Below are 57,671 nucleotides of genomic sequence, written 5' to 3'. Positions count from 1 at the left end.
CCCTGACCGAAGGCAATGTCGAGTTGGCCTCCGGAAACCGGTGCATCAGCGTGGGACACAAGGCGCCTGTCACGCCGACCGCTCTTCTCGCGCTTCGTCAAGCAGGTGTGACGTACATATCCACACGGAGTATCGGCTGCAACCACATCGACGTGGAATACGCGGCACGTATCGGCATCTCCGTCGAGAACGTCGTCTACTCCCCGGACAGTGTGGCCGACTACACCCTCATGCTCATGCTGATGGCGGTGCGCAATGCGAAAGCCACCGTCCGCCGCACGGACCTCCACGACTACCGGTTGCCCGAGGTGCGCGGCAGGGAGCTGCGCGACCTGACCGTCGGGGTGATCGGAACGGGACGCATCGGGACGGCGGTCGTGGACAGGCTCCGGGGTTTCGGCTCCCGTGTCCTGGCCCACGGCACTCGGGACAGGGACACGGCCGACTACGTTCCCCTCGACGTGTTGCTGCGGTCGAGCGACATCGTGACGCTGCACGTTCCGCTGGGCGCGGATACGCATCACCTCCTCGACGAGCGACGTATGCGGCAGATGAAGAGGGGAGCGTTCGTCGTCAATACCGGACGCGGACCACTCATCGACACCGAGGCCCTGGTGTCGGCGCTGGAGAGCGGCAGGTTGAACGGTGCGGCGCTGGACGTCATCGAAGGGGAGGAGGGAATCTTCTACGCCGACCGCAGGAACAGGCCCATCGAAAGCACGCTGCTGCCGAGGCTGCAAAAAATGCCGAACGTGCTCATCAGCCCGCACACCGCTTATTACACCGACCACGCCCTGAGGGACACGGTCGAGAACTCCATCATCAACTGCCTGAACTTGGGTCTGTACAGCGAGTGGTGTAACTCGTGGGGTGGTAGTTACAGTTGGGCCGCGGTGAGACGGCCGTCGAAGGTGATGTCGAAAGCCTGGAGAGCCGGCTTCCATCGCCTGGTCCAACGCTTCGCTCCGGTCCCGGTCGGGTCCAGGCTCATTACTGCGAGGTAGACGCACTTCAGGGCGGCCTGTTCCGTGGGGAAGTGTCCGCGAGCACGGACGGCCTTGCGGATTCGGGCGTTCACGGACTCGATCGCGTTGGTCGTGCACACGATCCGGCGGATCTCGACGTCGAACTGAAGGAAGGGCACGAACTCCGCCCAGGCCCGCTCCCACAGCCGGACGATGGCCGGGTACTTCGCACCCCATTCCTCCGAGAACTCCAGGAACCTTTCCGTGGCGGCATCCTCCGTGGGCGCGGTGTAGACCGGCCGGAGAGCCTTAGCGATCTTCTCCCAGTCCTGCCGGCCCGCGTATTTGAAGCTGTTACGAAGCAGGTGAACCACGCAGGTCTGCACGATCGTCGCAGGCCAGACGGTGTTCACCGCGTCGGGGAGTCCGGTCAGCCCATCGCAGACAAGCATCAGGACGTCGCGCACGCCCCGGTTCTTGATCTCGGTGAGGACCTGGAGCCAGTATTTGGCTCCCTCGCCGCCATCGCCAACCCATAGCCCCAGGATGTCCCGGGTCCCCTCGGCGGTCACGGCCAATGCCATGTAGACCGGGCGATTGGCAACCTGCCCATCCCTGACCTTGACGTGCACACAGTCGATGAAGACGACCGGATACACCGCGTCCAGCGGCCGGTTCTGCCATTCCACCATGCCCGCGACCACACTGTCGGTGATCGTGGAGATGGTCGACTTCGACACCTCGGTCCCGTACACCTGGGCCAGGTGCGCGGAGATCTCACCGTGCGTGAGACCCTTTGCCGACAGTGACAGCACCATCTCGTCGATCCCACCCAGACGCCGCTGTCGCTTCTTGACCAGCATCGGCTCGAAGGACCCCGCCCGGTCCCGCGGGACGGAGATCCCGACCGGGCCGACCTCGGTGGCCACAGTCTTGGACCGGTGGCCGTTGCGGTAGTTCTCCCGCCCGCCCTCGGCCCGCTCACCGTGCTCATGACCCAGGTGATCAGTCAGCTCACCTTCCAGCGCCGACTCCAGCACCCGCTTGGTCAGCTGCTGCAGCAGGCCGCCCTCACCGGTCAGCTTCAACCCGTCGGCCTGAGCTCGGGTCACCAGCTGACCGATCAGCTCGTCATCCACGGCGGCCGCCAGCTCGCCGACGCCACTCTCGGTACCGGTCTCACGCATCACGTCAGTCATCAACTTCCGCTTCTTGCTCGGGAGTTACACCGGTTACCGTACAGACCCCCGTCCGGCCGTGCTGTCGCCGGACCGGAGCGTCCACGGGCTGCTCGTGCTGGAGCAGGGGCGGTACGCGACGATCCGCCTGGACGTCGTCCTGCCCGTCCTGCACGGAACCCTCGGCGAGGACGGGGCGACGCAGGGCCTGCTGGAACTCTCCGGCATTCCCTATGTGGGCTGTGACGTCCAGAGCTCCGCCGTGTGCATGGACAAGTCCCTCGCCTACGTCGTCGCCGGGAGTGCGGGGATCGCCACGCCGAATTTCCGTACCGTGATGGGAGACGAGCACGTTGATTCCGACCGGCTCACTTACCCCGTCTTCGTGAAGCCGGCCCGTTCGGGTTCGTCCTTCGGCGTCAGCAGGGTGTCCCGGCAGGAGGACCTGCCGGCGGCGCTGGAGGACGCCCGGCGGTACGACGCGAAGGTGCTGATCGAAGAGGCCGTCCACGGCAGCGAGATCGGCTGCGCCGTCCTGGGGAACGACCTGGAACTGGTCACGGGCGAAGTGGATCGCATCGCCCTCTCCCACGGGTTCTTCCGGATCCACCAGGAGGAGGAGCCCGAGAGCGGCTCGGAGAACTCGACGGCGATCGTTCCCGCCGACATCCCGGCCGAGGCACGGACGCGCGTACAGGAGACCGCAAAGGACGTGTACCGCGTCCTGGGATGCAGAGGACTGGCGCGGGTGGACATGTTCCTCAAGGGCGACGGCGAAGTCGTCCTCAACGAGGTCAACACCCTGCCAGGCATGACCTCGTACAGCCGCTATCCGAGGATGATGGCAGCCGCCGGTCTGCCGCTCTCCGAAGTGATCGACCGGACGGTATCGCTGGCTTTGACGGGGAAGCACCGATGACGGGGGACTTCGCCTTCGTGGACGAGTTGGTGTCCGGAATACGGTGGGACGCCAAGTACGCCACGTGGGACAACTTCACCGGCAGGCCGGTGGACGGGTACCTGGCGAACCGGATCGTCGGCACGAAGGCCTTGTGTGCGGCTCTGGGAAGGGCGGCGGAGAGGGCCGAGTCCGTCGGCTTCGGGCTGCTTCTCTGGGACGGTTACCGCCCACAGCGGGCCGTGGACTGCTTTCTCCACTGGTCCCGACAGCTGGAGGACGGCCGGACGAAGGCGAGGCACTATCCGAACATCGGCAGGGACGAGATGTTCGACCGGGGATACGTGGCCGCCAGGTCGGGTCACAGCCGGGGGAGCACCGTCGATCTGACGCTGTACCACCTGGCCACGGGCGAACTCGCGCCGATGGGCGGGGACCATGACCTCATGGACCCGGTCTCGCACCATGACGCACCGGGGATCACGCGGGTCGAGGCGGCGAACCGTCGGCACCTGCGCTCGGTCATGGGCGCCTGCGGTTTCGACTCCTACGCCTGTGAATGGTGGCACTACACGCTGAAGGACGAACCGCACCCGGACACCTATTTCGACTTCCCCATCGCATAGCCAAGCGGACGGTCCGGACCTGGATTCCTCACCCCACCGCGAAGGTGCCACCGGGTACCGCGTAATCGACCGGGCCCGCGCAACGCGTCGCCGCACGCCGTGACGAAAGGCTCAGCCCTGGCAGGCGTGGGTTCGGGCGGCTCCTGTGGTGACCCAGACCGGACGATGGCTCCGGGACGCAGGTCGAGTTCGGCGGCGGGTCGCCGGTTCTGCTCGACTCGCCGCAGAGCCTCTGCGGGGAAGGCGGGGAGGGTGAGAGGTGCGCCGATCGTTGTGCAGGGTCGGCGATTCTGACGTCTTCGAGGGTCACCACCGAGTCGTGGTCGTTGGAGACAGTGCCGAGGATCTCGTCGCGGCAGCCACGGTGCACGGTGACCGGTGACCGGTGACGACCGACTCTGCGGGTCAGCGGGTGCGGTCGTAGACCAGGGCAAGCGTGCCGTCGACATCCGCGGTCTGCCGGACGAGCGCCCACTTGCCGGCGGGCAGGCCGTCGTCGAAGAGGCGCGGCCCGCCGCCGAGGAGGACGGGGAAGACGGTGAGGGCCAGGCGATCGACCTCGTCGGCCTCCAGCAGTGCCTTGATGACGCTGGTGCTGGAGAGTACGAGGGCGTCGCCGCTTCGGGTGTCCCCGAGGTCAGCGGCGCCCCGAGCGGTCGGCGCGTCGAGGACAGGACCACCTTGTCGGCGGCGACGAGCCACTTCGCGAAGCCCTCGTCGCGCGGGTCGGCGCCCTCCGTGCCGATGATCGTGGGCCAGAATCCGAGGACCCCCTCGGCGTTGACACGGCCGAGCAGGGCCGTCGTCGCCGTCTCCCAAAGGCTGGTGAGTTGGTCGCGGGCCACGTCGGACACCGCGTACGGCATCACCCAGCTCATGTCGAGCGATACGCGGCGATCCGGCGGGACCACCGAGCCGACCTGACCATGGGGGAGTTGAGGCGCGAGCACAACGCCGGCCCGGCCGCAGCGACGCAAGCCGCTGCCGTCGCCGGGCGTCGGCGCTGGATCCGTACAGGACGGTGATCGGGCACGATCCTGCGGGCCGACGTGGACGCGCCGCGCAAGCAGCGGCACATGCACTGTGACTGTCCCGTGAAGGGAGCCCCAGAGGGCTGTGGGAGGTGCGAGGGGGATACCTCAGGCGGGCAGTTGGGTGTCGATGACGAAGCTGATTTCGACGACCTGGCCGGGCAAGGTCAGTTCAGTGATGCCCAAGACCGTGCTGGCCGGGCGGTGGTCGCCGAAGTACCCCAGGTTGCCCTCCGCCGTCGCCGCGGCATTCTGCCGCAGGTTCACCACGTACAGGGTCTGCGAGACGACCTGGTTCCGGGTGGCGCCGTAGTGATCCAGGACCTTGTCCATGTTGACGTAGGTCTGCTTGAGCTGGGCGGCGAAGTCGCCCGCGTAGAGGAACTCGCCTGCCTCGTCGAACGAGAGCTGTCCAGAGACGTGGATCAGCTCGCCGGACCTGATCGCCTGTGAGTAGCCGAAGTCGCTCTCGGCCGGCACGTCGTGATTGAAGACATCAATGGTGGCCATGGTGCTCGCCCTTCCGATCTGCTCTCTTGTAGTTACTCGGAAACTGTAGGAGAGTGAAGGCTGACCTGGAAGAACGCACTTTTCGGTGACTAAGGAACCTGATGGTGACCAAGCAACTACTCAAGGGCCTGCCGGAGGACGCCGACCTGCGGCGCGCAGACTCCCTGGCGCGGGAGATCTTCTCGGACGTCGCCAACAAGTGGGCGCTCCTGATCATCGAGGCGCTCGGCGAGCGCACCCTGCGTTTCAGCGAGCTGCGGAACGAGGTCGAGGGCGTCAGCCACAAGATGCTCACCCAGAACCTGCGCATGCTGGAGCGCAATGGCCTGGTCGACCGGAAGGTGTACCCCACCGTGCCGCCGCGAGTCGAGTACACCCTCACCGAGCCGGGCCGGGCCCTTCGCACCGCGGTCGACGTCATCTGCGGCTGGACCCACCAACACCTCGGTCACATCGAAAGTGCACGCGGCCGTTTCGACGCCTGACGGGCATGCGGCAACACCCCCGCGCGTTGCCCGATGCCTTGATCGATCTCACGTTGGTGGCCACCCACGTGGCCCGCGCTTCACCTGATCGGGCTACCGAGCCTTCCCGGGGCACAGGTTCAGCAACAGACATCTCACGGGCGGCGGTCCGCTCCCGTCGATGTCAGACTCGGCCTCAGGCCTCCGTCCCGCATCCCCCCGAGCTGGGGCGGAGGCCGCCCCCGCCGAGGCGGCGTTCTCTGCGCCGTGTTCCCCAGGGGTCCGCTCGTCCCCACTCGGTCGGCCGGGGCTTCGACGGGGATGCCGGCGGACGTCCTCGGCTATGACGAGCGCCCGCCGAACTGCCAGTTGTGCACCTCGATGCCGACGTACCGGTCCGGGGCCAGAATGGCGCGTGCCGTGTCCGGGTCCGGTGCTCGCAGCAGCGCCGCCGTACCCAGCCAGGTGTCGCCGTCGTCGGACAGCAGCGGCCCGTAGGCGATCAGCTCGTTCCGGTCGGGTGGCACCGCGAGGTCGGCGACCTGTCCCGTGCCGAGGCCGAGGCCGAGTACCAGGTACCGGTTGCCGTCGGTCGGGCCGCCGGGGAAGTCCCACATGGTGCGCCCCAGCATGTTGCGCCACCGTCGCAGCAGCACGTCCCGGTAGACGCCGGCCTGGTAGTTCGGCTCGTCGAAGGCGAACGCGCGGGCGGCGGCGGGGTCGGGCAGGTCGACGATGTGCACGCTCCCGGTCGGTGTGTCGCCGTCGTCGGCGAGGGTCGGGCCCCGGGCGATCATCTCCTTCGCGTACCGATCCATGTAGGACCAGTGCTCTTCCAGCAACTCGTCGCGCAGCGTCATGGAGCCGGGCCGGTCGCGGTGGTAGCAGAGGAAATCCATGCCCAAGGATGTCTCCAAGTAGGTGCCCAGGTCGAGCGGGTTTCACGGCGAGGGTTGCTCGGCGGCCTGCTGTAGTAGGGCGCGTGCAGAGCCCGGGTAGCGCGGCGGGCGGCCGAAGCCGGTACCCGGCCGGACTGCGGTCCGGCGACACCGTGAGCGAACACACGGGCAGAGCGGTTCCCCGGCTGTCCGGCCCGCCGCGGCCGTAGGTGTGGTGGTTCACTCGCATCGCCCTCGCCTGTCCTGGTGCGAGGGTGGGGCGACAGCGACAGCGGCAGCGGGCCTGGAGGGAGGTCTTCTCATCCGCTGTGCGGAATTCGGCCATCACCGAGGCCGGGTAGCGGCTGCCCGCGGAGCCCTGGGGGAGGACCTCCCGGATACCGGCCAGGTCGGCTTCGGTGAGTTCTACGTCGGTGGCGCCGACGTTCTCCTCCCTGCCAGCGCTCGTCCCAGCGGCGCAGGTTGACGACAGGCGGTTCGGCCTAAGAACTCCTAACGAAATGATCTACAAGGTGGTTGGATCACTCCGGAGCTGAAAATCCGGGGGTGCGGGGTGGCTCGGGCGAAGCCGTGGGAAGTTGACGACGAGCTGTGGGCGGTGATCGAGCCGCTTGTGCCGAAGATTGAGCGTCGGGCCCAGCATCCGGGGCGCAAGCGGCATCCGGACCGGCTGGTGTTCCAGGGCATCCTGTTTGTGCTGCACACCGGAATCGCCTGGGAGCACCTGCCGCAGGAACTCGGCTTCGGCTCGGGCATGACCTGCTGGCGCCGCCTGGCCGAGTGGACCGAAGCCGGGGTATGGCCCCGGCTGCACGGGGTCCTCCTCGCCAAACTCCGTAGTGTGAACGTCCTGGACTTCTCCCGGGCGGCGGTCGACGGCTCCCACATCCGGGCGTTAAAGGGGGCATCAAGACCGGACGAAGCCCCGTCGACCGGGGCAAGACGGGCAGCAAACATCACCTGATCACCGACGCCACCGGCATCCCGCTTGCCGCCACCCTCACCGGCGGCAATCGCAACGACGTCACCCAGCTCGTCCCGTTGCTGCAGGCCGTGCCGCCGGTGCGGGGCAAGCGCGGCCGGCCCCGGCGCCGACCGGACGTGGTGCTGGGGGACCGCGGCTACGACCACGACAAGTACCGCCGCCTGGTCTGGGATCTCGGCGTGAAGCCGCAAATCGCCCGCCGCGGGACCGAGCACGGCTCCGGGCTCGGCGCTCAACGCTGGGTTGTTGAACGCGCGTTCGCCCACCTGCACTGGTTCCGTCGCCTGCGCATCCGCTGGGAGATCCGTGACGACATCCACGAGGCATTCCTGACCCTCGGATGTGCGCTTATCTGCTGGAGGCGCCTCAGGGCGGCCCGATGAGTCCTGAGTGTGCTCGTCAAATCGATCTAAAGCCATGGAACGCAAGGCGGCGTACCGTAAGAGATCGCGAAGACGGTCGATGAGTAGCGGGGGACGCGGCGTGGCCTATGCGATCGGACTCGTGTGGATGACAGGTGCTGCCTTCATGACGTGGAAGGCGGCCCAGCTCTGGCGCAACGCGCACTTGGTGGACTTCTTCTTGGCTTCCTACACTGTCCTGCCGTTCGGCCAGGAGGTCAGGAGAGGCGAGGTCCGCTCCTTGGGTGTCACCGCCACCTCGCTCTGGGCAATCACTCCTCTTGTCTTTTTGGGACTGCTGGACGCTGAGATGACCGGTGGTCAAGCAGCCGTCGTCCTGATTGCGGTGCTCATCGTGCTGGCATGCATGGCCTGCGAGATCAGCATCATCCTCTTCAACGTGCCCGCGCGTTTCGTGCCGCCACACATGCGCTCTGATCCTGGGACCGTGGTGCTATGGCGTGTGCGCCGGAAGCGCAAGAAGTCCGGTCACCGCTGACACACTCGGCTGTCGCGTACGGCATTTCGTTAGGAGTTCTAATTGCGCTGGCCGCCGGGCAAGCCGTCTCCGGGCTCGCGGTGTTGCGCTCGTTTCACCGGACGCGGATACGAGGGGCCCGCGCCGGTCAAGGGACCTGGACCGCCCCCATTGCATCTTCCAGCTTTTCGCCCTCGCCGTACCGCTCGATCCGACCGCGGACGGCACCGCACTGGAACGAGCGAGGCCCCGTGATGTGCGGGCGCTATCTCTCGGCTTCGGTTGCCGGGGCGCTCATAGCAGCGGTCAGGAAGGTGATCGCCCAGCTGCGGGCGGCCCGGTCGGTCGCAGCTGGGCATGTGGGGGTCGGCTGGTGGTGGGCCTCGACGCGGTCCACGGCCGTCACGGCGAGGATTCCCCGCATGCGAAACAGCAGCTCGGACGGGGTGAGGTCGGGCAGCGCGCGGGCGAACGCCGCCAGGTAGCGCTCACGGATGGCGGCGTCGTCCGGGCCGGTCCAGCCGCGGGCCTCCTCGGCGGGATCGCTGAGGATCGTCATGATCAACCGGGACGCGTGTACTCCGCGGTCGCCATCGGTGGGCATGTCGTCGAACAGGGGACCCGCGAAGGCCTCTACGAGATCGGCGACCCGCGGCTCCCCGGCCCTCGCGAGAAGCTCGTCGAGCCGGGTGCGCTGGGCGTTGGTGATCGGATCGATCACGCGGCGGACGACCGCGGCCATGAGGTCCGCCTTCGACCCGAAGTGGTAGGCCACCGCGGCCAGGTTCGCTCCGGCGAGGCCGGTGATCGCGCGGACCGAGGTTCCGCTGTATCCGTTCTCGGCGAAGAGGCGTTCGGCGGCCTCGAGGACTTTGGTCCGGGTATCGGGTTGCACCATGTCCCGTACTATACGAACGATCGATTGAAACGAACGTTTGACTTATCCGGATGTGATCGCATGAAACTGCTCGTCTACGGCGCCGGGGTGTGCGGGAGCCTGCTCGCCGCCCACCTGTACGAGGCCGGGCGTGATGTCACACTCCTCGCGAGGGGCCCCCGTCTGGCCTCCCTGCGCCGGCACGGCGTGCAGCTCGCGGAGGAGGACAGCCCTGCCGTCCGGCAGGTGCCGGCCCCGGTCGTCGAGGACCCGGCCGGCGGATACGACCTCGTCATCGTCACCGTCCGCACCCACCAGGTCGACGCGGTGCTGGAATCGCTGGCCCGTGTCGACGGCGACGTCCTGTTCCTCCACAACTGGGCCGCCGGTGCGCAGCCGCTGGAAGCAGCGATCGGCCGCGGGCGTGCTCTGCTCGGATTCCCCCCGGCCCTGGCCGGCGGCACCATGGACGGCGACGTGGTCCGCTACCGGGCACTCAGCTTCATGGCCGGCCGGGTCCCGATGCCGATCGGTGAGCCCCATGGGCACACCACCCCGCGGTCGGAACGGATCGTCCGCGAGTTCCGCGCGGCGAACATCAAGGTCAAAGCCGAGCCGCGGATGGACGCCTGGCTCAAAACCCACGCCGCGTTCGAGGTACCGCTCGGCCGGGCGGTACGCGCGGCGGGCGGGCCGGCGGCGCTGGCCGAGGATGGGGACGCCGTAGGCGGCATGCTCCGCCTCATGCGGCAGTCCATGGCCGCCACGCCGACGCCACCGGTCCCGCGCGTGTTCGGCGCACTGCAGACCCTGCCGGAAGGCATGCTCGTCGCCTTGCTGCGGCGCTTCCTGCGCAGCAAGACCGCCGCACGCAGCGCACTCAACGACACCTCCCCCTCGGCGACAGCCGAACTGGATCGACTGGCCGAACAGATGCGCACCCTGGCAGGGGCCCCGTAGGCATCACCGTCGTGGTTGGCCACGAGAGCTGTGCGACTGCCCAGACTCTGGCCCGGCGGTCACGGGTCGTGCTGGAGTGCACCGAAGGCCACTCGATCACGGAGGTGTCCCGGCGGCTGAGGATCACCCCTGACACGGTCCGCACCTGGTGACGCCGAATCCCGGCCGAAACGCCGGAGCTGGACGTGTGTCCAGAGACCGGCCGGGCCCGGCTCCCCTACCGCCGGCCGCCCCGTCCCCCTCCAGCAGGTGCGCGACGAGCTGGCCCGGCGGCCCGGCCGGATCAGCGCCGGCATCAGCCGGACCCGGTGCGGACCCGCCGGCGCGGTGGTGTCCCCGCTGCGCCTGGCTCTCGGAGCGGAGGGCGGCGTCACCGAGCTGTGCGCCGCGCACGCGGGTGACTGGTGCGGCGTACCCGTGCGTTTCACCGGCGGCCACCCCGTACCGTTCCTGCCTCCTGCCTTCTGCCTCCTGCCTCCGCTGAACGCCGTCGAGGACCGGCAGCCGGAGGCGTCCCGTTCCCAGCTGCGCGCCGCTTACCGGGCCGTGCGTGGTCTTCCGTTGCAGCCGTCTCCGTCCGGAAGGTACCGACCATGAACACGTACGCCGTACGACTGGAGAGCGCCGGTGCGGCCGTGACCGTCGTCTGCGCCGAGCAAACCGTCACCCACTGGTCCGCCCGCTACTTCGGAACCTGGTGGAATGCCGCCGCCGTTCATCCGGCGGACATCTGCGCCGGGGCCCGGGTCACCGGGAGCTGGACGACCACGCTTACGACGACCATGCCCTGGCGGTGACGCAGTCCCCGCACACGAGCACTATGTACGCCCGGGAGCAACTACTCCTCGCGGGGGGCGTGTCCGACGGAGTGATCCGTGCCGTGGCGCCGGAGAGCGCGCTCGCCTACCGCCCTCGGCGGCGGCCGTCGGCCTCGGACTGCTGGAGGCGCTGGGCTGGTTCGAAACCGTACGGGAGCGCCTGGAGGCAGGCGAGGCGTTGCATCCGACGCAGGACGAGAGCGTTACGCAGGCTCTGTTGGCCGGAGACCCCACGCCGCTGTGGGAGCGCGGCAAGGAGATGAAGACGCAAGTGTTCCCGGACCAGTTCACCAGTTGGTTCGGCGTTCCCCTGGCGACCGGCGGCGAGGCGGCGGCACTGGTGTTCCCGCGGATCGAGGCCGGCGCGGTCCCGGCCGTCGAGGAGACCGGCCGCGTGCTGGGTAGGGCGGACTTCATGAGTGGCGCGACAGAGGACCGCTATCCGGACGTGTTCGCGCTTCTCGGGGTCGACGGCGGCGGCACCTCAGCTGCCCGCGAGGCGGTCGCCCAGCGACTGGCGAAGCTGCCGCACCACTCGGTCGTCCTCGGCCATGACGTGGCTGCGAACGCCGACTTCCTGGCCAAGGCGACCGGACTCACGGTGTAGTCGACTCCCGCCTCGCCAGGCTCTGGCACGCCGGCCCCGCTGAAGCGCGGCCGGACCGGGTACGCTCCGTACACCCGCGGCACCGGATTCACGGGGAGGCCGGGCGTACGCACCGCACAGGCGGCGGTCCCCTCCCGTTGATGCCAGACTCGGCCTCAGGCCTCCGTCCCGCACCCCCCGAGCCGGGGCGGAGGCCGCCCCTCCGACATGGCGCGCTCCGCGCCGCGACGTTCCCACTCGGTTGACGGGCGAACGATGGTGCCGGGGCCGAGGCTGCGCCCCGGACTGCTCTGGCTCAGCCCAGCGTGTCCATCAGGGCGGTGACATAGGCGTCCAGTCGCGCCTCCACGGCTTGCGGTGTGAGGTCTGTCCGCCCTACCGCTCGCCATGGCCTCGACACCGCATGCACTTCTTCCGAGGACGCCAGTCCGTCCCGTACGAGCCAGTAGAGTCGCTCGCTCGTGGCCGCGGCCAGCACTCCGCCGGCTTCCTCGTACGCCTCGGGGAACCGCAGACCCCACGCAGGGCCGTGCAGCTGCGCGAGTACGGCGGAGCAGTGCGCCACATCGAGATCGGCCGGGCCCCAGGAGGGGGCCGCCCAGTCGACGACGCCGGTGATCCGGGTCCCTGCCGGCCCCGAGGGCGGCACGTCGAACAGCACGTTGCCCGGCTGGAAGTCCCGGTGCAGGAATCGCCCTTCACAGCGTGGTGGCGCGGGCTTACGGATCACGTCGATTGCCGCGGCCCACGCCGCCGTGTCGGCGCCCTTCGGAATCACGACGGTGTCGGGGTTCGTCAGCGTCACGTACTTCGGGGGCTGCTCGGCAGGCTGTACCGCGTGGATGGCCACGAGCTGGCGGGCCAGCTGGGGGACGCGAGTCTCCAGCCCCTCGTCGTCGAGGACCGTCCGGCCTGCCAGATGTGTCATCAGGAGCGACGGATACTCGCAATGTGCGGCGACCGGGTCTGCCGCGACCAGCTCAGGGGCCGGTACGCGGGTCTTCGTGAGCAGGGTCAGGGCGCCGGCCTCCCTGTTCAGCCAGTCTCCGGCGTGCTCCACGTAGAACGGGTCGACCAAGCTCCGCAGCACCAGGTCACGGGTGCCTCCATCCGGCGTGCCGACGGTCAGCCTCCGCATCTCGGCCGTGATACCGCCGTGCAGCACCTCGGCTCCGACGACGCGTTCGCCGACCTCCAGATGCCGGCTCACCCAATCCAGTGTCAAAGGCCGGACGACCGCTGTCTCATCGTGGTTGGTCACCGTGTCACCTCATCATCGTGACAGAGGTACGCGCGAAAGTTTTTGTCTCGGTCACGGACGACGACTACGAGCACGTCGTCCTCGTGGGAGGTGGCGCACCGGCCGTGGTGCCATCGATATGGCCGACAGCGACAGCGTTCGTGACCGACCGACCGACCGCCCGCCGAAAGCCGGTGCCCGGCCGGACTGCGGTCCGGCCGGGCATGGATCGTTCACGTCGCCTGGGGAGCTACTGGGAGCCGCAGTGGCATCAGTAGTACCTCATGTCCCAGTGGTTCGCCCAGCGCTCGTCGGCGTAGTCGACGACCGTCTTGCCGCCGGACGTCACGCGCCGTCGCGGCGCTTGTGGTGCTTCTTGGCGTGGTTCCGGGTGTGGTTGGTGACGCGCGGGGTCCCGGCTGATGCCGGCCGCCTTCAGCCTGGCCGACGCCTGGGCGTCGCTGAGTTTTCCGCCGCCTCCGGGCATGCCGCCCCTGCCCCCGCCCCCGTTACCGCCTCCCGCAGGCGACCCACGATCAGCACAAGCACCCCGGAACAGCGTTACCGGCCCGGGATTGGCTGGGTGAGGTTCAACGGGTTGCCGTCGGGGTCCTGGATGTGGGCGACGCGCTGTCCCCACGGCATGTCGTTGGGGCCGCCGCGGACCGAGCCTCCCAGCGCTGTCACCCGGCCGAGCATCTCGTCGACGTCGTCGACACCGATGCTGAGCAGGATCCGCGGTGTTGCCCCGGTTCCCGGGTCCGTCTTGGTTACCAACCCGAGGTCGGTGTCGCCGATGCGCAATCCGAGGTAGAAGGCCGGGCCTTCCGCCGGCACCCGGAAGATTTCCTCAGCGCCGAACAATTTCGTGTAGAAGCCGCGCAGAACGTCCTGGTCGGCAGTCAGGATCACTGGCTGGATGGTGGACATGGCACTCCTGTCGAGAACGGTCGTGTCGCTGGGTAGACCGTTCGGGGACGGTGAACTCATCGGCCGAACCACCGCGCCGGACGATCTGCAACACAGACTGCCGACCACGACCAGCACGGGCACCCCGATACGAGGTCACGCCACCCATGTCCTATTTGCCGGAGTCTGTAGAAGTTGCTGAAACCACGCCTCTACAGCCATGAACTCGCAGATCAATCAGACTGCTCCCTGCACCCGCGGGGATGGTGGGCAGGGCGACCGCGAGGTCGGGCCGCTGGCAGGCGTAGCGAGTGCAGCCGTTCGGCGATCGTGAACGAGTCGAGGCGTAGGGCGGCGATGTCGCGATCAGGTCCCGCCAGGCCTCGAACTTGGTGTTGACACGCTCTCTGTGGATGCCGAGGTACGCCACGGCCACGCCAAAGCCGTACAGCTCGTTGCGGGCGGGCGGGCGGGCGGGCGGGCGGGCGGGCGGGCGGGCGGCCAGGCCGACGAACACGGAGTAGTCGTTGACCGCGAGGTCGTCCAAAAGTTCGGCTGGCGTCGGGCCAGGGCCCGCAGTGCGTCCGCGGTGGTGTCATCGATTTCGATGCCAGCCATGAGTCGAGTGTGCCGCGCGAGACCACGCTCGGGCCAGCCACCTGGAAGTATCGCTTTGACCTGAAGTTTCCTGATCGCTTCAGTCGGGTCGATCAGTCGAGCGCCTCTTGGCGCTCGACTCAGCCCCAGAGGATGCGCGAGCACGACGAGCAGACGGCCGAGGCCCCAGCGAGCCTCGGAGTACGAGTGCGAGATCGTGGCCGACCATCCGGGACCGGCTCGGCAACGCGGCTGGCGACAACAGCGCGGACATCCTGGCGCAGAGGCACCGTGGTCAGCAGCTGCTGGAGTTCTACGCCGAGGACCTGACCGACACCGTCGACGCCCGCACCGATGGCGGCCGGTCCGCCTACCGGATCGACGTGAAGGCGCCCTCTCAAGCCCTCGCCCCCGTAGGTGCTTCTACGAGTCCGTCAGCCGGTCATAGGAGGCGGTCTCGAAGTGGAGCCTCGTCGGGGCGGTCGACGTGGGATCCTGGACGCCACGCCTGCCGTGAACGAGGAGCACCGAGAAGTTCCACAGCTCCGGATGCGCGTGGTGGATGTTGTCCGACTTGACGTGACCGGCAAGCCGTCGGACCGCTGACAGCACGCTGGGGAACTCCCCGACGCGCCGTCCCGGCAGGTAGTCGTTACTGGGGCGGCCGGCGAACGGGATCTCCTCTCCGAAGGCCAGGTCCGTGGCGGCCGGCAAGTCGCCACCGCCGGCTTCGGTCGAGCCGAGGACGACGAACGTGACCTGGATCGGCCCGGTGACGCCGTGCGGCTCGTAAAGAATGAAGTCGCACGGCAGGTCGGTGAAGCGCGAGGCGGGACCTACCACCCGCGCGGCGTAGCGCGTCAGCGCGATCAGCAGGCTCTGGTAAGCCGAGAGCACCAACAGCACGTCCTCCCGGCTCCCGCCGGCTGTCAGCACGGCCTGCAAGGTCTTCCGGGCAGTCTCCCGGTCGGCGGCCCGCTCCTTCGCCCCGTTCGACAACGGCAGGGTCGCAACCCGCTCGGGGAAGGCCGCGCGCACGATCTCCTCGGCCACGACGTGCAGCCCCCGGCTCGTGTTCACCGCCTTGACGTCGGCCAGCAGCGGCGAACAGGCAGCAACCGCGGCGGCGTCAACGCCGTGCCAGACCGGCAGGACCCGGCGCTCACCGTCGGAGGCGGTGGCGATCAAGCCTGCCAGCTCGCGCTGGGGCCACTGCTTCGCGAAGAACGACTCGCTGAGGACGACGACCCCGTACCGGGATGCCCCGAGCCCGCGATCGATCTCGCGCAGCACCGAGTCGCCCACCCGTAGCGAGAGCTCGTCGTACCAGACTGAGAAGCCGACTGATTGCAGGTAGTGGGCCAGCGGCCCGGCCACGAGCAGTTTGTCCTCACTGGCGTGGCTGATGAAGAAATCCCACTTCGGAGTCATCCCGGCATCTTCGACGAAAACGCTCCGCCCAGCGCCCTGAATCGGCGAATCAAAGCCCTGCTTCACCACCTGACTGGGCCTGGTCATCGCGACGTCGGCGGCGTTGTGCACCCTCAGCTGGTCCGGGCCGGGTCAGTCCGGGCTCAGCGACGTCACCATGTCCACGGCCACCAGCCGGCCTGGACCTTTCTCAGCGGCCGCCGACAGCAGGCGTCGGATGGTGATGGCGCAGGTGCGGCGGGTCGGCGTGTCCGGCTGGCGATGGTGAAGCGGTTCCCTGGCAGTGCTGCGGTAATGCGGGAACACCGCATGGGCCGAGGCCCGAGTCCCGGGGTACAGCCGAGGTACGCGTCAAGGGGGCAGTGCATAGACCTTGATGCGGCTTTACGCGTGGTCAGCACGGAAGTGCGCGGGTTCGCGGAATCTGGCAGGAGTCTGACGGGGAACCCGTCCGCGGGCCTGTGTTGGCGTAGAACGAGTGGGTCCCGGCAGCTGGTCGATGAGGCCTGTCAGTAGTCGCCCGTACGCTCATGCTCGTGAACATCGACGATCTCGAATGGCAGTCACGGACGCTCGGCGGAATATCTCCTCGCCTGGTCTCCATGCTCGTGGAGCGGGGTGAGGTGGAGCTGCTGGTCCAGGCCGCATCGGAGCAGGGGGAGTGGTTCTGCGCCCAGGCGGCGGCTCGCGAGCTGTCCCGGGCGGGCGAGGTCGAGCGGGCCCTGGGCGTCCTGGAGCCGTTCGTCGAGGCTGGGTGGAACCGGGCACGCTGGGAGAGGACCGAGGTCCTGCTCGAGGCGGGGAGGGTGCAGCAGGCACTGGACGCCGTACGCCCGGACAAGGACGGCCTTGCCTCCGAGTGGGTGTGCCACGACTTTGTGGAACTGCTGGCCAAGGCGGGCAGGCTGAACGAGGCGATCACCGTCCTCACGCCGCATCTGGACAGGGAGTGGATCCTGTCCACCCTCGTCGAGCTGACAGAGGGCCAGGACCATGATGAACAGGTCCTGGAGCTGATCGCCCCGCACGCTGAGCGGGCCCGCAGCGCCCGCGGCGAGGAGCGCTGGAACTTTCACCCCAGCAACGCGCAAGATCTCCAAGCCCAGGTCCTGGAGCGTGCGGGCCGGGTCGATGAGGCCGTACGGATGCTTGGAGCAGACGTCGCAGCCGGGCACTACGTGGTCCAGAACACGCTGATCGCCTATGCCGAGCTCCTGCGGCGCCACGGGGGTGTCGAGGAACTGAGCGTGTTGAGCACCGGCGAGCGTGCGGACGAGACGCTCGCGTACTACGCGCGGGCGCTCGAAGACGACGGGCAGGCAAGTGAGGCCGAGGCTGTGCTGCGGCGTTTCATCGCAGTCGCCGAGTATCCGGACCGGTTCCGCTGGCCTCTGATCGAACTGTTGGGCCGCCAAGGTCGGATCGAGGAAGCCATCGAGGTGGGTCGCCCGACGTTCGATTACCACGATGTCTGCCTTTTCGACGACGTCATTCACCTGCTGCACGAGGCAGGCCGGCTGGACGATGCCCTTGCGCTCCTCGACGAGCGCAGTGCTGAGTTCGTCGAGGAGCACCCGTCCTGGTTCAGTTCGAACCGGATCTGGCTGCTGGGCGAGGCCGACCGGCACGAGGAGGCCCTCGCCTACGCGGGAACGCTGCCATCGGACATGTATGGCCTGACGGTCAGCAAGGCGTGGATCCTCGATGAGATGGGGCGCATTGAGGAGGCACTCGCCCTGCTACGGGCGGATACTGAAGTGCGGCCGTCGGAAGTGGCCGAGCTGCTCATTCGGCATGGCCGCGCCGTTGAAGCCATCGCCGGAATGCCCTCCCTCGCCGAACAACATGCGGCCAGCCGAAGGCGTGACGCGGCCGCGCAGGCCGACCGGGGCCCCAACGACCCTCCCTTCTAGAGCGGCGGGCGCTGCTGAGCGTCACCGGGGCAGCTTCGCCGTCTGCTCGGAATGGGCCGCGGTGACATAGCGCATGGCGTTCTTCTCCGTCATCCCGAAGAGCCTCACCAGCCGGAGCGGGACCGCTGTTTCTGCCGCTGCGTTGAGAATGCCGTCCTGACGCAAGCGGACCAGGGTGAGACCTGGCGGCACGTCGACACGGAGCAGGACCTTACCGACGGCGGGGTGGTCGGGGCGAGCGCCGATCCGTCTCGGAGATGGCCCCTTGGCGCCGCACCAGTAGAGGACGGTGCTCAAGATGCGGATGTTGCTGAAGTGACTGGGTGACTGCCGCTCGTGCAGAACCCGGCTGGAGTCCTTGACCAGTTGCGCGGCCGTCCCGGTCATCTCGCCAGGGAAGCTGGAATGGTCCGCTGCAGGTCGCGGTGGTCACGGCCGAGGCTCTTAGAGGTCCTAACAGAAGTTGTTGATCATGTGACTTTCGGCTTGAGTGGTCGTTGGTCCGTTCGTGGGGAAACGACAGTCGCGGCCCTGGGTCGTGTCGGATGAACTGTGGTCGCTCATCGAGCCGTTGCTGCCCGTGCCGGGTCCGAAGCTGGTGGAGGGCAGGCCGCGGGTCCCGGACCGGCAGGCACTGTGCGGGATCCTGTTCGTGCTGCACACCGGCATCCAGTGGGAGTACCTGCCCCAGGAGCTGGGCTTCGGCTCGGGGATGACGTGCTGGCGGCGCCTGGCCGCCTGGAACGAAGCCGGCGTGTGGGACGGACTGCACCTGGTACTGCTGCAGAGGCTGCGGGCCGCGAAGAAGCTCGACTGGTCCCGGGCGGTGATCGACTCCTCCCACGTACGGGCCGCTCGGCGCGGCCCAAAAGCGGGCCCAGCCCGGTCGACCGCGCACGACCGGGCAGCAAGCACCACGTCCTCACCGACGGCCAGGGCATCCCGCTCGCGGTGTCGCTGACCGGCGGAAACCGCAACGACGTCACCCAGCTGCTGCCGCTGCTGGACAAGGTTCCGGCCGTGGCCGGCGTCGTCGGCCGGCCCAGACACCGGCCAGACGCACTCCTCGCCGACCGCGGCTACGACCACGACAAGTACCGCCGCCTGCTGCGACAGCGCGGGATCCGACCGGTCATCGCCGAACGAGGCGTCGAACACGGCTCCGGCCTGGGCGTCTTCCGCTACGTGATCGAGCGCACGATCGCCTGGCTGCACGGCTTCCGCCGACTGCGAATCCGCTGGGAACGACGCGACGACATCCACGAAGCCTTCCTCGGACTCGCCACCTGCCTCATCACCCACCGCCACGTCCAACGCCTTTGTTAGGACCTCTTAGAGGGCGTTAAGTCCGTTTCTGGTAGCGGCCGCGTCCCGGTTGCTCGAGGAATCCCTGGCGGACGAGTCGTCCCAGGCGGGAGCGGGTGACGTTGATCGAGGGCTCGTCGGTGGGCAGGCCGAGGTGCTCATGCAGATCACGGACGCGGAACACCTCCCCGGGGTGCTCGTTGAACGTGGTCACGATGCGCTGGTAGACGGTCGCGATGGCGGTCTCCGCGGGGGCCGGTGCCTGGTCGGGAGGGGTGAGGCCGTCGATGACCTTGCCGGTGGCAGCGAGCTCGGCCAGGCGGGCTTCGGTCTCGGCGAGGTCGGTGGTGAGCCGCTCGATCTGCTCGCGCAGGTGGTCGGCGCGGGCAGCGGTCTCATCGTGCTCGGTCTGCAGCAGCCGCAGGAGTTCGCAGACGTTCACGCGGCCAGCTCCACGTCGTCCCGCCAGGTGGGGGTAGGGGTGGTGAGGCGGCGGAGCATGCCGGCGGTGGAGGCCCAGTAGACGCGGGAGGCCGCGTTGTCGGGCCGGTGGTCGTAGTCGCGGGCGAGGCGCCGCTGCAGCATGAGGGTGCCGTTGACCTGCTCGACCACCCACCGCTTCGGTTGCGGGACGAAGCCTTTCCCCTCGTCGTCGGGGTTGCGGCGGACCACCTCAACGGTGATGTCCTTCACCGCCCCGTGGATGATCACGGCGTCCTTGAAGCCCTGGTCGACCAGGACCTTCTCCAGGCGCATCCCACACCGCTCAGCCGCCTGGTCCAGCAGGGCGATGCCGGCTTCGTTGTCGTGCGCGCTCGCAGCGAGGATCACCACACCGATGACCAGGCCCAGCACATCGACGGCCAGTCCCCGCTTCCTGCCGGGCGTCTTCTTGTTCGCGTCCAGTCCCGTCGTCTCCTTCGGCACCCCGGCCGCCACGCGGACGGACTGGGTGTCGATGATCACCAGGGACGGGTCCTCTAATCGTCTGGACCGTTCCCGCACCTGGCAGCGCAGGATCTCCTGGATCCGCTGGTCAAGGCCGTCCTGGCGCCACAGGGTGAAGTAGTAGAACACTGCCGACCAGGCCGGGAAGTCGTGCGGCAGAAGCCGCCACTGACAGCCCGTCCGGTTCTGGTAAAGCAGCGCGTTCACGACCTCGCGCAGGGCGCAGGAGCCCGGGTCTCCGGTCGCCGACCGCGCCACCCGCTCCTGCTTCCACGCGGTGACCAGCGGCTCGATCAACGCCCACTGCTCGTCGGACAAGTCGGTTGCGTACGGCGTCCGTTCCATGCCCACGACCCCATCATGTACACGCCATGACACGAGGACGGAACTGTCCCATCACCCACGAACGGGCGACACCACATCATCAGGAACGGGACTTAACGCCCTCTTAGAACTCCTAACGAAATGCCGTACGCGACAGCCGAGTGTGTCAGCGGTGACCGGACTTCTTGCGCTTCCGGCGCACACGCCATAGCACCACGGTCCCAGGATCAGAGCGCATGTGTGGCGGCACGAAACGCGCGGGCACGTTGAAGAGGATGATGCTGATCTCGCAGGCCATGCATGCCAGCACGATGAGCACCGCAATCAGGACGACGGCTGCTTGACCACCGGTCATCTCAGCGTCCAGCAGTCCCAAAAAGACAAGAGGAGTGATTGCCCAGAGCGAGGTGGCGGTGACACCCAAGGAGCGGACCTCGCCTCTCCTGACCTCCTGGCCGAACGGCAGGACAGTGTAGGAAGCCAAGAAGAAGTCCACCAAGTGCGCGTTGCGCCAGAGCTGGGCCGCCTTCCACGTCATGAAGGCAGCACCTGTCATCCACACGAGTCCGATCGCATAGGCCACGCCGCGTCCCCCGCTACTCATCGACCGTCTTCGCGATCTCTTACGGTACGCCGCCTTGCGTTCCATGGCTTTAGATCGATTTGACGAGCACACTCAGGACTCATCGGGCCGCCCTGAGGCGCCTCCAGCAGATAAGCGCACATCCGAGGGTCAGGAATGCCTCGTGGATGTCGTCACGGATCTCCCAGCGGATGCGCAGGCGACGGAACCAGTGCAGGTGGGCGAACGCGCGTTCAACAACCCAGCGTTGAGCGCCGAGCCCGGAGCCGTGCTCGGTCCCGCGGCGGGCGATTTGCGGCTTCACGCCGAGATCCCAGACCAGGCGGCGGTACTTGTCGTGGTCGTAGCCGCGGTCCCCCAGCACCACGTCCGGTCGGCGCCGGGGCGGCCGCGCTTGCCCCGCACCGGCGGCACGGCCTGCAGCAACGGGACGAGCTGGGTGACGTCGTTGCGATTGCCGCCGGTGAGGGTGGCGGCAAGCGGGATGCCGGTGGCGTCGGTGATCAGGTGATGTTTGCTGCCCGTCTTGCCCCGGTCGACGGGGCTTCGTCCGGTCTTGATGCCCCCTTTAACGCCCGGATGTGGGAGCCGTCGACCGCCGCCCGGGAGAAGTCCAGGACGTTCACACTACGGAGTTTGGCGAGGAGGACCCCGTGCAGCCGGGGCCATACCCCGGCTTCGGTCCACTCGGCCAGGCGGCGCCAGCAGGTCATGCCCGAGCCGAAGCCGAGTTCCTGCGGCAGGTGCTCCCAGGCGATTCCGGTGTGCAGCACAAACAGGATGCCCTGGAACACCAGCCGGTCCGGATGCCGCTTGCGCCCCGGATGCTGGGCCCGACGCTCAATCTTCGGCACAAGCGGCTCGATCACCGCCCACAGCTCGTCGTCAACTTCCCACGGCTTCGCCCGAGCCACCCCGCACCCCCGGATTTTCAGCTCCGGAGTGATCCAACCACCTTGTAGATCATTTCGTTAGGAGTTCTTAGCAGGCAACCGGGCACTTGGAACTCCGAACGAGATGATCTTCGGGCTGGTTGGATCACTCCGGGACTGACGACCTGGGTGTGCGGTGGCGCGGCCGAAGTCGTGGGAAGTCGACGACGAGCTGTGGCGGTGATCGAGCCGTTGCTGCCCAAGGTGAGCGCCGGACGCGGCATCCGGGACGCAAACGGCGTCCTGACCGGTTGGTCTTCCAGGGCGTCCTGTTTGTGCTGTGCACCGGGATCGCCTGGGAACATCTGCCGCAGGAACTCGGCTTCGGGTCAGGAATGACCTGCTGGCGCCGCCTGGCCCACATCCGGGCGTTGAAGGGGGGTGCCAAGACTGGACGAAGCCCGGTGGACCGCGGGAGGACGGGCAGCAAGCACCACCTGATCACCGATGCCGCCGGCGTCCCGCTCGCCGCCACCCCGACCGGGGGCAACCATAACGATGTCACCCAGCCAACCCCGCTCCTCCGAGCCGTGCCGCCCGTACGCGGCAAGCGGGGCCTGCCCCGACGCCGCCCCGACGTGGTGCTGGTCGACCGCGGCTACGACCACGACGAATACCGCCGACTGGTCTGGGTCCTCGGGGTGAAGCCGCTGATCGCCCGCCGCGGCAACGAGCACGGCTCCGGACTGGGCACCCAACGCTGGGTCGTGGGGCATGCGTTCGCCCAATGACATTGGTTCCGCCGCTGGCGACGTCTGATGCGATCGCGTGGGAGTGCTGGGTGAGAGGATGTGCGGGACTTCCGGACGTCGAAGTTGCGGAGATGCGTCAGGTCGGAATGGCGGCGAGATCGCCTGACGTGTCGCGCCGGTCGGGCGGATCAGCGGGTGAAGGCGACAGATTCAGCGAGATCCTTCTGAGTCTCGAGCGCGGTGAGACGTTCGGTGAGTGCCGCGTGGATTGCGCTATAGGTGTCGGATCCGAGAGTCAGGCGCAATGGCGGGCGCGGGTGGCGGGTGGTGTCGTAGATGGCGGCGGCGAGCTTGGCCGGGTCGCCGGTGAAGACGCTCTCATCTGCGGTTTCCAGGTAGTGCCGGGTCTGGCCGACGGCATTGTCGCGGTAGACGGCCGTTTCGGTGGTGTATTGCAGGGCCGAAGCGAAGCCGGTACGGGTGGCGCCGGGCTCGACCAGAGTGAGGTGAATATTGAAGTCGGAGACCTCGCGGCTGACGCTCTCGGTGAAGCCCTCCAGCCCCCACTTGCCCGCGTGATAGCAGCTGTGAGTGGGGATACCGACCTGGCCGCCCACGCTGGAGATCTGGATGATCCGGCCACCGCCCTGCTCACGCATCGGCTGTAGGAAGGCACGGGTGATCACCATCGGCGCGAGCAGGAGGACCTCGATCTGGTCGCGAATCTGCTCGATGGTCATTTCCTCGGCGGCGCCCACAACCGCGTATCCGGCATTGTTGACCACAATGTCCACCGGCCCGGACCGGAGGGTCCTGCCGACCACCTTGTCCACGTCGGCCGGCCGCGTGAGGTCGAGGATCTCGACAGTCAGCCGGTCGCCGTACGTCTCGCGCAGGTCTCCCAGAGCTGCCGGGCGGCGGACCGTCGCCGTCACGCGGTCGCCGTTCCGGAGGGCGTGCTCGGTGAGATGGCGGCCCAGCCCACCGGAGGCTCCGGTGACGAACCAGTGACGTGATGCCTTGTCGGAGGGAGTGGGCACGGGGTCTCCTGAAGTAGGGTGGTACCGGAATCCGTTCCGTTTAGAGTTAAGCGGAACAGATTCCGGAAAGCAACTGGAGACCGACGCCTAAGGAACCCGCATGCCCGCCACGCCCCGCCGCACCAGGAGTGACGCGCTGCAGAACCGCGAGCGCCTGCTGGAGGTCGCCGCTCAGGCCTTCGCCGAGCAGGGTCTGGACACCTCGCCTGCCGCCATCGCCAAGCGGGCGGGCGTCGGTGTCGGCACGCTCTACCGGCACTTCCCGACTCGGGAAGTCCTCATCGACGCCGCTTACCGGCGCCAACTCACCCAGGTGTGCGCGAAGGTGAAGGATCTTCTCGCACAGCACCCGGCCGCCGGGGCCACCCGAATGTGGATGGAACACTTCATCCACTACGCCACGGCAAAGAGCGGAATGTCCGAAGCCCTCAACGCGGTCATCGCCTCCGGTATCGATCCATACTCCGACAGCCGCGCACTCCTTACCGACGCTGTCGCCACCCTTCTCGCCGCCGGTGCTCGAGACGGAAGCCTGCGAACGGACGTCGCCCCGGACGATGTCCTCCTCCTCATGGGTGGCATCGCCTATTCCGTGCAGCACGGAACCAAAGAACAAGCTCGTCCACTCGTCGACCTCTTCATGGACGCGCTGACCAAGGACTCGACCGCGAGCTGAACCCGATCTCCCGGACCGGCACGCCAACTCGAGCGCAGCCACGGTCAGTGTCCGACGTCGACCATGCCTGGCGCCAGCATGCTTACCTGGGTCGTGCCCCCAGGTGGCCCTCCGTCACGGGCAGGCACTCGGTGAGCAGGCCGACGACGTCGCGCCAGGCGCGCTGCGCGTGCTGTGGGTGGTAGCCGACGCCGGGGACCGTGGGGTGGCCGACCGGCGGGTGGTGGAAGGCGTGCAAGGCGCCGCCGTAGACCGCGAGGCGCCAGTCGACGCCCGCGGCCTGCATCTCAGCGGCGAACGCGTTCCGTTGCGCGGGCGGCATGATCGGGTCTTCCGATCCGACCCCGGCCCACACCGGGCAGCGGATGCGCGCCGCCTCGCCCGGTCGCCCCGTGGTAGTCGCGTTGACTGTCCCGATCGCGCGCAGGTTGACGCCGTCGCGCCCGAGTTCCAGCGCGATGGCGCCCCCGGTGCCGTAGCCGATGGCGGCGATCCTGTCGGGGTCGGCCCGCGGTTCGGTGCGTAACACGTCGAGCGCCGCGTGGCCGATGCCCCGCATCCGGTCAGGGTCGGCGAGCAGCGGCATGCAACGGGCCAGCATCTCCTCGGGGTCGCCCACATAGCGCCCGCCGTGAAGGTCGAAGGCCAGCGCCACGTAACCCAGTTCGGCGAGAGCGTCTGCCCGGCGGCGCTCGACGTCGCTGAGCCCCATGCCCTCTGGTCCGAGCAGCACCGCGGGCCGGCGGTCGACACCGGCCGGCAGCGCGAGGTGCCCGACCATCGTCAAGCCGTCGGCCGGGTACTCGACCGTACGCGTCGTGATCGTCGTCATGAGACTGGACTGTAGTGAGCGCCGAGCCCGGCCCGGCTGCTGCTCTGCCGCTGGCAGAACAGCGTAGGTGTCTCCTCTGAAACACGGGATGGGCCCGGCGCTCAGGCTTCATGAACATCCTGTTGCGCCTTGGTGAGTGTCTCGGTCGCGCCCCATTTCGGGGCGTGGTCGCTTCTCGGGGCCGACCTGGAGCCCGCCGAGCAAGTTGCGCTCGACCAAGGGGCGACCGTACGGCGCGGTCAGGGCTGCACCCTGCGCGTCACGGCCGTGCCAGGGGTCCACCGCCAGCGGCTCCTTGCCCGCTGCCAACCGTTCGACGGCGGCCAGGGTGACCGTGTCGTCCCTGCTTGCCCGGCGCAAGGCCCGACGCGAGTACGAGAACCGCGTCACCGGCCTCGGAACTCCCGCCTGAACGAGAGCACCGGCCTGGCATCAACTGCTGTACCGGTGTTCCCCGAGACCGGACTCAGGCGAGTGCGAGGCTGATCTGGTCGTTGAAGATCGCCCAGTGCTGCCCCTGGTCGGAGGAATTGCACGGCTTGACGGGCACGTCGGGCTTGCCCCAGTCGTTCGCGAGGCAGTAGCGGCCTGCTGCGCGCGTGGCGGAGTGGGCTGTCTCGGCGGCTCGCGTGCTGTCCGTCAGTACGTCGGCCCGGGCCGAGCCGATCCCGGTGAGCAACGTGGCGGCCAGCGTCGCGGCGGCGGCCAGGGCGGCGGTCTTCTTCATACGGTTTCCCCTCATACACGCGGGCGACGGAGTGCCCGGTGCGCGCCGTACGTCGCCCCGACGCGACAGCACTCCGGGGCTTCCCGCTCGCCGACATCGCCGACGCGCCGGCACCGGCGCTGGAGCGCCGCGGCGTCGCGCCCGGAAAAGCACGCTTCATCATCGACGTGGTAGTGGCGATCCACCGGCGTGCAATGCCCCGCTGGCTGGCCGAGCCGGACACCACCCTCGCTCAGCTCATGGCTCAGGCCGCCGCCGAGCTGCGCGAAGTGGTCGCGCCGCCAGCTACAACGATCCGCTGAGTCGGCCGCAAACATGCCTCGCAGGTAAGCGTAGAACCGGCTGTCCGGAAACGGCCTTGGCGCAGTGCGGTTTCCTGGTCCATCTGGTGGGCTCCTTGAGAGAGCGTCGCCGGTAGTGGCGCCGGCTCCCCTCCGGCGGGCACGGCGGTTCCGAGCGAGGATGTCGCAGATGCCGCCCGGCGGGCAGCGGACCGCGCACGAAGTTCTCCGGCTCCACCTGCTTGCCCAGCGATGCGACCTTGATCCACGGCTCGCCGTGCTCGCGGACGGTGTCCACGCCGCCCGCGGTGCCCAGCTCCAGCGCGGAGTCGAGCCGGGTCAGGGGACTCCCGCAGCCGCTTCTTCAGGCCCCGATGAACGCTCCGGGGCTCTGCGGCTCGCGGATCGCGCCGTGGCCTCGAAGTCCGGTGGCAGGTTGTCCTCCGGGTTCTGCCACCGCCCCGCCCCCGGGACCCGGATGTCGCGGCGCCGCAGCGCGTCCCGCAGCGACACCAGTACACACAGCTCGTACAGCTCGTACGGGATGCGCTCGACGCGACCGACCTCGTCCACCACCGCCTTGTCTGTCCCGAGAGGTCAAGGCGCGAGGCCCTCGTCGCTTGACCTACCTCAACTCATTCCGTACGGACTTCTCGAGGAGCGTGAACGACTTGGACGTACCGCCCGGCTGCCGCTTATCCTCCTTGCGTCCCACCACTCGATAGCCGGCGTTTAGGTAATACGCACTCAGGCGTGCGTTGGTGGCCAGGCAGTCCAGACGAACCAACGGTCGGCCCGCCTCGGCCACGCGTTGCTCCGCGACTCGCAGAAGCTGTCGCCCTGTCCCGGCTGGGACACTTCCGCGGTCCACCATCAGCCGATGTATGTAGCCAGCCGTCGGCGGCTGCGGCCCCCAGGCGTCCTCGTCCTCCCACCAGAGCTCCCAGGCCCCGACCACACGATCGGCGGCCTCCGCGAGCCACACCTCCCCGCTCTCCATGATCCGGCGGAAGTGGTCCCCGCCCAGCTCACCAGGCTGCCACTGACCAGTGACACCTTGGGCAAGCATCCACCGGGCCGCGTCATCGCGCAGACGCACGACGGCGGCAAGATCGGCGTCGTCAGCGAGACGGAAGCGTAGATCGTTCACGCCGCGATCCTCGCACAGGGGTCCGCCCCTGCATCGACCAGCCGCAAGGGGGGGGGGGGCACCCATGTGCGCTGAAGCCGAAGACATCACCCGGCACGCACCGCCTCGTCAGAAGCCGAAGGAGTTGTGCGGTTCGGGGTCGGTCCAGAACATCCGAGTCAGCTGTCCGATCGCGCCGTCGGTGTGCGCAGCGATGTGGCCCGCATACGCCAGGTGGTGCGCCGAGACGCCCCCGAAATAGAGAGAACTGAGCGCTGAGAGCGTGATGGTCAGGTCCGCCGTCTCGTCGGTGGGAACGCACGTCGCCACGGGACCGGCTGCCTTTAGATGCCATGTTCTGTTGTTCGCCGGGCACATCCGGTCGTCGCCGATCGTGAACCTCAGTTCGCCGGGCGTCGGATAGGAGCGTCGCGTCAGGGCTCGGGGAACATCGAGAAGGCGTGCCCATAGGTTGTCGGTCTGGCGGGTGATGCGCATCGCCCGCGGGTTGGTGAGCATCCATCGCAGGGGCTCGTCGCGTGGCCGGCCGGCTGCTACGACGGTCTTGGTGAGGTCGAAGTCGATCAGTAGGCCCCACAGGGCACGGTAGGCCACGGGGTTCGTCGACTCCAGGGCTTCCACCACGAGCGTCCCGGCACGGTCCGTGGTCGGTGACCACGGCAGCCGGAAGTTGGCGATGCCGTCCACATTGCCGTGCTGGTCGCGGTGGGTGAGATAGCGCAGCGGCCCGTTGGTGCCGTCTGTTTCGTCGGACAGCCCGTCCCAGCGCCCGGGGAGAGGGCCGAGTTCCCCGACGCGGTGGGCACGCACCTCCGCATGTACCCGAGGCCACGCTTTCTGCGCCTGTGCAGCGTCGACCAGTTCCAGCGACCCGGCATCGGGCTCTGTTGGAAGGAGGGCGGCTTCGTGACGGGCCAGTTCCCATCGGGTGCGGTAGGTCGCGGGCGAGAACCCGAACCGTCCGTAGATGCTGCCCTCGCTGGCACTGAGCATCGCCAACGGCTCGCCTCGCTCCAGGGCCGCATCGAACATGGCCTGCATCATTTGCCGCAGGTACCCGCGTCGGCGGTGCGTCGCGATCACTCCGGTGGCAGTGATGCCGGCCATCCTCTCCATCCCCCCGCCGGGAACCGTCACCTCAAGGGAGAGGGCTGCCGATGCGCCGACGCATCTGCCGTCGACGAACGTCGCGATCGGGTGGAACGCCTTGTCCTTGATGTCTGCTGCGGCCCACTTCTCAAGCTGGTCCGCACCCGCGGGCGTGCGCTGTGGGGGCCACGGCTCGGGGCCGCCGTGCCACGCCGCGTCCGCGGGCTCCCAACTCGGCAAGCCGTTCGCGTACGGCAATGCCCGGTAGTACGCAGCCATCTCATCGTGTCGCGGCGGGCGGACCTCAGTCACCATGCCGGACATTGCATCCACCGCCTTCACAGGCGAGCAACCGAATATCTGCCCGGGGCTCGCGCAAGGGTCTGGCCATGCAGGGGCGGCCAGCGCCGGGACCCCGGAGGTCGTGGTTCCCGCCGTCGATGTGCTGGCGTGACTCGCGGCCGGCGGCTGCGTCATTGAGCTGGGCATCGGGACGGGACGTATCGCGTTGCCGCTGGCCGGCAGAGGCGTGCCGGTCCATGGCATCGAGTTGTCACGGGCGATGGTCGACCGGCTTCGTGGGAAACCGGGTGGTGGCGCGGTCGGTGAACGGTGGGACAGCTGGATGGGAGAGCCGTTCACAAGCGAGAGCCGCCAGCACATCTCGGTCTGGGAGAAACCCACAGAGTAACCGCAGCAACGCGGGCGAGCAGGGCTCGAATAGGGATAGGCCAGAGGGGGACGCATGACGTGCTGGAGTACCACCGCGCCGAATCGATCTGGCGGCAAACGATGCCGAGCTCAAAGCGTCACTGCCTCCGTAAGGGACGGGTGGCATCGGGACGTGATTCACGCGGCAGGCACAGCAAGGAGGGCGACGCCGTCCGGCATCGCCCTCAGCGCCTTCCCATCACAGGAATCAGCGGTGCGGGCCTCGGATTACCAGGTCGCATGTGGAGTCCGGCCCGGTAGTGGACGGCGAGTTCGTCGAAGCGTGTCGCCATGGCGCGGAACTGTTTGAGCCGACCGCTTGGTGCGGCCGCCGTCGGCGTGGATCCCGATGGCCTCGGCGTTCGTTCCGGCGGTGGTCTTGAGCTGGGGCCAGTTGGATGATGCGAGCAGGTCGTCCGGCTGCCGGGGCAGCTTGAGCGTGAAGGCGCGGAACAGCGACCACACCCGCAGGCGCGCTGCAACGCGCGCCTACTCGGAGATCTTAAGCATCGTTCGGGAACGTACGCCCTCTGCGAGAACTTCCGGAACCGATCCACGAGTCCTGAGCAGTGGTCGTTTTCACCGGGAACCACCGTTCCTTCTGGTCTGCCTGCCGAAGACGCCGCACGTTCCCGGTGGCCCTGCGATCGTGCAAGGCGGCGTAGCGCGCGGGCGTGACGCTCAGGTGCCGGGTGAAGTGCCGGTTCAGGTGTGCCTGGTCGTAGAAGCCGACCACGGTGGCGACGTCGGCCGGCCGCTTACCAGCGAGCAGGAGGCGGCGTGCCCGGTCGATGCGCCTGCCAGTGAGGTAGGTATGCGGCGGCATTCCGTATGTCTGTCTGAAACAGCGGATCAGGTGGGTGGGGTGGGCGTGCAGGATCGTGGCCGCCTCGTTGAGGGACACCCCAGCGTGTATGCGTGAGTCCAGCAGTTCGCGCAGAGCGGCAGCTATTCGCCCGGCCTCACGTCCCGGTGTCTTGACCTGCGAGGCATGGAGATGGAAGAGCAGCCGCTCGCGGACGAAGGTCAGCCTGGACTCTGCCTCGAACTGGTCTCCGGAGTGGGCGAGGACTCTGTGCAACTGGTGGATGCGACGGCGCAGCAGTCCATCTCCGTGGATCGGACGGTCGACCGCGGCCCCTGTCAGTCGTTCCGGAAGGACACAAGTGTCGAGGTAGAGGACGCGCTTGCGGAATCCCGACGGTTTGACCGTCTTCCCGTCGTGGGGGACGCCAGGCGGCAGCAGAATGACCGTGCCCGCATCGGCGGCCTCGTGCCGACGGCGATCGACGGCGAAGTCGACGGAACCGTCGTCAAGGATCATCAAGTCCCAGGTGTCATGGGTATGGAGCGGGTAGGCGTGATCAGCGAAGTGGGCGTGGAAGACCTCGGCGATCCCTGCGACCGATGGCCTCCAGGCGCTGATCCGCGTTCGGGGCTGGTGGGCAGTCATGCCAGGAACGTACAAGACAAGGGGCGATCAACGGCCGCAGGCTGATCGCATGACCGAACCCAAGGCACCCGTCAACCTCGCCCACAAGCTCTCGCAGTTCGATGAGCTCTGGACCCAGAAGAAGATCGCCGACCTGAACGACTACGAGGTCAAGCTCGCCAAATTGAAGGGCGAATTCGTCTGGCACACCCACGAGGACACCGACGAACTGTTCCTCGTCATCAGCGGTCGGCTCACCATCCAGCTCAGGGACGGTGACGTCGTGCTCGAACCGGGTGAGCTGTTCGTGGTTCCGCGGGGCGCCGAACACTGCCCGGTGGCGGACGAGGAGACTGCCATTCTGCTGCTGGAACCGGCAGGGGTCCTCAATACAGGTGACGCGGGCGGGCCGCTGACCAAGGCTGCTGAGCCCTTGGACTGATCTCACGGCGTCTGAGCGTCCTCGGGGCAGGGGCACTCGGCGGTCTGCTCGATGCACGGCTTCGTCCGGCTCGACGAGCCGGAGCCACGGCCCCCCGGCGGGCCGACAGCGTCGACGGGGGGCCGCTCGACGTTCCGAACCCTATGTTGCCGGTGTCGGGGGTGCGATCCCCTGCCCCCCCGGACTCCGCCGCCTCCTTCTTGAGCCTCATTCGTCGGCTCTGCGCATTCGTCGGCGAATGCGCAGAGGTGCTGTGAGCGCCCTCGTCTCGTGGTGGTCTCTGGGTCATGGCCGTCGTCGGGAGCGGGTCCGGCAGACGCGTTTTGAGCCCGTTCCGACGTTGAGGTGGCAACCGTGTTGCGGGCCGGGGTATCGGTTCAAGGTCCGCAACGTGAAGATCGATGGCCGGGGCGACATGGTCCGTGTCCGCGGAGGAGGTTCACACACGGTCAGTTTCGATGTGCTGCACGACTGCTCGGAGTGCGGCAACGCCGTCAATCAGGTCATCGTAGGGCTGGCGGGCCAGGATCGAGCCCAGGCGTCGGTGTGGAACGGCAAGCAGCGCAGCGGGGGCGGCTTGAAGGTGGTCAATGCCGGCACGCACGTCGAGGCACTGGCGGAAGACAACCCTGGTCCGGCTGAGTGGGTCAATGTGTCGTGTGACCTTGTTGTTCCTGACGAACCCGGCGTCTACTCGGTTCGAGCACGGTACGCCCAGGCGTATCAGGGGCGTGTGATGACGGTCGAAGGACGTGCGATCTGCCAGCCGGAGTACGAGGACGTGCTGGGCTGGTGGAGGGTCGACCGTCCGGAGGGGCCCGGCCCGGAATCGGCCATAGGCACCGTCATCGTCGAGGCCGAGGCTGCTGGATAGCCTCTGCGGCCGATCCCGTGATCTCGGCCGGGCTCGGCATGGTGTCACGGCCTACGTCGGTGTTGGACATGCCCCGTCCGACGAGGGTCAGTACCTTGTGCTTCCGCTCGGTGATGTTCCGACCGGTTGTGTTCGTGGGGCTGGTTCGGGACGGGCGGTGAACTCTGCGATCAGGCGGCGCGTGACGCTCGGGGCGATCAGGGTGGTCTGGGCGCGACTGTCATCCAGCTCTACGCAGGTCGGCGCATGGACAGACGGCCACAGGCTCTTTTCTTGAGCGCACGATCCAGATACGTTACGGTGAGGTCATGGCAAGGACCCGGGAGTTCGACACGGAAGCGGCGGTGAGCCGCGCGATGGAGTTGTTCTGGACGCGCGGCTACGAGGCCACCTCGGTGCGCGACCTGACCGGGCACCTGGGGATCGGGCAGGGGTCCTTGTACGCGGCGTTCGGCGACAAGGACGGCCTGTACCGGGCGGCGCTGGAGCACTACCGCACCACCCTCGCGGCGGCCGCCCTGCGCAGCCTGGAGGAGGGGTCGGACGCCCGGTCGGCGATCCGCACGATGCTGGTCGAGCGGGTCCGGATCGCCGTGGCGGACAATGGCCGGGGTTGCCTGGCGGTCAATGCCGCCTGCGAGCGCCTGCCGGAGGATGCGGCGATCCGGCGCACCGTGCACGACATGCAGGACGCCAGCCGGGACGCGCTCGCCGAAGTGCTGCGGGTCGCGGCGGAGCGGGGCGAGATCGCGGAGCGGCACGACCCGTACACTCTCGCCGGGTTCCTCGTCACCTTCCTCAACGGACTGCTGGTATCCGCGAAGATCACGCCGGACGTCCGTGCCCTCGAACCCCTTGTGGAGGTCGCGCTGGCCGCCCTCGACTGATTTTTTCATGCCCAGAATCTGTAACAGACGATCCAGAAAATCGGACAGTGACTTCGGAGGACCCATGCCCCGCACATCCGTCCCGGATACGCCCGCTCTCGGCGGAAGCCGCTGGAACACCTTCCCCGCGGCCGGTACCACCCTGACCGCCCGCGAGTTCTTCACCGCCACCGAACCGCTGCTCCAGGGCATCATCGACGACAACGCCCTCACCACCGCAGACCGCGAGGTGCTGGAGGATCAGATCCGCGCGGCACTCGCCCTCGGCACCCGGGAGACCTCCCTCCCGCTGTTCCTCGGCCCGGACAGTGCCCCGGCGGCGCGCGAACTGGGAGCGCAGGCCGAGACGATCGGCCAGGAGCTTGCCTCTTGGGCGACCGAGGCGCTGGAGAGGCTGCTCACCGATCCGATACCGCTGCCCGCCGGCCCGCTGGTCGTCCGCAGCCACTGCTACGGCCACCTGCTCACCCCTCCCGCAGCCGATCTGCTCCTCGGACGCCGCGGCGGACCGGTCACGATGCAGCTCTACAACGAGTGGCTCCACCAGATGGTCCTGCTGCGCGACGCCCTGCTGCCCTTCACCAACTGGCAGGGTGTCCCGCTCCTGATCACCCCGAACGGACTGCGGCACACCGAACCGGCCCGCGACGCGTTCCTCACCGAACTCCTGGTGCGGCAGATCCGGCACACCAGCATCGTGGCCTTCGCCCGCAACGTCGTCACCGGCACCTCCGGCCCGGCCGGCTACGGCTTCGAGGCGAGTGGCGGCACCGCCCTGCCCGCCGTCCTCGACCAGCCACCCCTGACCGCACCCCGGTACCTGCTGACCTGGCGCTCCGACCCGGCCGTCGGTGAAGCCGCCACGTATGTCGCCGAGGTACGGGACTACTACGCCGCACCCCGCACCCTCGTCGAGGACCTGCCGCCCGTCACCACCACGTCCGGCCCGCTCTCCGCCCGTCCCGTCACCGCGCCGGTCGCCGACGGGACCCGCACCGCCCGCATCGAGGTCACCCACGACGGCACCACCGCCCACGTCGACCTCGGCCAAGCCCTGCGCGGCCACCGCTTCACCCGGTGTGAGGATTCCGCCGCAGGCGACGCGTCCGGCACCGCCGACGTCTGGTCCGCGCTGCGCGCGCCGGGGCTGGTGTGGACGGAGAGCGGCGTCGTCACCCTGGACGCCACCGGTCAGGGCGACCTCGCCGTGCTGGCCCTGCTCGGCCGGCTCTACCCGGAGAACCTCACCCTGCGCCCCGCCGACCATTCCGCTGCCCGTTCCTCTGCCCCGACAACCGCGGACGGCACCGGACCGAGCCGCCTGGCGATCCTCGTCGACTCCGCGCAAGCCCACTGACGCCCGCATCGCCACGCACAACAAGAAGGTTGAAGAAGAACATGATGTTCGACCATGAAGGAACGCCCGTCCGCACGGGCCGAGCCGCTGTGAACGGAACGAGTCTGCACTACCGCACAGCCGGGTCCGGCCCCGCGGTGGTGCTCCTGCACGGTGTGCCCAAGACCAGCTACCACTGGCGTCACCTCGTCCCGAAGCTGACGCCCCACTACACCGTCGTCGTGCCGGACCTCCGCGGTCTCGGTGACTCAGCCCGACCGTCGGACGGCTACGACTCCGCCACCATGAGCGACGACATCGCCGCGCTGATGAACCACCTCGGACACCAGACATACGCCGTGGCGGGTGAGGACTGGGGAGCGGTGATCGGCTACCAGCTCGCCGCCCGCCACCGCGACCACGTCACCGCTCTCGTGTTCGCCGAGGCACTGTTCCCCGGATTCGGCTTCGAGGACCACACGGCCCTCACCCCCGAGAACGTCTCCAGCGGCATGCACCTGTGGCATCTGGGCTTCTACTTCCAGCCCGACGTACCCGAGATGCTGATCAGCGGACACGAGCGCGAGCTGATCACCTACATGATCAAGTACGAGCGCAGCCGGCCCGACACCGCCACCCCCGACGCGGTCGACGAATACGTGCGCTGCTACTCCATGCCCGGCGGAATCCGCGCGATGCTCTCCGTCTACCGGGCCATGCTCGTCGACGCCGAACAGAACCGGCAGACCGCACAGAGGAAGCTGGACATCCCGGTCCTGGCGCTGGGCGGATCCGCGTTCATCGGCGACCGCAACGAGTCCCAGATGCGACTCATGGCTCACGACGTCACCGGGCACGTCTTCGACGCCGGCCACGACCTCGCAGAGGAAGTACCCGACGAGATGGCCGACGTCCTCCTGCCGTTCCTGGCCACCCACCAGTAACCGCACCGGGCGCTGAGGTCGACGATCTGAAGCGGCCCGGCACGGCGAGGGCCTCGTGCCTGAAACGAACCATCTGGTTCCGCACAGCCACGAGGCCCCCTCGGCCCCACCAGCCCTCGGCGGGCGCGCTCCAAGTAGCCCTCCGCGAGACGAGGTTGAGCACCACGCGCATCCCTGGAACCCCGGAACGACACCGTCCCGCGCTGATCACTGTCGTGCTCTCCTGAAACCTTGGCGAGCTCAAGCGGTCAGCGCATCACCGCTGTTCAGGAGGTCGGCCTGGTCGAACGTGCGGAGGTCGGCGTCCCGTTCTCGGCGGGTGTGTCGGTGAGGGCAGGGCGTGCCGCCTTGTTGAATATGGAAGTCATTACCGACTACTGTCGGGCTGTCGCACAGACGCCCCGCGTGGGCGGCAGGGGAGGGGGCACTCATGACCGTGGCACGACAGTCGTCCGGAGCCGGGAAGGTCGGCGTGGCGCGGGACCGGTGTGTGGGGGCGGGGCAGTGTGTTCTCGCCGCGCCGACGGTGTTCGACCAGGACGAGGAGGAAGGACTGGTGCTCGTCCTGGACGACGAGCCTCACGCGTCCGACGCCGATGCCGTGCGTGAGGCCGTGTGGGCCTGCCCGTCGGGTGCTCTCACCCTGCGGTGATCGGTGAGCCCCGCGCCGCGAGGGCCGGACGAGGCCGAAAGCGGCGGAACTCCAGCCGAGCGCGCCTCGATTCCCGGCCGCCCGCTCCCGTGCCGCCCGCACCTCCACCGCCGCCGAGTCCTTCCACGGCTCCCGGACCAGTGCGGCGAACGCCATCAGCTCAGCAGAACGTCAAGGAGAAGCATGTCCAGACAGATCGACCGTCGCGCCTTCCTCCGCCGAGGTGCGGCGGCAGCCGGGGCCCTGGCGGTGGGCCCCGGCCTGCTGGCGGCGTGCTCCACCGACGAGCCCGGCACCGACGCGAAGGCCGGGGCCGGCTCCTCGCCCCGCTCGGGCGGCACACTCCGCGCCGCCTTCGTCGGAGGCGGCGCCGCCGAGTCGCTCGACTTCTTCAACGGCCCCTCCGCACTGGACCTCGTGCGTGCCCGCGCCTGGCACGGCACCCTGGGCAACCTGGACCCCAGCGGTCCCGACGGCGTGCGCTACGGCGTTCTCAAGGGCATCGAGGTCTCAGCGGACCTGTCGGCCTACACCCTGCACGTACGGCCCGGCGTCCGTTTCACCGACGGCTCCAAGCTGACCGCCGCCGACGTCCTGCACTCGCTCAGCGGTCTCGCGGCCCGGAGCAAGCTGCCCGTGTACCGGCTCGCCGCCGCCAACTTCGACCTCGCGCACGCCAGGGCCGAAGGCGACCTCAAGGTCGTACTGCCCACGTTGCGGCCCATCGCCGACGGCCGCATGATCCTCTGCCAGGGCAACTTCCTCGTCGTGAAGGACGGCACCCAGGAGTTCCGCGAGGGCATGCCCAGTTGCGGCCCCTTCCGGCTGACCGAGTTCACCGCCGGTCAGGGCTCGGCGTTCGAGCGCTACGACGACCACTACGGACACGTGCCGCGCCTGGACGGCCTGGAGTTGCGGTCGATCGCGGACTCGACCGCCCGGGCCGGTGCGCTCACCAGCGGCGAGATCGACTTCGCCCACGACCTGTCACCCGTCACCGCGCGCACGCTCGACGACAACGGAAGGGTCGAACTCGTCCCCACCGAGAGCCCCTATCTCGTCGGCCTGTCCTTCCAGATGAACATGAGCGCCAAGCCCTTCGACGACCCCCGGGTGCGGGAGGCGTTCAAGCTCGCCGTCGACCGGCAGGCCATGGTGAAGACCGTGTTCTACGGCAACGCCCAGGTCGGCAACGACCTCCCCGCCATGGGCTTCCCCGACTACGCCGAGGGGCTGCCCCAGCGCGCCCACGACCCGGAGCGGGCACGTGCGCTGCTCAAGGAGGCCGGGGCCGACGGCATGAAGGTGACGCTGACGACCGGCCCCGAGACGCCGGGCATGGTGGAGACGGCCACCCTGTTCGTCGAGGACCTGAAGGAGGCCGGCGTCCGGGCGTCGCTCCGGGAACTGCCCGCGGGACAGCTCTACGCCGACTTCCCGGCGTACGCGGCGCTACCGCTGGCCGGGGCGTACCAGATGCCCATCCCCGCCCTGTCGACCTACCAGATGAGCACGGCGGGGGGATCTCCGTCGGCGTTCGGCTGGAACGAGTCCGCCACCGACACCCTCGTCGCCGAGGCCCGCGCCGAGAGCGACCGGGCCGAGGCGAAGAAGCTGGGCACGCAGGCGCAGCGCACGCGCTGGGAGGACGGCAACCAGGTGCTGCCGGTCTTCAAACCGAACCTGAATGCCCAGGCCAAGGGGGTCACCGGGATCCGCGACGACCTCTTCGAGCAGTTCCCCGGCTTCTCCCAGGCGTCGCTGGCGTGAGCCCGGCCGCCTTCGCCGGCCGCCGCCTCGCGGGGGCGGCCGTGCTGCTCGTCCTGCTGTCGGCCGTGATCTTCGCGGCCACGGCGGTTCTCCCCGGGGACGCCGTGAGCGCCGTCGCGGGTGTGGACGCCTCCGAGGCGCAGCGCGCCGGCGTCCGGGCCGAACTCGGCCTCGACCGCCCTGCCGCCGAGCGGTACGCGGACTGGGTGGCCGGCGCGGTCCGCGGGGACCTGGGCCGTGGCTTCGTGGGGGACCGGCCGGTCACCGAGGTTCTGTCGACCCGCCTGCCGAACAGCCTGCTCCTGGCCGGACTCACCCTCGCGGTCACCGTGCCGTTCGCCACGCTGCTGGGCCTGTGGACGGGCCTGCGGGGCGGAGCCGGCGACCGGATCGTCTCCACGGCCGCCCAGACCCTGGCCGCCGTACCGGAGTTCGTCGTCGCCGCGCTGCTCGTCGCCGTACTGGCCGTGTGGCTGGAGATCCTGCCGCGCGTCTCCGTCGTCCCGTTGGGCGGCACGCCGCTCGACGTACCGCACGCGCTGATCCTGCCCGTGCTGACACTCAGCGCGGTCGGTCTCGCGGTGGCCACCAGGCTGCTGAGGTCCTCCGTCGCCGACGCCGCGGCCACCCCTTACTGCGAGGCCGCACGACTCAACGGAGTGCGTGGCGTGAGGCTGGCCGTCCGCCACATCCTGCCCAACGCCGCGGGGCCCGCCGTCCAGGCGCTCACCCTCACCACGGGGGCGCTGGTGGGATCCGCGGTGGTGGTGGAGAACGTCTTCGACTACCCGGGCATCGGCCGGGAACTGCAACTGGCCGTCGCGGCGAGGGACATACCCATGGTGCAGGGCATCGCCACCGCGCTCGCCGGGGTGATGCTCCTGGTGCTGCTGGCGGGGGACATCTGTGCGCGGCTGCTCGTCGCACGGGAGGGACACCGACCATGACGACGGTCCTCGCACCGTGGGGGAGACGGACACGCACCGGTGGGTCGGGCACGCCCCGACGCCCCGGGCCGCCGCTGCTCACCGCGACGTGCACCCTGCTCGTCCTTCTGCTCGCGCTGGCCGGTCCGCTGGTCGCGCCGCACAGCCCCACCGCGCAACTCGCCACCCCCTTCCAGCAGCCCGACGCCCAGTTTCCACTCGGCACCGACGTGCTGGGCCGGGACGTGGCGAGCCGGGTGCTCTCCGGCGGCCGCACGATCGTGCTCACCGCGCTGGCCGGTACGGCGGCTGCCGGAGTGGTCGGTATGACTGCCGGCGTCCTGGCGGCCCTGGCCTCGCGTCGGCTGGGTGACCTGCTGCTCCGCTGCGTGGACGCCTTGGCTGTTCTTCCCGCGCTCCTGGTCGTCCTCGTCCTCGCTGCCGGGTTCCCCGGCAGTCACACCGCGCTGGTGGCTTCGGTCGCTCTGGCCACCGTCCCGTTCTCCACCCGTGTGCTGCGTGCCGCTGCCGACACGGTGCTCGCCAGCGCGTACGTCGAGACCGCGCTGGCCCGCGGTGACACCCGGTGGGCCGTACTGCGCCATGACGTGCTGCCCAACATCGCCGGACCGGCTCTCACGGACACGGCGCTCCGTCTGGTCGCCTCCCTGCACCTCACCGCCACCGCGGGATTCCTCGGCCTCGGACCGGGCGGGGCGACTCCCGACTGGGGGCACATGGTGAGTGAGAACGTCCCCGGAGCGACGCTGGCCGCGACGCCGTTCCTCGCTCCGGCGCTGATGCTGGTGCTGCTGTCGGTCTGTGTCGGCCTGCTGGCGGGGCGGCTGGCGGACACGGCGGGGCGGGGCGCCGGATGACCGGCCGCTCGACGCCCCGGCCGCCGGCCGCCAAACCGCTCGCCGAGATCAGCGGGCTGACCCTGGGTCCTGTGGCCGGAGGGCCGCCCGTCCTGCGCGACGTCTGCCTGTCGCTGCCGGCCGGGCAGGTGCTGGGGGTCGTCGGCCGGTCCGGATCGGGTAAGAGCAGCCTGGCGCACGGCCTGCTCGGGCATGTGCGTCCGGGCCTGGATGTTCGCGCCGGAACCGTCCGGGTCGCCGGCCTCGATCCCTTCGACCGCGCGGACGCCCGTCGGCTGCGTGGCCGGGTGGTTTCCTTCCTGGGGCAGGACCCGGCCTCCTCACTGAATCCCGCGCTGCGGATCGGCAGCCAGATCGCCGAGGCGGTGCGGCTGCGCTCGTCCGTGAAGGGCAGGGACGGTGTCCGCGCGCGGGTCGGCGAACTTCTGCTGTCCGTAAGGCTGCCGGCCGACCGGGAGTTCCGCGGGCGGCTGCCCGGGCAGCTGTCGGGCGGGCAGGCCCAGCGGGTGGCCCTCGCGCTGGCGCTGGCGGGCCGGCCCAGGCTGCTGGTCCTCGACGAGCCCACCAGTGGGCTGGACCCGGTCCTGGCCGACGGGATGCGCGCCCTGCTGGCCGAGGTCCTGTGCCAAGGGGACCGCGCCGCACTGCTGGTCAGCCACGACCCGGCGTGGATCGGGTCGGTGGCCGACGACGTGATCCGCCTGGAAGCGGGGCGGATCGCCGGGCGCGGGATGCCAGTGGCGCCGCCGTCGGTCCCGCGGTCCCGGGCCGCCCCGGGCGATGGCGCCCACGGCGAGGCTGCCCGCGTCACCGCCGCCGGACCCTCCGTCGTCGGTGCGCTCTCCGTGCGGCGACTGCACGCCGTCCACGGGCGCGTCTGCGTGCTGCACGACGTCTCCCTCACCGTCCCGGCGGGTTCCTGCACCGCGATCGTCGGGGCGTCGGGATCGGGGAAGACCACCCTCGCCCGCTGCCTCGCGGGGCTCCACCCGCCGGCGTCCGGGAGCGTCGAGTGGGCGGCCGACGCTGCGAGAGGGGGGCGCGGGGCTCCGGTGCAACTCGTCGCACAGGACACCCGCGGTGCCCTCAACCCGCGCGAGTCCGTGGGCGTCGCGCTCACCCGTCCGCTCAGGGGAGTCGGGGGACTGCCGGGGCGGGCCGCGTCCGACGAGGCGGTGCGGTTGCTCCGGCCGGTCGGGCTGGACACGGACGTACTGGGCCGCCGGCCCGGGGAGTTGTCCGGGGGCCAGCGGCAACGTGTGGCGCTCGTCCGGACGCTGGCCGCCGGACCGCGTGTCCTCGTCTGCGACGAGATCACCTCGGCTCTCGACCCGGAGACGGCGGGCAGAGTCCTCGACCTGCTGGACTCCCTGCGGCGGACGCTCGGTCTGACCGTCGTGATGGTGACGCACGACCTGGCGGTCGCTGCCACCCGCGCGGATCAGGTCGTCGTGCTGGACGGGGGGCGGGTGGTGGAAGCAGGCCGGGCCGACCGCGTACTGGTGCACCCGGAGCATCCCGTCACCCGTCACCTCCTCGCCCGTGGGGACGGTCCGGTCCTCACCGCGCCCGAGTAGGCGCGGGTGCGGGGCTCCTTACGGTGGGCAGGAGGGGCACCCGGCCGGGCCGCCGGCGCCCCTCCGCACCACGCGTCACCGCCGCAGGAGTTCCTGCGCGAGACTGGACTTGTCGACCTTTCCGACGGCGGTGAGCGGGAGGCCGGTGACCTGGACGACCTCGTCCGGCGCCTTGTACGGAGCGAGTCCGCGCTCCCTCAGATGGGCGGCCACCTCCCGCGCGTCCGGGGCCTCGCCGTCGCAGACCACGAAGGCGACGGTCCGCTCACCCCGGCGTTCGTCCGGCACACCCACCAGCGCCGCCGCCGTGATCGCGGGATGGGTGAGCAACTGCTCCTCCACCTCGACCGCGGCGATCTTCTCGCCACCGCGGTTGATCTGGTCCTTGATCCGGCCCACCACCACGAGGTGCCCGGTCGGCAGCCGCCGCACGACGTCGCCGGTCCGGTAGTGGCCGTCCGGGGTGAACGCCGTGCGGTTGTGCTCCTCGGCGCGGTAGTAGCCACGCAGCGTGTACGGCCCGCGGGTGAGCAGTTCCCCCGCCGAACCGTCCGGCACGGGCCTGCCGTCGGCGCCCACCACGAGGATCTCGTCGTCCGGGGAGACGGGCCGGCCCTGGGTGGCGCAGACGAGGTCCTCCGGGTCGTCGAGGCGCGTGAGGTTGATCAGCCCCTCGGCCATGCCGAAGACCTGCTGCACGGTCGCCCCGAGTGCCGGACCGAGTTTCCTGGCGTGCTCCTCGGGCAGCCGCGCCCCGCCGACCTGCACCACGACGAGACTGCCCAGGTCCCAGGCGCCGGAGGCCGCCTCGTTCACCCAGTGGGTGACGAGCGGCGGAGTGAGGGAGGTGAGGGTCACGCGCTCCTGCTCGATGAGCGCGAACGCCGTCTGAGGGCTGGGGTCGGGGGCGACGACGACGGTCCCACCGGCCAGGAGGGTGCCGAGCACGCCGGGGCAGGCGAAGGTGAAGTTGAACCCGATCGGCAGCACCGCGAGGTAGACGGTCCGCTCGTCGAGGGCGCAGACCTCGGCGCAGGCGCGGGCGTTGTACGCGTAGTCGTCGTGGGTGCGCGGTATGAGCTTGGGAAGGCCGGTGGTGCCGCCGGAGAGCAGCAGGAGGGCGACGTCGGCCGGGTCCGCTCCGCCGTCATCGGTACCCGGCCCCCGCACGGCGTCCGGCGAGGTGTCGGCGGGCGTCGGGGAAGAAGCCGTCCGCAGCGCCTCGAAGGAGACGAAGCCGCTCTCCTGGCCGGGATCGCCGACCACGACGACGACCCGCGGCGAACGGCCCCGCCCGTGCTCCCCCCGTACCGAGCGCATCAGCTCCCGGTAGTCGAACCCGGCGTGCCGGTCGGGCACCACGCAGGCCACCGCGCCCGACACGCGTACCAGGTGACCGATCTCCCGGCGCCGGTGGCCGGGCATGGCGTGCACCGGCACGGCGCCGACGCGCTGAAGGCCGAACCAGACCAGTACGAACTCGGCGCGGTTGGGGAGCTGGACGACGACGCGGTCGCCCCGCCCGATCCCGAGACCCCTCAGCCCGAAGGCCACGCGGTCGGCCTCGGCGTCCAGGTCCGCATAGGTCCACCGGCGGTCTCCGTCGACGAGGGCGACACGGTCGCCGTGGGCGGCCGCCGACCGGCGCAGCCGGGCGCCGAACGTCAATCCCTGCCAGTGGCCCGCGGCTCGATAGCGCGCCGATTCCGCCTCGGTCCAGGTCTGTTCGGTCTCGGTCATGGGGTCCTGCCTCTCGTTTCCGGGCCACGGGCTCTGGCGCCGCGGGCCCTTGTGTGACTACGATGCGAACTATAGAAATGATAATCATTTCCATCTAGGGTGATTGCGGCCCCCCTTCGAAGCCCCCGCGCGGCGCAGTCACCCCACCCGAACCCTCCGACCGAAAGGTCCCCGCAGTGAGCGATGAAGCAGTCGTCCAGGCACGAGCAGCGGCAGACGAGGGGGCCCGTCACGCGTCCGGCGCGGTGCGGGAAGCGGTGGCACGCGCGTTGGAGCTGACGCCGCACGAGCTGGACGACGACCGGGACCTCTTCGAACTCGGCCTGGACTCACTGACGTTGATGTCCCTGGTCGGTACCTGGCGGCGCGCGGGCAGCACGGTCACCTTCCAGGACCTCACCCGCACTCCCACACTCGGCGCCTGGACGGCCCTGCTCGCCCATGAGCGCGCCGCCGAGGAAACCGCCACGACACGACCTGCCACCGCCGGCACGCTCGCCTCCACCGAAGCGCCGGGTTCCGACACCGAACCCTTCCCGCCGGCGACGATGCAGCACGCCTACTGGATCGGACGCCAGGACGGACAGCCGCTCGGCGGCGTCGCCGCCCACTTCTACGTCGAGCTCGACGGCCACGACGTCGACCCCGCCAGGCTCGGCACCGCCCTGCGCGCTCTCGTACGCCGCCACGGCATGCTGAGGGCCGTCTTCGACGAGGACGGGCGGCAGCACTACGGCGCACCGGGAGACCCCCTCACCGTGCACGACCTGCGCGAGCGCGATCCGGGTGACGCCGAGGCCGAACTGGAGCTGCTGCGCGAGCGCAACACCCACGCCCGCCCCGACATCACCTCCGGCGACGTCTTCCGAGCGGGCCTGTGCCTGCTGCCCGACGGACGGACCCGACTGCAGATCGACCTGGACATGATGGCCGGCGACGCGCTGAGCCTCAGGGTCCTCCTGTCCGACCTGCGCCGCCTCTACGACTGTCCCGACGACCAGCCCCGCGAACTCGCCCTGGACTACCGCCGGTACCTCGCCGAGCACGACGCCCGGCGGACGGCGGAACGCGAGCAGCACGCGGCCTGGTGGCGCGAACGCCTGCCGGAGCTGCCCCGCGCCCCGCGTCTGCCCATGACCGTCGACCTGCTGACCCCGGTCGACGCCGACGACCCCACGCTCACCCACTCACGGCGCCTGCACCACTGGTTGGGCCCCGCCGACAAGGCCGCCCTGATCAGCGTGGCACGACGGCACGGCGTCACCCCCGCCGCCGCCCTCGCCACCGCGTTCGCCGAAGTCGTCGCCGCCTGGAGCGACAGCCGGCGCTTCCTGCTCAACCTCCCGCTGTTCGACCGGCAGATGATCAGCGAGGACGTCGCCGGCCTGGTCGGGGACTTCAGCAGCTCGGTCCTGCTCGACGCGGACATGAGCGAGTCCCTGCCCTTCTCCCGGCAGGCCCGCGGCCTTCAGGAACGCCTCCAACAAGGCATCGCGCACGGTGCGTACGGCGGGGTGGAAGTGCTGCGGGACCTCGCCCGCGCCGAGGGAGCCCCCGTGCTGGCCCCGGTCGTCTACACCAGCGCCATCGGACTGGGCGAGATCTTCGAGCAGGACGTCCAGAAGTCCTTCGGCCGCCCCTGCTGGATCATCTCCCAGGGCCCCCAGGTCTACCTGGACGCCCAGGTCACCGAGCTGGACGGCGGCCTCCTCCTCAACTGGGACGTCCGCGACGGCGTGTTGGAGGCCGGGGTGCCGGACGCCGCGTTCGACGCCTACCGCGGCCTCATCACCCGCCTGATCACCGACCCCGACACCTGGGCCCGGCCGGTGGACGGCCTCCTCGCCCCCGACGTCCTGCCGAGACGCGCGGTGGCCGCCCTGCCGCCCGTGCCACCGCCGGACCGCGCCCTGCACACCCGGTTCTTCCGGCTCGCCGAGACGGAGCCGGGCCGCGTCGCCGTCGTCAGCACCGGCGGCGACACCCTCACCTACGGCGAACTCGCCGACACCGCCCGCAGGATCACCGCGCTCCTGCGCGAGCACGGGGTACGCGAGGGCGACACCGTCGCGCTGACCCTGCCCAAGGGCGCCGCCCAGATCGCCGCCGTCCTCGGCATCCTGGCCGCGGGCGCCGCGTACGCCCCCGTCGGCGTCGAACAGCCCGCCGTGCGCCGCGAACGCATCCACTCCGTGGCCGGCGCATCCGCCGTACTCACCGACCGGGAGCACGCGCCACTCGGCGAAGGGGTCTTCGCGGCCCCGGTACTCCTCATGGAGGACGCCGTGACCCGGGAACCCGCCCCCGTGGCCCAGCCGGATCCCGCCCTGCCCGCCTACGTGCTGTTCACGTCCGGCTCCACGGGACTGCCCAAGGGCGTCGAGGTGTCGCACCGCGCGGTCGTCAACACCGTCGAGGCGATGGAGGAGCAGCTCGGCCTCGGCCCCACCGACCGCACCCTGGCGGTCTCCGCACTCGACTTCGACCTCGCCACCTGGGACATCTTCACCCCCCTGTCGCTCGGCGGACAGGTCGTCACGATCGATCAGGACCACCGCCGCGACGCCCACCACTGGGCCCGCCTGGTGCGCGAGCACGCAGTGACGCTGGTGCAGTGCGTGCCCGCCCTGCTGGACCTGCTGATGGCAGCCGGGGAGGACGACGGCCTCGGCGACCGCCTGCGCATGGTCCTGATCGGCGGGGACTGGATCGGTCTCGACCAGCCCCGCAGGCTGCGCGCCCTCGTGCCCGGCTGCCGTTTCGTGGCGCTCGGCGGCATGACGGAGGCAGCCGTCCACTCCACGGTCTTCGAGGTCGAGGAGACCGACCACACCTGGAAGTCGGTGCCCTACGGCGTTCCGCTGCGCAACATGCGGGCCCGGGTCGTGGACGGACGGGGACGCGACTGCCCCGACCTCGTCCCCGGCGAGCTGTGGATCGGCGGACGGGGCGTGGCCAACGGCTACCGGGCCGATCCCCGGCGCACCGCCGAGCGCTTCGTCGAGCACGACGGCGAACGCTGGTACCGCAGCGGCGACCTCGCCCGCTACCGGCCCGACGGCGTACTGGAGTTCCTGGGCCGCGCCGACCACCAGGTGAAGATCGGCGGTCACCGCATCGAACTCGGCGAGGTCGAGTCCGCACTGGAGCACGACCCCGCCGTACTGCACGCGGTCGCCTGCGTCCTGGACACCCCCACACGGCACCTCGCCGCGGCCGTCTCCGCGCCCGGGGCCGCACCGGACCCGGACCAGGTACGGCTCCGGGCGGCGCGGCGGCTCCCCGCCCACATGGTCCCCGAGCGGCTCGCCGTGCTGCGCGACCTGCCGCTGACCGCCAACGGCAAGCTGGACCGCGCTGCCGTCCGCCGAGCGCTGACCGAGGCGGCCGGCGACGACGCTCCTGGTACCTCGGCACCGGTCGGAACGGTGGAGACCGCGGTGGCGGCCGAATGGGCCGACCTGCTCGACGCGGCCGAAGTAGGCCGGGAGAGCAGCTTCTTCCTGCTCGGCGGCGACTCGCTCGTCGCGACCCGGATGATCGGCCGACTGCGTGCCACCGGGTTCCCCGGCGCCCGCGTCGCCGACCTCTTCGCCCGCCCCGTGCTCCAGCACTTCTGCGAGACGCTGCACCCCGAAGCGGTCGACGGCGCCGAGACGGCACCCGCCCCCGCCCTGGCCACCGACCCTGACCACGCCCACGAGCCCTTCCCGCTCACGGACGTCCAGGCCGCCTACCACACGGGCCGCGACCCACGCTTCACCCTCGGCGGCGTCGGCACCTGGCACTACACGGAGTTCGACGGCACGAACCTCGACCTGGACCGGCTGGAGCACGCCTGGAACACCCTCGTCCGACGGCACGGCATGCTGCGCGCGGTCGTGGAGGACGGACACCAGCGCGTCCTGCCCGACGTACCGCCCCTGCGCATACCCGTGACGGACGTCCCGAAAGACGACGCCACCGCGGCGCTGGCCGGCCTGCGCGCCCGCCTGTCCCAGCAGGTGCGCGACCCCGCCCGGTGGCCCCTCTTCGCGGTCGAGGCGGTGCGCTACCACGACGGCGTCACCCCACGCACCCGCGTCGGCGTCGGACTGGACTACCTGGTCCTCGACGCCCTCTCCATCACCACGCTCTACGCCGAACTCAACGCGCTCCACGCCGACCCCGAGCACGAACTGCCGCCCGTCGACCTCTCCTTCCGCGACTACCTGACCGGGCTGCCCGCCGACCCGGACTCGGCCGAGCGGGCCCGCGCCCACTGGCAGGCGCGGCTGTCCGAACTGCCGCCCCCGCCCCCCCTGCCCCTCGACCGCGACCCCGCCACCCTCGACACGCCCGTCTTCACCCGGCGCCGGCTGAGCCTGCCCGCCGAGGACTGGCAGGCCGTCAAGCGGGACGCGGCCCGGCACGGACTCACCCCGTCCACCGTCCTGCTGGCCCTCTACGCGGAGGTCCTGGCCGTCTGGAGCGGAACCGACGCGCTGACCGTCACGCTCACCCTCTTCAACCGCCGCGACGTCCACCCCCACATCCACCGCGTACTGGGCGACTTCACCTCGCTCTCCCTGGCCGGGTACCGACGCGACGACGCGACCTGGCTTGCGGCGGCCGGAGCACTGCAACGCCGCCAGGCGGAGGACCTGGACCACCTGAACGTCCCGATCGACTGGCTGCTGCGCGAGTTCGGCCGCCGTACGGGCACGGTGGACGCCGCTGCGCCCGTGGTGTTCACCAGCGCCATCGGCGTCGGCGACGCGACGCTGGCCGGCACGGACACGGGCCTGCCAGCGAAGGTCTGGGGCATCTCGCAGTCCCCACAGGTGTGCCTGGACAACCAGGTCACCGAGGAGTCCGGGAGCCTGGTCGTCACCTGGGACGCCGTCGAGGAGCTCTTCCCCGAGGGCGTGCTGGACGCGATGTTCGACGCCTACGGGGGGCTGCTGCGGTACGCCGTCGCCGGTGACTGGGACGCGCCGCTGCCCGACCCGGTGCCCGCCGCCCACCGTGAACGGCGAGACGCCGCCGCACGGGAGGCCGTCCTGGAGCCGGTGGCTCCGCGTCCCCTGCACGAGGCGTTCTTCGCGCACGCCGAGGCCACCCCCGACCGCACCGCCCTCGTCACGACGGCCGGGGAGGAGGTGACCTACGGAACCCTCGCCGACCAGGCGCTGCGCACGGCCGCCGCGCTCGGTGACGCGGGCGTGGTTCCGGGCGAACTCGTCGCGGTCACCGTGCCCAAGGGACCGGAGCAGATCGCCGCGGTCCTCGGCGTCCTCGCGGCGGGTGCCGCCTACGTACCGCTGAGCCTCGAACAGCCCACCGCGCGGTTGGACCGGGTACGCGCCACCGCCGGGTTCCGCGCCGTGGTGGGCGACTGGCCCGCCGCGGGGAGAGCGGCTCCCCGCGCCCTGTCCGTCACGGCCACGCGGGACCACGAGCCGCTGCCCGCCCCTTGGAAGGTGCTTCCCGAAGCGCTCGCCTACGTCATCTTCACCTCCGGTTCCACCGGCGAGCCCAAGGGGGTCCAGATCACCCACGCGGCCGCCCGGAACACGATCGCGGACATCAACACCCGGCACGGCATCGGCGCGGACGACCGCGTGTTCGCCCTGTCGGCGCTGGACTTCGACCTCTCCGTGTACGACGTCTTCGGGCTGCTCGGCGCCGGCGGCTCTCTCCTGCTGCCCACCGAGGACCAGCGCCGGGAACCGGCCCGCTGGCCGAGCCTGCTCGACCGGTTCGCAGTGACCGTCTGGAACACCGTCCCGGCACTGCTCGACCTGCTCCTCGGCGCCGACGAGCAGGAGACGCCCAATATGTCGGAGGGCGCCCGACTCGCAAGGCTGAGGACGGCACTGGTCTCCGGCGACTGGATCGGCCTCGACCTGCCCGGCCGACTGCGCGAACGGACCGCGGGGCGCTGCGCCTTCGTCGCCATGGGCGGCGCGACCGAGGCCGCCATCTGGTCCAACACGCTCACCGTCGAGGACCTGGACCCCCGTTGGGTCTCCATCCCCTACGGACGTCCACTGACCGGGCAGCGCTACCGCGTGGTCGACCGGTACGGGCGGGACTGCCCCGACTGGACGCCCGGCGAACTGTGGATCGGCGGCGAGGGACTGGCCGTCGGCTACCTCGCCGACCCCGCCCGCACCGCCGAGAAGTTCGTCGAACAGGACGGGCGGCGCTGGTACCGGACCGGTGACCTGGGCCGGTTCCGGGGAGACGGGCTGATCGAGTTCCTCGGCCGCCTCGACAACCAGTTGAAGATCGCCGGTCATCGCATCGAGGCCGGCGAGATCGAGGCCGCGCTGGAGTCCCACCCGGCCCTCGCCCGGGCCGCCGTCGTGGCCGTGGGGGAGCGCACCGCCAACCGCCTGGTCGCCTTCGCCGTACCGAACGCGCCGACGCCACCCGCGGAGCCCGACGGGGCGGTGGAGGCGGAGACGACCGTGCGGGACCCGGACCTCACAGAGAGCCTCTTCGCCCTGCTGGCCGAGCGAGTGCCCGTCTACGCGATCCCCTCGCGCATCCAGTTGCTGCCCGCCCTGCCGCTCACCGCGAACGGCAAGGTCGACCGGGGAGCCCTGGCCGCCGAGGCGGAACCCGACACCGCGCCGGCCGAGGCCGAACCGCCCCTCGGCGAGACCGAGACGGCCGTCGCCGACCTCTGGAGCGAGTACCTGCCGCACGGGACCCCGGACCGCAACGCCAACTTCTTCGCCACCGGCGGCGACAGCCTCACCGCGCTGCGCCTGCTCACCGCGATCGAGCGCCGCCTCGGGGCCGCCGTGCCCGCCCGGCGCTTCTTCGCCGCACCGACCGTCGCCGCGCTCGCCGCGGACATCACCAGAACGCTCGCGGCCCACGGGACCGCCTACGAGACCGGAGAGCTGTGAACATCGCTGAACTGCTGGCCCGTTACGCCGACGACGGCGTGGTGCTGTGGGCCCAGGACGGACAACTGCGCTTCCGCGCCCCCCAGGGCCGGCTCACCGACACGCACCGGGCCGAACTGCGCACCCACAAGGAAGCCATCCTGCGCCACCTGGAGGCGCAGGAACCGGCGCTGCGCGCCGACCCGGAGCGCCGCCACCAGCCGTTCCCGCTCACCGACATCCAGGCCGCGTACCTCGTCGGCCGCACCGACGCCTACGCCTACGGCGGTGTCGGCTGCCACGCCTACGTCGAACTGGAATACCCCGACCTGGACGTGGCCCGCGTCACCGCCGTGTGGCGGGAACTGGTCCAGCGGCACGACATGCTCCGCGCCGTCATCCACCACGACGGCCACCAGCAGGTCCTGGCCGACGTGCCCGCTCTCGACGTCGAGGCCGACGACCTGACCGGCCTCCCGCCCGCCGACGCCGAGGCGGAGGTGGAGCGCACCCGTGCGCGGCTGTCCGCCCGCGAGAAACCCACCGACCAGTGGCCGCTCTTCGAGGTCCACGTGAGCCGGACCGCCGAGCGGGCCGTGCTCCACCTCGCCTTCGACATGCTGGTCGTCGACCACGCCAGCCTGCGCATCCTGCTCGCCGAGTTCCAGCGCAGCCACCGCGGCCGACCCCTCTCCGAGGCGCCGCGGATCACCTTCCGCGACTACGTCCTGGCCCGCCGCGCCCTCACCGACACCGACGCGCACACCCGCGACCGCGCCTACTGGACCGAACGGCTCGACCTCCTGCCGCCCGCGCCCGAACTGCCCCTCGCCGAAACCTGGGAGGCGCGCGTCGGCGAGCCGCAGGCGACGGTTCACCCCGCTGCACCGGCCGAGCCGGGCACCTTCCGCCGACTGGAGGTCCTGCTGCCCGCGGCCGAACGGAACCGCCTCACCGAGCGGGCCGCCCGGCGCGGGCTCACCCTGCCCACGACGCTGCTCACCGCGTACGCCGAGACGGTCGGCCACTGGTCGCGCACCGGCCGGTTCACACTCAACGTGCCGACGGTGGACCGGCCCGATCTGCACGAGGACATCGGCCGCCTCGTCGGCGACTTCACCTCGCTCGAACTGCTCGCCGTGGACCTGGACGCCCCGGCCGCCTTCGCCGAACGGACCCGCTCGCTCGGGGAGCAGCTCCTGGAGGACCTCGCGCACCCCCTGTTCACGGGATCCGAGGTACTCGCCGAGCTGTCCCGCCGGGCCGGGGCCCCGGTGCTGATGCCGGTCGTCTTCACCAGCGCCCTGGGATCCGGCGCCACCTCCGAGGGCGTACCCCCCGAGGTGACCTACGCCGTGACCCGGACGCCGCAGGTCTGGCTCGACTGCCAGGTCATGCACCGCGGCGACACGCTGAGCCTGTCCTGGGACATCCGCGAGGGCGCCCTCGCCCACGGTGTGGCCGACGCGATGTTCGAGGCGTACACGGGCCTCGTACGGGCCCTGGCGGCCGAGGGGGAGGCCGGCGACGCCGCCTGGGACGCCCCGGCCGGCATCACGCTGCCCGAGGAACAGGCCGTGCGACGGAACGCCGTCAACGCGACCGAGGGACCACTGCCGGACTCCCTGCTCCACGAACCCGTCCTCGCACAAGCCCGGGCCACCCCGGACGCGATCGCGGTCCGCACTCCCGAACTCACCCTCACCTACCAGCAGCTCATCGCCCGCGCCACCGCCGTCGCCGACACACTGACAGCGTCCGGACTGCGGACCGGGGAGCCCGTGGCCATCTGGGCGGACAAGGGCTGGGAGCAGGTCGTCGCGGTCTTCGGCACGCTGATGGCGGGTGGCGCCTACCTCCCCGTGGACACGGCCCAGCCGCCGGCCCGCCGGGACACGATCATCGCGGACGCGGGGGCCCGCACGGTTCTCACCCAGTCCTGGCTCGCCGAGATCGACGATCTCCCGGCGGACGTCACCGCCGTCGCCGTCGACCTCCTGCCCCAGGACGCGCGGGCAGCGCCCGACGCGAGCGGAACCCCGCGCGACCCGGACGACCTCGCCTACATCATCTACACCTCGGGCTCCACCGGCACGCCCAAGGGCGTGATGGTCAGTCACCGGGCCGCCCTCAACACCGTCGAGGACATCAACCGCCGCTACGGCGTCACCGCACGCGACCGCGTCCTCGGCATCGCGGGACTCGGCTTCGACCTGTCCGTCTACGACCTGTTCGGGCCGCTCGCCGTGGGCGCCCGCCTCGTCCTGCCCGCCGCCGACCGGCGAGGCGACCCCTCCCACTGGGCCGAACTCGTCCGCGACCACGGGGTCACCGTGTGGAACTCGGTCCCCGGCCAGCTCCACATGCTGTGCGACTGGCTGCGCTCCGATCCTCCCGCCGACGACACCTCACTCCGACTCGCGCTGATATCCGGGGACTGGATACCGCTCGCCCTGCCGGACGAGGCCCGTGAGCTGCTCCCCGGCCTGGAGATCATCTCCCTCGGCGGTGCCACCGAGGGCTCCATCTGGTCCATCGCCCACGCCGTCGACGCGGTGGACACGGCCCGGCCGAGCATCCCCTACGGCAGGCCCCTGACCAACCAGACCTTCGCCGTACTCGACCGGCACCTGCGAGCACGGCCCGAATGGGTGCCGGGGGAGCTGTTCATCGGCGGCGCCGGTGTCGCCCTGGGCTACTTCGGCGACGAGAGCCGCACGGCGGAGCGGTTCCTCACCGATCCTGCCACCGGACGGCGGCTCTACCGCACGGGTGACCTCGGGCGGTACCTCCCCGACGGCACCATCGAATTCCTGGGCCGCGAGGACGCCCAGATCAAGATCCGCGGCTACCGGGTCGAACTCGCCGAGGTGGAAGCCGCCGTACAGGCGCACCCGGAGATCGCGGCGGGCGCCGTCATCGTGGACGACTCGGCGGCAGGCGGCCGGCGCCTGGCCGCGTTCGTGGAGACGGCCCGCAAGGACGGCACACCCGACGCGGACGCCGGCCGCTCCGGTACACCGACGACCCGGGCACAGGCGCGCGCCGCCGCCGCCGACGCCGTACGGGAAGCCTCCACGGCCGTCGACGCCGCACGGCTCACCGAGTTCCTGGCAGCCCTCGACGCGGTGGCCCTGGCGGAGATGACCCGTGTCCTCGACGCCTGCGGGGTGTTCGCCGACGGTGCGTCGCGCACGGCGGAGGAGGTGGGCACGGCGCTCCGTGCCACCCCCCGCCACCGGCACATCGTGCGGCGCTGGCTGCGCGCGCTGGCGGCACGCGACCGGCTCACCCACCGGGAGACCGACGACACGTACACCGGGCTCGTCCCCGTCCCCTCTCCCGACGCGGAGCACGACCGGCAGCGGGCCGCGGAGCTGGAGCACGAGATCGGCTGGAGCACGGAACTGCTCTCCGTCATGCGCACCTGTGCCGAGCGGCTGCCCGAGCTCGTCTCCGGGGAGACGGGCATCCGGGAACTGCTCTTCCCCGGCGCGGCGACCGAGGCGGCCGACGCCGCCTACCGCGACAACCTCGCCATCCGGCACCTCAACCGTGCGGTGGTCGCCGCGCTGCGCGAGATCGCCGCCGGCCACACCGGCGAGGAGCGGCTGCGTGTCCTGGAGGTGGGCGGTGGCGTCGGCGGCACCACCGGCGAACTGGTGCCCGTCCTCGCCGAATACGGCGTCGACTACCTGTTCACGGACGCCTCCGCGTTCTTCCTGAACGAGGCCCGCGAGCGCTTCGCCGACCACACGTGGGTCCGCTACCAGCGTTTCGACGTCGACGAGGACCCGCGCGCCCAGCATTTGCGGCCCAACACCTTCGACGTGGTGATCTGCGCCAACACCCTGCACGCCGCCGCCGACGCGGACGCGGCCGTGGGCCGCATCCGGGAACTGCTCGTGCCCGGTGGGCAGCTGGTGTTCGTGGAGAACACCCGTGACGAGAACCTGCCGCTGATGGTCTCCATGGAGTTCCTGGAGGTCTCGGGCCGGACGTGGACCGACGTCCGCGAGCACACCGGCCAGTCCTTCCTCACCCACACCCAGTGGCGCGAACTCCTCGACGCGCACGCCGCGTCCGAGGTCACCTCGCTGCCCGACCCCCAGGACGCGTTGGCCGCGACCGGCCAGGAGGTCTTCCTCGCCACCCTGAAGGGCGACCGGCACCACGTCCCGGTGGGCGAACTGGCCCGCACGGCGGCGACCCGGCTCCCGGAGTACATGCTTCCCTCGGTGTGGCAGGTCGTCGACACCCTGCCCCGCACGGCCAACGGCAAGACCGACCGCGCCCGTCTGCGGACCTGGCTGCCTCGCGAGAGCGCCCCGGTCGTCGTGGACGAGAAGCCCAAGGACGACCTGGAGCACGCTCTCGCCGACCTGTGGTCCGAACTCCTCGCCGTCGACCACGTCACCCGCAACGACGACTTCTTCGACCTCGGCGGCGACTCACTCCTCGTGGCCCGCATGGTGGGCCGGCTGCGCGAACGCGAATCACGCGCCGCCGACCTGGAGTGGGAGGTCGTGCTGCGCCACATGCTGCGCCGCCCGACGGTCGCCGGTCTCGCCGCGTTCCTGCGCTCCCTGGCCGGCCCCGAGGACGCGCCGGCCGCCGGCGCGGTCCGTACGAACCCCGTGATCCCTCTGCACGGCGCCCGGTCCGACGACGAACCCACGACCGTGCTCGTGCACGCCGGCACCGCGACGATCATGCCCTACCGGGCACTGATCACCGAGATCCGCCGCCGCTCGCCCGGCCTCGCCGAAGTCGTGGGCGTGGAGGTCCCGGACCTGAGCGGCTTCCTCGCCGCCCCGCCGCAGGGACTGATCGAGCAGATGGCGGCCGACTACGCCCGCGCCCTGACGGCCGACGGCCGCAGCCGCTTCCACGTCGTGGGCTACTGCCTGGGCGGCCTGATCGCCACCGAGGTGGCCCGCAACCTCGCCGAGTCCGGCGCGGAGGTGGAAAGCCTCACCGTCATCAGCAGCCACAGCCCCCGCTTCCGGCTCGACGACGAACTGCTCGCCGAGTACTCCTTCGCCGTCATGATGGGCATCGACCCCGCAGACCTCGGCTTCCCCGACGACCAGTACCGGGTGGCCGCCGCGGCCGACGCGGTCCTGGCGGGCAGTCCCGGTGTCCTGCCCGACGGCGGACTCGCCGCGCTGCCCGAGGAGTTCGCGGACGTCGCGGGACGCTTCCGGCACCTGGCCGGCACCCCCCGAGCCACCCGCATCGCCCGGATGTGCGAGGCGGTGCCCGCATCGGCCGGAACCTACGAACCCGACCACATGACACGGCTCTTCCTCGCCTTCCGGCAGAGCGTCTTCGCCATCACCCGCTACGACGCCGAACCCTACGCCGGAGACATCACCTTCCTGCGCCACGACGGGGCCTACCCCTTCCCGGGCAGCAAGGACGCCGTCACCACCTACTGGGAGGAACTCACCCTGGGCGACCTGGACATCGTCGACATCGGCGGCGACCACTACAGCTGCCTGTCCGTCGAGCACGCGCCCGGCATCCTCAAGACCCTCGCCGAGCTGACCCGAGGGGCGATCACCCGATGACCAAGCCTGTGATCGGGGTCCTGGGCGCCTCCGGCGCGGTCGGCCGGGCCGCCGTACGCGAACTGCGCGCCCTCGGCCACACGGGGCTCCGCCTGGGCGGCCGAACCACGTCCGCCCTGTGCGCGGTCGCCGAGGAAGCCCCGGCCGGACACGATGAGACGGTATGGGCCGACGCCACCGCACCGGACGGCCTGCGCGCCTTCACCGACGGCTGCGACATCGTCCTCAACTGCGTCGGACCCACCTACCGGCTCCGCGCCACGGTGGCCTCCGCGGCACTCGACGCCGGCGCGCACTGCGTCGACGTCGCCGGGGACGACCCGGCCGCCGAGGACCTCCTCAAGGGCGACGACCCGGCCCGCGACGCCCGCACCGTCGTCCTGTCCGCGGGCGCCCTGCCCGGCCTGTCCAGCCTCCTGCCCCGCTGGCTCGCGACGCGGGGCGGCCTGGACGGCGCCACCGCCCTGACCGCCTACTGCGGCGGCCTGGAGCCCTGTTCGCCGACGGTCGCCCACGACCTGATGCTCTCCCTCAGCACGGGAGGTGCGGACGGCGCGGCCTACGGCGAGGCCCTCGCCGCCGTCCGCGACGGCCGGCGCGTGTCGCGTGCCCTGCGCACCGACGAGGACACCGTGCACGAGGCGTTCCGCGGCCGGGTCGCCGTACAGCCCTACCTCAGCGGCGAGAGCGAACGCCTCGTCACCGTGCTGGGCCTGGACCGGCTCGACTGGTACAACGTTCACCCCGGCCCCGCCGTACGCGCGCTGCTCAGCCTCCTGCCGGGCCGTCTCGCGGCGGGGGAGGACCCGGACGGGCTGGCCGAGCGGCTGATCCTCGCCGCCGACCTCGACCTGGCCGGGCGCAGACCCTACTACGTCATGGATTTCGAACTGTCCGGCACGGCGTCGGGCACGCCCGCCGCCGCGGGAGCGACCCTGCGCGCGGCCAGCAGCTACCGGCTCACCGCCGCCGTGGGCGCGCTCGCGACGGACGCGGTGCTGCGCGGCGGGGTGCCCGCGGGTGTGCACTTCGCGTGCGACGTGCTGGACCCGGACACCGTGGTGGGACACCTGCGCTCCCACCGGGTCGCCGACCTCCGGCTCTCCGGAACGGCCGCCGAGGCCGAGCAGATCGAGGAGGGTGTCCTGTGAGCACCCCGGAACCCTTGCGTGTCCTGGTCTGCGGCACCAACTTCGGCCGCTTCTACGCCGAGGCGGTGCGCCGGCGCCCCGGATACACCCTGGCGGGCATCCTGAGCAGGGGGTCGACGGCCTCCCGGGCGTACGCCGAAAGCCTGGGCGTCCCCTTCTACGCGGACGCCGACGACCTCCCCGCCGACATCGACGTCGCCTGCGTGGCGGTAAGTTCGTCCATCTCGGGCGGCCAGGGCACCGACCTGGCGCGGGCACTCATGGACCGGGGCATCCACGTCCTCCAGGAACACCCCGTCCACCTGACCGAGTTGACCGGCAACCTCAAGCACGCACGCAGCCGGGGCGTGCAGTACCGGCTCAACACCCACTACCCGCACGTGGCCCCGGTCCGCTCCTTCGTCGAGGCCGCCCGGCGGCTCGTCGCACGCCAGCGGCCCCTGTTCCTGGACGCCGCCACCCCGATCCACCTGCTGCACCCCTTGGTGGACATCCTCGGGCAGGCCATGGGCGCCCTGCGACCTTGGCGTTTCGCGGCCCCGGCGCCGCTGCCCGCCGAGATCGGGCCGCAGCCCTTCCGCTCCCTGCACGGCGTCTTCGCCGGCGTGCCCCTGACCCTGCGGGTGCACCACCAGCTCGACCCGTCCGACCGGGACAACCACGCCCTGCACTGGCACCGGATCTCCCTCGGCACCGAGGGAGGTGTGCTCACCCTGGCCGACACCCACGGTCCCGTCCTGTGGAGCCCGCGCCTGCACATCGGGCGGGACGCCGACCGCCGCTTCGTCCTGGACGGGCCGGGCACCGGCCGACTGGGGCTCGGAAGCACGGCGGTGGTCGGCGACACGGGGACCTTCCGCACGGTCTTCTCCCACCTGTGGCCGGAAGCGATCGGCAGCGCGCTCGACGGGCTGCGCGACGCGGTCGCGCAGGGCGGCGACGCCCTGCGCGCAGGCCAGTACGACCTGGCCGTGTGCCGCATCTGGAGCGACCTCGCGACCCGGCTCGGACCCCCCGAGATCGTCCGGCCGGCCACGCCCCGGCCCCTCGCGGTGAGTGACGTCTTCCCCGCGCCGCAACGGTTCCCGCACGATCCCGGCACCCCCCGCCCCGAATCCGCCCCGCCGTCCGGCGACGCGAGTTCCGGCCCCGGGAGACCGGCACCGGCCCGCCCGGCGGACACCGCCGCGTACTCCCCGTCCGCCGAGTTCTTCGACCTGGTCGCCGCCGAGCACACCGCGACCGCGAGCGCCCCGGCCGTCGCCGCACTTCTCGCCGACGCCGACCTCGGCACCGGGCCGGTGGTGGACATCGGCGCCGGCACCGGACTCGTGACCGAGGCCGTCGCCCGGGCCCGGCCGGACGCGGAGATCATCGCCTGCGAACCGTCCGTCGGCATGCGTGCCGTGCTCACCAGCCGGGTCTTCAGCGACGAGGACCTGCGGTCCCGGGTGACCGTCACCGCGGACGCCGCACCGGACCTCGACCTGCCCGACCGGATCAGCGTCGTGCTGCTCTGCGGAGTCCTGGG

46 protein-coding genes and 6 pseudogenes (2 of these 52 only partly in view) are annotated in these 57,671 nt (G+C 70.3%); 30 read left to right on the top strand and 22 right to left on the bottom strand.

From position 1 onward, the window contains the following. Positions 1-836: pseudogene (locus BJ961_RS18790) on the top strand (D-isomer specific 2-hydroxyacid dehydrogenase family protein) (its annotated part extends 160 nt beyond the left edge of the window); the annotation flags it as partial. A 41-nt stretch (positions 837-877) separates the two neighbouring features. Here the strand turns inward: BJ961_RS18790 and BJ961_RS18785 are convergent. Continuing rightward, positions 878-2,164, bottom strand: a complete 1,287-nt coding sequence (locus BJ961_RS18785; RefSeq protein WP_271321273.1) for an IS256 family transposase — start codon at positions 2,162-2,164, stop codon at positions 878-880. A 43-nt stretch (positions 2,165-2,207) separates the two neighbouring features. Here BJ961_RS18785 and BJ961_RS18780 point away from each other — a divergent pair. Together BJ961_RS18780 and vanX are read left to right on the top strand one after the other, a co-directional pair. Further along, positions 2,208-3,062 (top strand): annotated as a pseudogene (locus BJ961_RS18780) (D-alanine--D-alanine ligase family protein); the annotation flags it as partial. Further along, on the top strand, positions 3,059-3,667 hold the full coding sequence (gene vanX, locus BJ961_RS18775; RefSeq protein WP_271413946.1) for a D-Ala-D-Ala dipeptidase VanX: 609 nt from the start codon (positions 3,059-3,061) through the stop codon (positions 3,665-3,667). The pseudogene BJ961_RS18780 and the gene vanX, both read left to right, overlap by 4 nt. Before the next feature lie 405 nt (positions 3,668-4,072). On the opposite strand, the pseudogene BJ961_RS36015 reads toward vanX, so the two are convergent. Then, positions 4,073-4,578: pseudogene (locus BJ961_RS36015) on the bottom strand (dihydrofolate reductase family protein). 228 nt (positions 4,579-4,806) lie between these two features. Beyond that, positions 4,807-5,208, bottom strand: a complete 402-nt coding sequence (locus BJ961_RS18765; RefSeq protein WP_271413944.1) for a RidA family protein — start codon at positions 5,206-5,208, stop codon at positions 4,807-4,809. A gap of 101 nt (positions 5,209-5,309) precedes the next feature. Here BJ961_RS18765 and BJ961_RS18760 point away from each other — a divergent pair, with 101 nt between their 5' ends. Then, entirely contained in the window at positions 5,310-5,693 is a 384-nt protein-coding gene (locus BJ961_RS18760; RefSeq protein ID WP_271413943.1) for a winged helix-turn-helix transcriptional regulator, read from the top strand. A 320-nt stretch (positions 5,694-6,013) separates the two neighbouring features. Here BJ961_RS18760 and BJ961_RS18755 read toward each other — a convergent pair whose 3' ends face one another. After that, entirely contained in the window at positions 6,014-6,571 is a 558-nt protein-coding gene (locus BJ961_RS18755; protein ID WP_271417091.1) for a YciI family protein, read from the bottom strand. A gap of 553 nt (positions 6,572-7,124) precedes the next feature. Between BJ961_RS18755 and BJ961_RS18750 the strand changes: the two genes are divergently transcribed. Beyond that, positions 7,125-7,939, top strand: a protein-coding gene (locus BJ961_RS18750; RefSeq protein WP_271413942.1) for an IS5 family transposase whose coding sequence is annotated in 2 segments (ribosomal slippage) — positions 7,125-7,451 and positions 7,454-7,939 — 813 coding nt in all. Because the reading frame shifts where the segments join, the coding sequence is not laid out codon by codon here. Positions 7,940-8,039: 100 nt separating this feature from the next. Then, positions 8,040-8,456: a hypothetical protein gene (locus BJ961_RS18745; RefSeq protein ID WP_271413932.1), complete on the top strand. Its 417-nt coding sequence runs from the start codon at positions 8,040-8,042 to the stop codon at positions 8,454-8,456. Between the two features lie 244 nt (positions 8,457-8,700). Here BJ961_RS18745 and BJ961_RS18740 read toward each other — a convergent pair whose 3' ends face one another. Continuing rightward, positions 8,701-9,333, bottom strand: a complete 633-nt coding sequence (locus tag BJ961_RS18740) for a TetR/AcrR family transcriptional regulator (protein ID WP_271413941.1) — start codon at positions 9,331-9,333, stop codon at positions 8,701-8,703. 60 nt (positions 9,334-9,393) lie between these two features. Here BJ961_RS18740 and BJ961_RS18735 point away from each other — a divergent pair, with 60 nt between their 5' ends. The 4 genes from BJ961_RS18735 (at position 9,394) to BJ961_RS36005 (ending at position 11,697) form a co-directional block, all read left to right on the top strand. After that, positions 9,394-10,272 carry a ketopantoate reductase family protein gene (locus tag BJ961_RS18735; protein ID WP_271413940.1) on the top strand — a complete coding sequence of 293 codons (879 nt, stop codon included), beginning with the start codon at positions 9,394-9,396 and terminating at the stop codon, positions 10,270-10,272. 249 nt (positions 10,273-10,521) lie between these two features. Then, positions 10,522-10,869, top strand: a complete 348-nt coding sequence (locus BJ961_RS18730) for a hypothetical protein (RefSeq protein WP_271413939.1) — start codon at positions 10,522-10,524, stop codon at positions 10,867-10,869. Then, positions 10,866-11,069: a hypothetical protein gene (locus tag BJ961_RS36010; protein ID WP_333782084.1), complete on the top strand. Its 204-nt coding sequence runs from the start codon at positions 10,866-10,868 to the stop codon at positions 11,067-11,069. The genes BJ961_RS18730 and BJ961_RS36010 overlap by 4 nt, the downstream gene beginning before the upstream one ends. A gap of 238 nt (positions 11,070-11,307) precedes the next feature. Next, complete coding sequence (locus BJ961_RS36005; RefSeq protein WP_333782083.1) at positions 11,308-11,697, top strand: hypothetical protein; 390 nt, start codon at positions 11,308-11,310, stop codon at positions 11,695-11,697. 295 nt (positions 11,698-11,992) lie between these two features. On the opposite strand, the gene BJ961_RS18720 is transcribed toward BJ961_RS36005, so the two are convergent. From BJ961_RS18720 to BJ961_RS18705, 4 genes are all read right to left on the bottom strand, one after another. Next, entirely contained in the window at positions 11,993-12,958 is a 966-nt protein-coding gene (locus BJ961_RS18720) for a phosphotransferase family protein (RefSeq protein WP_271413938.1), read from the bottom strand. 540 nt (positions 12,959-13,498) lie between these two features. Continuing rightward, the gene (locus BJ961_RS18715) at positions 13,499-13,867 is read right to left on the bottom strand and encodes a VOC family protein (RefSeq protein WP_271413937.1); all 369 of its coding nucleotides are present in this window, start codon (positions 13,865-13,867) and stop codon (positions 13,499-13,501) included. A 151-nt stretch (positions 13,868-14,018) separates the two neighbouring features. After that, positions 14,019-14,393 carry a hypothetical protein gene (locus BJ961_RS18710; RefSeq protein ID WP_271413936.1) on the bottom strand — a complete coding sequence of 125 codons (375 nt, stop codon included), beginning with the start codon at positions 14,391-14,393 and terminating at the stop codon, positions 14,019-14,021. Between the two features lie 473 nt (positions 14,394-14,866). Further along, entirely contained in the window at positions 14,867-15,985 is a 1,119-nt protein-coding gene (locus BJ961_RS18705; RefSeq protein ID WP_271413935.1) for a toll/interleukin-1 receptor domain-containing protein, read from the bottom strand. 425 nt (positions 15,986-16,410) lie between these two features. Between BJ961_RS18705 and BJ961_RS18700 the strand changes: the two genes are divergently transcribed. After that, positions 16,411-17,787 carry a tetratricopeptide repeat protein gene (locus BJ961_RS18700; RefSeq protein ID WP_271413934.1) on the top strand — a complete coding sequence of 459 codons (1,377 nt, stop codon included), beginning with the start codon at positions 16,411-16,413 and terminating at the stop codon, positions 17,785-17,787. 21 nt (positions 17,788-17,808) lie between these two features. Here the strand turns inward: BJ961_RS18700 and BJ961_RS18695 are convergent, their stop codons facing one another. Beyond that, positions 17,809-18,174 carry a hypothetical protein gene (locus tag BJ961_RS18695; protein ID WP_271413933.1) on the bottom strand — a complete coding sequence of 122 codons (366 nt, stop codon included), beginning with the start codon at positions 18,172-18,174 and terminating at the stop codon, positions 17,809-17,811. A gap of 121 nt (positions 18,175-18,295) precedes the next feature. Here BJ961_RS18695 and BJ961_RS18690 point away from each other — a divergent pair. Further along, positions 18,296-19,113 (top strand): IS5 family transposase gene (locus BJ961_RS18690; protein WP_271320373.1). Its coding sequence is split into 2 segments (ribosomal slippage): positions 18,296-18,653 and positions 18,653-19,113, totalling 819 coding nucleotides; the frame shifts between segments, so codons are not numbered across the junction. 16 nt (positions 19,114-19,129) lie between these two features. On the opposite strand, the gene BJ961_RS18685 is transcribed toward BJ961_RS18690, so the two are convergent. From BJ961_RS18685 to BJ961_RS18670, 4 genes and pseudogenes are all read right to left on the bottom strand, one after another. Further along, positions 19,130-19,534 carry a hypothetical protein gene (locus BJ961_RS18685; RefSeq protein ID WP_271320152.1) on the bottom strand — a complete coding sequence of 135 codons (405 nt, stop codon included), beginning with the start codon at positions 19,532-19,534 and terminating at the stop codon, positions 19,130-19,132. Then, positions 19,531-20,385, bottom strand: coding sequence for an IS5 family transposase (locus BJ961_RS18680; protein ID WP_271416969.1), 855 nt, complete (start codon positions 20,383-20,385; stop codon positions 19,531-19,533). The genes BJ961_RS18685 and BJ961_RS18680 overlap by 4 nt, the downstream gene beginning before the upstream one ends. 145 nt (positions 20,386-20,530) lie before the next feature. Continuing rightward, complete coding sequence (locus BJ961_RS18675) at positions 20,531-20,947, bottom strand: hypothetical protein (RefSeq protein ID WP_271413932.1); 417 nt, start codon at positions 20,945-20,947, stop codon at positions 20,531-20,533. A gap of 100 nt (positions 20,948-21,047) precedes the next feature. Further along, positions 21,048-21,861, bottom strand: a pseudogene (locus tag BJ961_RS18670) (IS5 family transposase). Between the two features lie 190 nt (positions 21,862-22,051). Here BJ961_RS18670 and BJ961_RS18665 point away from each other — a divergent pair. Then, positions 22,052-22,604, top strand: a pseudogene (locus tag BJ961_RS18665) (transposase); the annotation flags it as partial. 155 nt (positions 22,605-22,759) lie between these two features. On the opposite strand, the gene BJ961_RS18660 reads toward BJ961_RS18665, so the two are convergent. Then, a complete protein-coding gene (locus BJ961_RS18660) occupies positions 22,760-23,611 on the bottom strand; it encodes an SDR family oxidoreductase (protein ID WP_271413931.1) in 852 nt (283 codons plus the stop codon). Between the two features lie 100 nt (positions 23,612-23,711). On the opposite strand from BJ961_RS18660, the gene BJ961_RS18655 reads away from it, so the two are divergent. Next, complete coding sequence (locus BJ961_RS18655; protein WP_271413930.1) at positions 23,712-24,287, top strand: TetR/AcrR family transcriptional regulator; 576 nt, start codon at positions 23,712-23,714, stop codon at positions 24,285-24,287. A gap of 82 nt (positions 24,288-24,369) precedes the next feature. On the opposite strand, the gene BJ961_RS18650 is transcribed toward BJ961_RS18655, so the two are convergent. Then, positions 24,370-25,119 (bottom strand): dienelactone hydrolase family protein, encoded by a 750-nt coding sequence (locus BJ961_RS18650; RefSeq protein WP_271413929.1) that lies wholly within the window; start codon positions 25,117-25,119, stop codon positions 24,370-24,372. Positions 25,120-25,585: 466 nt separating this feature from the next. Next, complete coding sequence (locus tag BJ961_RS18645) at positions 25,586-25,846, bottom strand: hypothetical protein (protein ID WP_271413928.1); 261 nt, start codon at positions 25,844-25,846, stop codon at positions 25,586-25,588. A 38-nt stretch (positions 25,847-25,884) separates the two neighbouring features. Between BJ961_RS18645 and BJ961_RS18640 the strand changes: the two genes are divergently transcribed. After that, positions 25,885-26,148, top strand: coding sequence for a hypothetical protein (locus tag BJ961_RS18640; protein WP_271413927.1), 264 nt, complete (start codon positions 25,885-25,887; stop codon positions 26,146-26,148). A 318-nt stretch (positions 26,149-26,466) separates the two neighbouring features. On the opposite strand, the gene BJ961_RS18635 is transcribed toward BJ961_RS18640, so the two are convergent. The 3 genes from BJ961_RS18635 to BJ961_RS18625 form a co-directional block, all read right to left on the bottom strand. Then, positions 26,467-26,700 carry a hypothetical protein gene (locus BJ961_RS18635; RefSeq protein ID WP_271413926.1) on the bottom strand — a complete coding sequence of 78 codons (234 nt, stop codon included), beginning with the start codon at positions 26,698-26,700 and terminating at the stop codon, positions 26,467-26,469. Positions 26,701-26,752: 52 nt separating this feature from the next. Then, positions 26,753-27,277, bottom strand: coding sequence for a GNAT family N-acetyltransferase (locus BJ961_RS18630; RefSeq protein WP_271413925.1), 525 nt, complete (start codon positions 27,275-27,277; stop codon positions 26,753-26,755). A gap of 108 nt (positions 27,278-27,385) precedes the next feature. Continuing rightward, the gene (locus BJ961_RS18625; RefSeq protein WP_271413924.1) at positions 27,386-28,681 is read right to left on the bottom strand and encodes a GNAT family N-acetyltransferase; all 1,296 of its coding nucleotides are present in this window, start codon (positions 28,679-28,681) and stop codon (positions 27,386-27,388) included. A 109-nt stretch (positions 28,682-28,790) separates the two neighbouring features. Between BJ961_RS18625 and BJ961_RS18620 the strand changes: the two are divergent. Beyond that, positions 28,791-28,973: pseudogene (locus BJ961_RS18620) on the top strand (SAM-dependent methyltransferase); the annotation flags it as partial. A 606-nt stretch (positions 28,974-29,579) separates the two neighbouring features. Here the strand turns inward: BJ961_RS18620 and BJ961_RS18615 are convergent. Further along, entirely contained in the window at positions 29,580-30,530 is a 951-nt protein-coding gene (locus BJ961_RS18615; RefSeq protein WP_271413923.1) for a helix-turn-helix domain-containing protein, read from the bottom strand. A gap of 49 nt (positions 30,531-30,579) precedes the next feature. Between BJ961_RS18615 and BJ961_RS18610 the strand changes: the two genes are divergently transcribed. From BJ961_RS18610 to BJ961_RS18565, 10 genes are all read left to right on the top strand, one after another. Further along, on the top strand, positions 30,580-30,951 hold the full coding sequence (locus BJ961_RS18610) for a cupin domain-containing protein (RefSeq protein WP_271413922.1): 372 nt from the start codon (positions 30,580-30,582) through the stop codon (positions 30,949-30,951). A 391-nt stretch (positions 30,952-31,342) separates the two neighbouring features. Continuing rightward, positions 31,343-31,825 (top strand): hypothetical protein, encoded by a 483-nt coding sequence (locus tag BJ961_RS18605; RefSeq protein WP_271413921.1) that lies wholly within the window; start codon positions 31,343-31,345, stop codon positions 31,823-31,825. A 308-nt stretch (positions 31,826-32,133) separates the two neighbouring features. Further along, the gene (locus BJ961_RS18600) at positions 32,134-32,712 is read left to right on the top strand and encodes a TetR/AcrR family transcriptional regulator (protein WP_271413920.1); all 579 of its coding nucleotides are present in this window, start codon (positions 32,134-32,136) and stop codon (positions 32,710-32,712) included. A 64-nt stretch (positions 32,713-32,776) separates the two neighbouring features. Then, on the top strand, positions 32,777-34,069 hold the full coding sequence (locus BJ961_RS18595; protein WP_271413919.1) for a type 2 periplasmic-binding domain-containing protein: 1,293 nt from the start codon (positions 32,777-32,779) through the stop codon (positions 34,067-34,069). Between the two features lie 41 nt (positions 34,070-34,110). Then, positions 34,111-34,992 carry an alpha/beta fold hydrolase gene (locus BJ961_RS18590; protein ID WP_271413918.1) on the top strand — a complete coding sequence of 294 codons (882 nt, stop codon included), beginning with the start codon at positions 34,111-34,113 and terminating at the stop codon, positions 34,990-34,992. A 430-nt stretch (positions 34,993-35,422) separates the two neighbouring features. Beyond that, on the top strand, positions 35,423-35,644 hold the full coding sequence (locus BJ961_RS18585; protein WP_271413917.1) for a ferredoxin: 222 nt from the start codon (positions 35,423-35,425) through the stop codon (positions 35,642-35,644). Positions 35,645-35,827: 183 nt separating this feature from the next. Next, positions 35,828-37,414 carry an ABC transporter substrate-binding protein gene (locus BJ961_RS18580; protein ID WP_271413916.1) on the top strand — a complete coding sequence of 529 codons (1,587 nt, stop codon included), beginning with the start codon at positions 35,828-35,830 and terminating at the stop codon, positions 37,412-37,414. Beyond that, entirely contained in the window at positions 37,411-38,361 is a 951-nt protein-coding gene (locus BJ961_RS18575) for an ABC transporter permease (RefSeq protein WP_271413915.1), read from the top strand. The genes BJ961_RS18580 and BJ961_RS18575 overlap by 4 nt, the downstream gene beginning before the upstream one ends. Then, positions 38,358-39,218, top strand: coding sequence for an ABC transporter permease (locus tag BJ961_RS18570; protein WP_271413914.1), 861 nt, complete (start codon positions 38,358-38,360; stop codon positions 39,216-39,218). Before BJ961_RS18575 ends, BJ961_RS18570 begins: the two co-directional genes overlap by 4 nt. Beyond that, entirely contained in the window at positions 39,215-40,795 is a 1,581-nt protein-coding gene (locus BJ961_RS18565; protein ID WP_271413913.1) for an ABC transporter ATP-binding protein, read from the top strand. The genes BJ961_RS18570 and BJ961_RS18565 overlap by 4 nt, the downstream gene beginning before the upstream one ends. 75 nt (positions 40,796-40,870) lie before the next feature. On the opposite strand, the gene BJ961_RS18560 is transcribed toward BJ961_RS18565, so the two are convergent. Then, entirely contained in the window at positions 40,871-42,535 is a 1,665-nt protein-coding gene (locus BJ961_RS18560) for a (2,3-dihydroxybenzoyl)adenylate synthase (RefSeq protein ID WP_271413912.1), read from the bottom strand. A gap of 176 nt (positions 42,536-42,711) precedes the next feature. On the opposite strand from BJ961_RS18560, the gene BJ961_RS18555 reads away from it, so the two are divergent. The 4 genes in view from BJ961_RS18555 to BJ961_RS18540 are tightly spaced (each overlapping or abutting the next) and all read left to right on the top strand, a layout consistent with a single transcriptional unit that may run on beyond the window. Further along, a complete protein-coding gene (locus BJ961_RS18555) occupies positions 42,712-49,437 on the top strand; it encodes an amino acid adenylation domain-containing protein (RefSeq protein WP_381161017.1) in 6,726 nt (2,241 codons plus the stop codon). Then, the gene (locus tag BJ961_RS18550; RefSeq protein WP_271413911.1) at positions 49,434-54,989 is read left to right on the top strand and encodes a non-ribosomal peptide synthetase; all 5,556 of its coding nucleotides are present in this window, start codon (positions 49,434-49,436) and stop codon (positions 54,987-54,989) included. The genes BJ961_RS18555 and BJ961_RS18550 overlap by 4 nt, the downstream gene beginning before the upstream one ends. Continuing rightward, positions 54,986-56,140, top strand: coding sequence for a saccharopine dehydrogenase NADP-binding domain-containing protein (locus BJ961_RS18545; protein ID WP_271413910.1), 1,155 nt, complete (start codon positions 54,986-54,988; stop codon positions 56,138-56,140). Before BJ961_RS18550 ends, BJ961_RS18545 begins: the two co-directional genes overlap by 4 nt. Continuing rightward, positions 56,137-57,671: the 5' portion of a Gfo/Idh/MocA family oxidoreductase gene (locus BJ961_RS18540; protein ID WP_271413909.1), read on the top strand. It continues 529 nt past the right edge of the window; the window shows 1,535 of its 2,064 coding nt (coding positions 1-1,535); its start codon is at positions 56,137-56,139; its stop codon lies beyond the right edge, outside the window. The genes BJ961_RS18545 and BJ961_RS18540 overlap by 4 nt, the downstream gene beginning before the upstream one ends.

Source organism: Streptomyces lienomycini (genome assembly GCF_027947595.1).
Taxonomy (GTDB): Bacteria; Actinomycetota; Actinomycetes; order Streptomycetales; family Streptomycetaceae; genus Streptomyces; species Streptomyces lienomycini.
This window is presented reverse-complemented; position numbering and strand designations above follow the sequence as displayed.

Excerpts from the sequence above, each read along its gene's own strand:
- BJ961_RS18785 (WP_271321273.1), bottom strand. The coding sequence starts at position 2,164 with ATGACTGACGTGATGCGTGAGACCGGTACCGAGAGTGGCGTCGGCGAG.
- vanX (WP_271413946.1), top strand. The coding sequence starts at position 3,059 with ATGACGGGGGACTTCGCCTTCGTGGACGAGTTGGTGTCCGGAATACGG.
- BJ961_RS18765 (WP_271413944.1), bottom strand. The coding sequence starts at position 5,208 with ATGGCCACCATTGATGTCTTCAATCACGACGTGCCGGCCGAGAGCGAC.
- BJ961_RS18760 (WP_271413943.1), top strand. The coding sequence starts at position 5,310 with ATGGTGACCAAGCAACTACTCAAGGGCCTGCCGGAGGACGCCGACCTG.
- BJ961_RS18755 (WP_271417091.1), bottom strand. The coding sequence starts at position 6,571 with ATGGATTTCCTCTGCTACCACCGCGACCGGCCCGGCTCCATGACGCTG.
- BJ961_RS18740 (WP_271413941.1), bottom strand. The coding sequence starts at position 9,333 with ATGGTGCAACCCGATACCCGGACCAAAGTCCTCGAGGCCGCCGAACGC.
- BJ961_RS18735 (WP_271413940.1), top strand. The coding sequence starts at position 9,394 with ATGAAACTGCTCGTCTACGGCGCCGGGGTGTGCGGGAGCCTGCTCGCC.
- BJ961_RS36010 (WP_333782084.1), top strand. The coding sequence starts at position 10,866 with ATGAACACGTACGCCGTACGACTGGAGAGCGCCGGTGCGGCCGTGACC.
- BJ961_RS18715 (WP_271413937.1), bottom strand. The coding sequence starts at position 13,867 with ATGTCCACCATCCAGCCAGTGATCCTGACTGCCGACCAGGACGTTCTG.
- BJ961_RS18695 (WP_271413933.1), bottom strand. The coding sequence starts at position 18,174 with ATGACCGGGACGGCCGCGCAACTGGTCAAGGACTCCAGCCGGGTTCTG.
- BJ961_RS18680 (WP_271416969.1), bottom strand. The coding sequence starts at position 20,385 with ATGGAACGGACGCCGTACGCAACCGACTTGTCCGACGAGCAGTGGGCG.
- BJ961_RS18655 (WP_271413930.1), top strand. The coding sequence starts at position 23,712 with ATGCCCGCCACGCCCCGCCGCACCAGGAGTGACGCGCTGCAGAACCGC.
- BJ961_RS18650 (WP_271413929.1), bottom strand. The coding sequence starts at position 25,119 with ATGACGACGATCACGACGCGTACGGTCGAGTACCCGGCCGACGGCTTG.
- BJ961_RS18645 (WP_271413928.1), bottom strand. The coding sequence starts at position 25,846 with ATGAAGAAGACCGCCGCCCTGGCCGCCGCCGCGACGCTGGCCGCCACG.
- BJ961_RS18625 (WP_271413924.1), bottom strand. The coding sequence starts at position 28,681 with ATGGTGACTGAGGTCCGCCCGCCGCGACACGATGAGATGGCTGCGTAC.
- BJ961_RS18615 (WP_271413923.1), bottom strand. The coding sequence starts at position 30,530 with ATGACTGCCCACCAGCCCCGAACGCGGATCAGCGCCTGGAGGCCATCG.
- BJ961_RS18610 (WP_271413922.1), top strand. The coding sequence starts at position 30,580 with ATGACCGAACCCAAGGCACCCGTCAACCTCGCCCACAAGCTCTCGCAG.
- BJ961_RS18600 (WP_271413920.1), top strand. The coding sequence starts at position 32,134 with ATGGCAAGGACCCGGGAGTTCGACACGGAAGCGGCGGTGAGCCGCGCG.
- BJ961_RS18595 (WP_271413919.1), top strand. The coding sequence starts at position 32,777 with ATGCCCCGCACATCCGTCCCGGATACGCCCGCTCTCGGCGGAAGCCGC.
- BJ961_RS18590 (WP_271413918.1), top strand. The coding sequence starts at position 34,111 with ATGATGTTCGACCATGAAGGAACGCCCGTCCGCACGGGCCGAGCCGCT.
- BJ961_RS18585 (WP_271413917.1), top strand. The coding sequence starts at position 35,423 with ATGACCGTGGCACGACAGTCGTCCGGAGCCGGGAAGGTCGGCGTGGCG.
- BJ961_RS18580 (WP_271413916.1), top strand. The coding sequence starts at position 35,828 with ATGTCCAGACAGATCGACCGTCGCGCCTTCCTCCGCCGAGGTGCGGCG.
- BJ961_RS18570 (WP_271413914.1), top strand. The coding sequence starts at position 38,358 with ATGACGACGGTCCTCGCACCGTGGGGGAGACGGACACGCACCGGTGGG.
- BJ961_RS18565 (WP_271413913.1), top strand. The coding sequence starts at position 39,215 with ATGACCGGCCGCTCGACGCCCCGGCCGCCGGCCGCCAAACCGCTCGCC.
- BJ961_RS18560 (WP_271413912.1), bottom strand. The coding sequence starts at position 42,535 with ATGACCGAGACCGAACAGACCTGGACCGAGGCGGAATCGGCGCGCTAT.
- BJ961_RS18545 (WP_271413910.1), top strand. The coding sequence starts at position 54,986 with ATGACCAAGCCTGTGATCGGGGTCCTGGGCGCCTCCGGCGCGGTCGGC.